The organism is Micromonospora pallida (assembly GCF_900090325.1).
GTDB classification, from domain to species: domain Bacteria; phylum Actinomycetota; class Actinomycetes; order Mycobacteriales; family Micromonosporaceae; genus Micromonospora; species Micromonospora pallida.
The window spans coordinates 1,035,875-1,093,545 of the sequence record NZ_FMHW01000002.1 but is presented as its reverse complement, the minus strand read 5'-3'; the positions used below and the strand labels follow the sequence as shown (position 1 = coordinate 1,093,545).

Genomic DNA, 57,671 nt, shown 5'->3' with positions numbered 1-57,671 from the left:
GCGCAGGAAGGCTACCTCACGTACAACACCGGCAAGGCAGCCGTGCTGGGCTTCACCCGATGCATGGCGCAGGACCTGGCGCCACGGGGGATCCGCGTCAACTCGGTCAGCCCCGGCACGGTGTGGAACGCCAGCAACGAACGCTTCCACCGCGAGGTGCTCGGCCTGGACCGGGCGGCTGCGGAGGCAGCACCGGAACACGGCGGCAGGTTCCTGCTCCGGCGGTTCGCCGACCCGGCCGAGGTGGCGGCGCCGATCGCATTCCTGCTGTCGTCCGAGGCCAGCTTCATCACCGGCACCGACCTGCCGATCGACGGCGGATACCTGGCGGTCTGACATGATCGACCTGCATACGCACCACGAGCGGTGTGGGCATGCCACCGGTTCATTGCGCGACTACGTCCTCGCGGCACTGGACAAGGGCGTGCGGGTGCTCGGACTTTCCGACCACACCCCCATGTTCGCTGCCGACGATGATCATGCGCTGCCCCGGGTGGCGATGCCGAAATCGCAGTTCCCGTCCTACATCGCCGAGGCAGTGGCGCTCAAGGCGGAGTTCGCGAACAGCATCGAGATCCTCGTTTCCACGGAGGCGGACTACTTCCGTGGCCGGATGGACCGGTACTCGGCGGCCCTTGATGGGTATCCCCTGGACTACATCATCGGATCGGTGCACATGTTCGAGGGCCGCGACATCTTCGACGTCACCCGGTGGGCCGAGGTGGACGAGGGTGAACTCGGCGACGTCAAGAGCCGCTACTTCCGGACGGTCGCCGAGTGCGCCCGGTCCGGGCTGTTCCAGGTCATCGGCCATGTGGACGCGTTGAAGGGCAACTTCCCGCAGCTGGGTGCGGTACCGGCGGCGGCCGCGGCCGACGAGATGCTGCTGGCCATCCGCGACTCCGGCGCGGCGATGGAGATCAACACGTCGGGTGGAACGAAACAGTGCGGCGGCTGGTACCCCGAAACGGACCTGTTGGAACGCGCGCACCACTTCGGGGTCCCCCTCACGTTCGCCTCGGATGCGCACGTCCCTGACCGCATCGCCGACCAGTACCCGGAGGTGATCGAGGTGCTGCGGCACATCGGTTTCCGCTCCTGGACGGTATTCCGGGCAGGCGCGGCCGCCGAGTACTTCCTGTAGTCGTCTGTCAAGGAGACCACAAATGAACGTCGACCGGGCAGCTGCGGCCGAACCCGCCGGCGGTACGGCCCAACTCCTGCTCGTTCGGGGACACCAGGTGCGGATCCGCACCGAGTCCCCCGGGTCCGCCGCTCTGGTCGCCGAGACGTTCCATCCGCCGGGCATGCAGAGCGTCGAGGTGGTGCCCGGCGAGGACGGCCGCGACGACGAGCCTGAACTCACAATCATCGACCTGGTCCGCGATCAGGCGGACATCCAGGCCCTGCTCGACGAGGTGGCGGGCACTGCGACGCGGGGCGAGTTCGAGCTCACCCGTGGCTTCCGGCAGCCCCGGTACGACATCGGCGACCACACCGTCTTCACGCTGCGGGACGTGAACTCCGACGAGGTGGCCGCGCTCGTGCGCACAGGGCGGCGCGCCGTCCTCGTGCGGCCCCGATCCCGACTGGGCGACCGGTGGCTGACCCGCCTGATCCGCGACGTCGCCACCCGGTTCGCCACGGCGGCGGGTTCACTGATTCTGCACTCTTCGGCGCTGGTGTATGCGGGCTGCGGATGGCTGGTCGTCGGCGACTCCGGCGCCGGCAAGTCCACGACGGCCATCGCACTGGCCCGGCTCCTGCCCTCGGCCGGCTGGATGGGCAACGACCGCATGCACGTCGACCGCGCCGACGGGTTCTACCGGTTGACGGCGTGCCCCCTGCCGCTTGCCATCAACAAGGGATCGCTCGACGTCATGGGCATCGCCGGTTTCGAGGACTGGAACCTGCGGGCAGGCATGCCTGGCCCGGAGTCGGACTGGGACCGGTTCCACGGCGAGGACAAGATGAAACTGAGCTGCCGGGAGGTCACCCGCTACCTCGGCGTTCCGGTCATCTCGCACGCGCCGTTGGGTGGTGTGATCCTGCCGCGGGTGGACCCGACCGCGGCGTATTACTGCGAACGCTCCACCCTGGAGTACGCCGCCGAGGTGATAGGGCGCAACTGCTTCTCCCGCGACGACAACCTGTACGGCGAGGACTGGCTGCGGGTGCCGGTATCCCGGCGCACGGATCCCCCGTCCCTCGAGGTGTTCCTCGAGAACATCGCCGAACTGCCGCTGCTGCGATGTTCCGTGGGCAGTGCGGCAGACCTCGCCAGCCTCGCGGGCGAGCTCACCAGAAGCGCCTGGGTCGCTCAGTGAGCGGAGTCAGCCGCCCTCTCGAGGACGACGGCTGTCCTGCGGACGAGCGCCAGATTCTCATTGAAGCGGACCCAGAACCGGGTGATCCAGTCGAGATACCACGGCACCAACGCGGCGTCCCGCTGTCCGAGCAGGGTCACGTGACTCAGCGTGGGAAGGAACCAGATCCCCCGAGCAGAGCAAGGTCGCCGGCGTGCGGGTACGGCAGTCGCATCCTGGCGTGCACCCGGGCGAGGAAATCCTGCACAGCGTCCGCATCCAACACAAAGTCGCCCCGTTCGCGCCGGCAGGACAGCCAGAGAGCCTTGCCGACATCCGCCGGGCGACGCGAGAATCCCGCTTCGTCCCAGTCGATGACCGTCAGCTGACCGCGGCTGCTCACGATGAAATTGCGCCCGTGCAGATCACCGTGGTATGCCATCGCCCTTTTGGCGCAGGTCAATCGCGCCGCGCCGGCCCGCAGAGCCGCGCCGTGTTCGTCGATCGCCTGGGCCAGGTCTCCGCGCTCACCGGCCAGCACGGGGACCACCGCCTGGCGTTCCCGTTCCCATCCGGACAGCCACGGCGTCGCGTAGTCACCCACCAACTCCTCGCTGCCGGGATCGAAGCCGTGATCGGCCAGGTCGCCCAGGACCCCGACGAGCCGGCCCACGTGCTGGAGCGCGCCGTGCGGCGGCGCTCCCGGCGCGAACGGCCGGATCACGACGAGCCGGGACCCCACCAGGGCGGCGTCCATCAAACAGGGATACCAGGGAATGCCGCGGAGCAGCGCGTCGATGCGTCGGATCCGCAACAGCTGGGCGTCGGTGGATCGGCTCGCACAGTGCACCTTCACTGACAGATGCCGATCGCCGTCGACAAGCCGGAACGACCGGTTGACTCCCCTGCCATCGAGGGCCTGCGCCCGCCCGCTGTCGACGGCGGCCACGACTCGCCGCAAGCGGGCCTCGTTCACCGAACGTGGCTCCCCGCAGTCACCCCACGATCGGCCCACTGCTCCACCGCGGCGACCAGGTTCGCCACCGGCTGCCGGCTGTCCAGACGGAGCACCGGACACGGCAGGCTCGCCAACCACCGGTCGTCGGTGGCCCGGCTGCGGCCGGAGGTCGCCGGATCGTCGTAGCCGCGCGCCCACTCCAGGAAGTCCCGGTGGGCTGCCTCGTTGGTCCCGCCCTGCTCGATCGTGTCGCCATATCGGAGAATTTCGCGGCTCATGAGCCGGTCCATGCGGGCACCGGGATCGAGCATGAGGAAGACCACGCCGTCGACGCGGGCGATGACGGCGTCGCCCCAGCCGTCGAGCGATCCGGACAGGATCCAGGCATCCCGTGGCACGAACAGCGCCTCCATCAGGGCCACCCGCTGGACGGCGGGCCGCTTGTGGAGGAACGGCGGAGAGGTGGGAAGCCAGAAGTAGTCATCCACGTCCGCGTGAGGGATCGCCCACCGGGTCGCCAGGGCGCGTCCCAGCGTAGTGGTTCCGGCGCCACTCGCCCCGGTGATGAGTAATCGCCGCCCGCGCATCTGCCGTCGTTCCCCGCGCCTTCTACGACCCGAAAGTCAACAACGCCAATAGATATTCGCCCCAGGAACCCGAGTGGCCAGACTGTACCCGTCGGCGCACGTCGAAGCAATCGATGTGGTGGTAAGCGGCGGCCGGTGCTCAGCGGACAGGTCTGGACGAGCCTGGACCACCATGCTAAGGATAGATCTTCATTTTATTGAGAGAGGACCTGGACGGTCGTGCTTTCCTTCCATGAACACATCACCACGGTCGAGGGCATGGACGACTTCGACGAGCAGGCTGTCCTGAGCAAGATCCATCTGACCGACAGTGACATCCTGGTGTTGTCAGGATCGCTGGTGGACGGCTCCGGCACGCCTTCGTCGGACTTCGACTTCTCTCTCATCGCCCGCCAGCCGGATGACCGGTTCCACCGCGAGACCTTCCCGCGGGACCAGCACATGCGGTATTACACGAGCGGCGACCGGGTCAAGGCCAGCTTCGACTACCTGCCGGACAGCCTCCTGGGCGTCGACGTGGAGTACTGGACTCTCGACGAGATCACTGAGATGCTGGCCGCGCACACCAGGCTCTACTCCCACCTGTGCAACCGCGCCCGCAAGTCGTCGAGCTTCGCCGCGTCCTCGGTGGACTTCCGGCTGCTGTCGCGACTGACCTACGGCGTCGCGCTGACCAACGCCGGCGAGTTCGCCAAGCTTCGGGAAGTGATCCGCCCCGGCGAGCTCGCCTACACCGCCTTTCGGACCGCTGTCGGCAGCTACCCCGACTTCCGGGACCTGGCCGGCATGTGGGTACAACGTGACTACGAGTCCGCGTTGATCGCGGCCCGGAAACTGGGCGTCGACACGTTCCGGGGCCTGACGCACATCTACGGCAACACCAACCGCAATCCGAAGTACCTGGCCCGGTTCCTGTCCCGACTGCCCGAGTCACTGTCCGGGCTGGCCGACGAGTTCCGGCAGCTCAACGCCTACGGCGTGCCGAATGCCAGCCACGCACAGGATGCCATCCTGTCGTGGCTCGACCTCATCGACGGCGCATTCGCGGAGATCCGCCGCGTCCGCGACGACACCGAGTCGTTCGTCAGCCGAAGCGACTTCGTCGATCTGCTGAAAGCCGAGCTGCACCCCACGATGAGCTGGAACGCCGAGATTTCGAACGAGTACTGCTTCCGGGCCCGCGAGGCCGAGGCCGACGTCCCCTCGCTCCGCGAGCTGCTAGCCGCCATGGAGAAGCGCCGCACGGTCGACCACGGACTGCCGCTACAGCAGTGGGCGACCGGCCGGACGGCGCCCGCAGGGGAGAACAACAGGTCCTCCTGAAAGCCCGGTCGTGCCCCTGGATGCCTGCGGGCTCGGTACTGCCACTGGAGACGAGATGTGCCGGATCTACGGTTACTACGGACGCGCCTGTGACCGGGCCGGGCTGGACGCTGCCCGCGACGTCCAGCTCGCCGGCGGCCCGGACCAGCAGGATCGGGTCACCGGAGAGAGCTGGGGCCTGGGCTGCAACCGCCTCGCCATCCAGGACCCGGCCACGGGCCGCCAGCCGTTCCGCAACGCCGCCGGCACCGTGCACGCGGTGTTCAACGGAGAGATCTACAACTTCCGGGCCCTCCGAAAGGAGCTAGCCGAACACGGTGTGCACGTCGACGGCGACTCCGACGGGTCGATCATCGTGCCCTACTACGAGTTGCACGGCGACCGGTTCGTGGACCGGCTGGAGGGCATGTTCGCCATTGCCCTGGTGGACCTGCGGACCGGACGCCGGATGTCACTGTGGTGCGACCGGCTCGCCGTAAAGACCGTCTACTACACCGTCACCAGCGACGGCGTGGCTTTCGCGTCCGAGCCGCGTGGCCTCGCGGCCCTCGTGAAGATGCCGTTGGACGTCGACGCGGGCGCCGTCGACCACTACCTCAACTGGCAGTGCCTGCCGGACGGGACGTCGCTGTACGCCGGGGTGTCCACCCTGCGCCCCGGCGAGCAGCTGGTGTGCGAGGACGGCGCGGTGGTCGTGCACAGCCCCGCGGACACCGACCTGCCGGACGACGGGGAAGCCACGCCGGAGAGCCTGCGCATGCTGCTCACCCGGGAGGTGGCCGCCATGTCCGGCCAGGCCGCGCCCATCGCGGTGCAGCTGTCGGGCGGACTGGACTCGAGCATCCTCGCGACGCTGCTCGCCCAACGGCGCGACGACGTCACCGGCTTCCATGTGACGCACGAGGGACGGCACCCGAGCGACGAACACGGTTTCGCCCGCGAGGCAGCGGCCCACGCGGGCATTCCGCTCGAGACGGTCGAGATCCGCGAGGCTGACCTGCCGCGACTGCTCCCAGACATGGTGACGGCACTGGGCACGCCCAACGCCACTCCGCACGCGCTGAGCGCGTACGTGCTGTTCCGGGAGATCTCGGCGGCCGGCTTCCGGGTCTGTTTCGTCGGCGACGGCGCGGACGAGCAGTTCGGCGGCTACCGGCGGTACAGCACCGCCCTGGCCGCCCGTGACGACGCCTGGCCGGCACGCTATCTCGACCGATTGTCGCTGATTCCCGAGGTTGACTACCGGGCGCTCTACACCGCCGACTATCGCCGCATGGTCGACTCCGGGACCAGCAGCCGGCAGCGTGCCATCGAGCTGTTGACCCGCCCCGCTGCCAGCGCGGTCGAACAGATACTGAGCTTCGACCGGACGTACAAGCTGCCGAGCCTCAATCTGCGCAAGCTCGATCATCTCGCCATGGCGAACACGATCGAGGGCCGTGTCCCTTACTGCCAGCCGGCAGTCACCCGCTTCGCCCGGCGAACGCCCGACGCTCTGAAGGTCGGCGGAGCACGCCGCAAGCAGGTCCTCTGGGATGCCGGCGTGGGACTGGTCCCACTCTCGGTGCAACGCCGCGACAAGCAGCCGTTCACCTTCCCCGTCAGCGCCTACCTGACGCCGGGCAGAGCGCTGTGGGACTTCACCGTCGACGTGCTGACCCGGCCTCGGCTGTGCTCGTCCGGCATGCTCAGCCAGAGCGCCGTGAGCGGCGTCATCGCGGAGCACGCCCGCGGCAGGGACCATGCCCGCCTGCTGTGGGGCCTGATGGTCCTCGAACTGTCACTGCCCTGACCGATCCGACAAGGAAGGCATCCACCGGTGCGCACCCTTTACGTCATCGCCCACCCCGAGGCCACCCATCACCTCGACGATGTGGTCGGAGGCTGGCACGACTCGTCGCTCACGCCGGCCGGCGCCGAGGCAGCGGCAGCCATCGCGACAGCGTTACGCGACGCCGTTCCGGACGGCTCTGAGGTGGAGCTGTACTCCTCCGACCTGCGACGCGCCTCGCAGACGGCCGAGGCGGTCGCCGGCCGCTTCGGGATCAAACCGGTCCTGGACCGCCGGCTGCGCGAGAAGTCGTACGGCGTGGCCGAGGGCCGGCCTCAGGCATGGCTGGACCAGCGGTTCGTCCCGCCGCCCGCGGTCGGCGACCGGATGGGACACGAGGAGGGAGTGGAGGGCGCCGAGACCAAGACGGCGTTCGCGACGCGCGTCTACGCCGCGATGGACGACATCCTGCGCAGCCCCTGCGAGCATCAGATCATCTCCACCCACGGCTTCGCCCTGACGTTCGTGGTCGCGGCGTGGATCAAAATGCCGATCGCGTCCCTTGGATACGTCAACCTGCGGGCGCCTTCCGGCAGCATCACCACGCTGCGCGAGGACGACTTCTTCCACAACCGCCAGGTCGTCAGCCTCGGCGACGTCCGCCACCTCGAGCCGTGACGTTCCTGCACACCCTCGTGGCGCAGGCGGCCGCCCGGCAGCCGGAAGCCATGGCGGTACGCGACGCGACCGGCTCCTGGACCTACGCCGAACTGGACCGGTACAGCCGCGGGTATGCGGCTGGCCTGCACGACGCCGGGGTCGGCGTTGGCGACCGAGTCCTGATCCGGGCGGCCGCCGAGCGCTGGGTGCTCGCGGCGGTCTACGCCTGCTCGCACCTCGGGGCGGTCGCCGTACCACTGAGCGCGGACCTGCGGCCCGCGCAGTGGGCGCACGTCATCGACGACGCGGAGCCCGCACTGACCCTGACCGGTCCTCCCCCGGTGGCGGACACGGCGATCCGGAGTCCCGTCGATCCGCAGTCGCCGGTGCTTTTCCTCTACACCTCCGGCAGCACCGCCCGTCCCAAGGCAGTGGTCTGCCCGCATCGACAGGTGCTGTTCGCGGTGGGCGCGATCGCCGAGCGCCTCGGCTACCGCCCGGACGACGTCATTCTGTGCCGCTTGCCGCTCTCCTTCGACTACGGTCTCTACCAGGCCTTCCTGGCAGCCGCAGCGGGCGCATGCCTGGTGCTGCAAGGACCGGGAGGTGACGGTGCGCTACTCGCCACGATCCGCCGGCATGGAGTCACCGTCGTCCCGGTGGTGCCCTCCCTGGCCACCATCCTGATCCGACTGGCGCGCCGCGGTTCCGCCCCCAGCGTCCGCCTCGTCACCAACACCGGCCAGGAGCTGACCGCGACCCATCTGGACGGCCTGCGCGAGGCATTCCCCTCCGCCGCCATCCAGCTGATGTACGGCACCACCGAATGCAAACGCGTCACCATCGCCGAACCGGACGGGGACCTGGCCCGACCGGGCTCACTGGGCAAGCCCCTGCCGGGCACCACCCTGGTGATCCTGGACCCGTCGGGGCGGCCGGCGCCGGCCGGCGAAGAGGGCCAGATCGTCGTCGCCGGGCCGCACCTGATGAGCGGCTACTGGAAGGACGAGCAACTGACCGCACGGACCTACCGACGGGATCCGGCGACGGGGCGGCGCCTGCTCCACACCGGCGACTACGGCCATCTCGACGCCGACGGCAACCTGTTCTTCCACGGTCGCCGCGACCACCTGTTCAAGCAGCGGGGGGTGCGGGTCAGCGTCGCCGAGGTCGAGGCGGCCGCACGCCAGATACCCGGTGTGCAGGATGTCGCGCTGCTGCCACCCGGCGACGGCCGCGACGCGACGTTGTTCGCCGTCACCGACCTCGAGCCCGGCGAGGTCCTCATGCGCCTGCACGAGCTGCTCGAGCCGGCCAAGGTTCCCGCGAGTTGCCGGGTGCTACCCGCCATTCCAGTCGGGAGCACCGGCAAGACCGACCGGGCCGCCCTGAGCCACCTGCTGGAGGACGACGTCCGAGTGAGCCGACATGCCTGACATCACCGCCCTGACGCGGCGCTACGGTAGCCCGCTGTACGTGTACCAGCTGGACGCCGTGGAACAGGCGTACGCCGATCTGCGGGCCGCGCTGCCCACTCCGTCCGTCCTGTACTACTCGGTCAAGGCCAACCCGAACCGGGCGCTGGTCCGGACCTTGCGCGACCTCGGCTGCCGGGCGGAGGTCAGCTCCGCCGGTGAGCTGGACGTCGCCATGGCCGCCGGATTCGCGGGCGCGGATCTGCTCTACACCGGACCGGGCAAGACCGACGCCGAGATCGCCGACGCACTGGCTCGGGGGGTGCGCCGGTTCTCCGCTGAGTCGGCCGATGAGCTGCACCGCCTCGGCCGCGCGGCACTGGCACACGCCACCGAGGCGACGGTCCTGTTGCGGGTCAACAGCACCGCCGCTGGCGGCACCTCTCTCCGGATGACCGGGGCCGCCACCCAGTTCGGCGTGGACGAGGACCAGGTCCTCGCCGATCCCGGGCGATTCACCGCGGTGCCCGGCACCCGGTTGGCCGGTCTGCATCTCTACCCTGTCAGCAACGTCCTGGACGAGGACAGTCTCATCGAGGCCGTTCAGGCCAGCGTCTCGCTGGCCGGGCGTCTGCGGGACAAGGCCGGCCTGCCGATGCGCATCGTGGACCTCGGCGGAGGCTTCGCCGCACCGTACGCACAGCCGGGCGACCGCCCGGTCTACCGGCGGCTGGGCGCCGCGCTGCGCGCCGCACTCGACGCCGACCTGTCCGGGTGGCGTACGGGCGACGTCGAGATCGCCTTCGAGTCCGGCCGCTACCTGGTCGGCGACAGCGGCCGGCTGGCTACCACCGTGCGTGACGTCAAGCGCAGCAGGGGGCAGACCTTCGTCGTGCTGGACGCCGGGATCAACCACCTCGGCGGCATGTCGGGGCTGGGAAAGCTGGCGCGTGCCGCCGCCACCCCGGAGACCGGCACTGCGCCCACCACGGCGGTGCACATGGTCGGGCCGCTGTGCACACCGGCCGATGTCCTCGGCCGCAGCGTCCAGGCGCCGGACCTGCGGGCCGGCGACCAGGTGGTGTTCCCCAACGTCGGCGCATACGGCCTGACCGCCAGCTTGGTGGCGTTCCTCGGGCACCCAGCCCCGGCCGAGGTGGTGCTTCGCGGCACGGACGTACTCGAAGCGACCCGGATGCGACTTGTTCACGAACCTGTCATCGTGACACCCCGAACGGAGCCCGCATGACGGATGCCCTCGCGATCGCCACCGACCTGATGCCCGTCCTGGCGCGCCATGCGGCGGCCGCGGACGCCGGCGCGGCGTTCCCGCACGACAGTGTGCGGGCGTTGCGCGAGGCCGGCCTCTTCGGCCTGCTGGTGCCGGCCGAGTACGGCGGAATGGACGGCGACCTCGCCGATCTGGTCGACGTGGCGGCGGTGCTGGCCGGTGGATGCCTGTCCACCGCGATGATCTGGGCCATGCACTGCCAGCAGGTGGACGCCGTCGTGCGCCACGCCGGCGAGCGGCTGCGCTCGGACCTCCTGCCGCGTATCGCGCAGGAGGGCTACTACCTCGCGTCCGTCACCACCGAGCCGTCCAAGGGTGGGCATCTGCTGACCGCCTCCTCGGCGCTGCTGCCCGAGGACGACGATCTCCTGGTGCGCCGGGACGCACCCATCGTGACCGGCGGCGAGCACGCCGACGGGTTCCTCATCACCATGCGCGCCGGGCCCGACGCCGCGCCGAGCGACGTCAGTCTGGTCCACCTGCACCGTGATCAGGTCGAGGCGCAGGTCGTCCGGGACTGGAACGCGATGGGCATGCGCGGCACCCGCAGCGTCGGCATGACACTGTCGGGCGTCGCCGCCAGCCACCAGGTGATCGGGCAGCCGGGCGGCTTCCGCGCGATCGCGGTGGACAGCATGATCCCCGCCGGACACCTGGCCTGGTCGGCCTGCTGGCTCGGGACGGCCCGCGGCGCCCTCGACGCGGTGGTGGCGCTGATCCGCTCCCGGCACGTCCCCTCGAGCATGTCGCGCGACAGCGAACTGCTCCGGCAACGGCTGGCCCGGGCTCGCATCGACATAGAGCTGGCGGGCGGATACCTCGCGCTGGTGCGTGACGAGGTGCTGCGCCGGCGGCACAGCGGCCAGCCACTCGACGACCGTTCCCTTCAGATACGGATCGACACCGTGAAGGTGGCCTGCTCGGAGCTGACGTTCTCGGCGGTGGACCGGCTCGTCCAGCTCGGCGGGGCAATGATCGGCTACCAGCGGGACGCGGCCGTCCCGTTGGAGCGGCATTTTCGCGACCTGCGCTCGGCGAGCCTCAACTATTCGAACGACCGGCTCGTGGGCGCCATCGGGACGATGACGCTGCTCGACGGCGCCGGAAGGCTGCCGTGAGCCGCTGCGGTACGGGCGTGTCGGCACCATCCGTCGTAAACCAGGAGGCAGTGAGTTGACCGAACAGGCATGGACCGCACCGTTCGAGGAGACGCTGCGGCGTTACCTGACCCTGCTACCTCCCGGCACGCCGATCAGCGAGGACCTCAGCCTCGCCACGTACGGCGTGGACTCGCTGGCAACCGTCAGCCTGCTGCTTGACTTGGAGGAGGCGTTCGACGTGACGTTTCCCGATCACTTGCTGACCGAGAGCACGTTCGCCACCCCGGCCGGGCTCTGGGCGGTCATCGATTCCCTGCTGGTTCACGATTCGGCGAGGTAGCCGGCACGGCGGTACGCACCGGCCGGCCGCGCCGCCGGTGCCTCCGCTGTTCACCCGAGCCCCGCGTCGGCGTCCTCAGGTCGACTCCGTCAGCTCGCGCAGCCGATGGATGTCGAACATCCGCTGGATCATCGGCGTACGCCACCGGTGCACCACCGCGTGACCGTCGTTCACCTCGTCCAGGTAGGCGAGGTCGTCCGGGCGTAGCCGATCGAGCAGATCCGCCGGCACGCGGCCGGGGAACAGGTCGGCCGCATGGTGCAACGCGAAGTACACCTCGCGAGCGAAGCCGAGTTGCGCCGCCCGATCTGGGACATCGCTCATGTCATAAGCCGCCAGTAGAGCCAGGATGTCCACGACCTTGTACAGCACGAGATCCTTGAGTGCGAGCACCTCCCCTCGGTGGACCGCCTCCCGGGCGAAGTGCAGGCACGTAAAGACGAGCATGTCGGTCGCCGAGATCGTCGTCATGCCGTCGATCTCGATACGGGAGTCCAGCAGGGCTGACACCGCAGCGTCACTGCGGTGGCCGGTCATCAGATCGATGGAGAAATGCATGTCGAGGCGGTGGCACTCCAGAGCCTGGGCCTGCGGCGTCGGCTTCATGTAGGAGTACGTCTGATGTGAGTGCAGGGCGAGGAACAGCGCCTCCCGGCGTGGCGCCGGACGGACGGAGGCGGTCGCGTAGTCCCAGCTGCCCTGCACGTACCCGAGCTCGCGCAGCACCGTCTCCACCTCGGGGAGCCGTTCGCGGTCCACCAGCAGATCGTTGTCGTTGAACATCCGCATGCTCGGATCGGGATAGGCCATCTTCGCCACCGCGCCGCCCTTGAGGACCGCGCTACGAAGCCCCGCGTCGCTCAGTGCCCGCTGCACCTGCACGGTGAGCTCCGTTTGCTCGCCTGCCATCAGCCGCTGCCCGGCCGCGGAGACCCGCAGCGACTTGAGGAAGTACGCCGACCTCAACCTCTGTCGCCGCTCGATGGCGTACAGGAGGACGTTGTGCCACGCCACGCCCAGGACCCGGTGGACCGTCAGCATGCCCAGCACCTGATTCCAATCCAGTGGCGAGTCGAGCAGCCGACGCATCGCATCCACCTCGTCGGACCGCGGATCCGGCAGGGACAGCAGAAGCACGAGCTGAATCTCCGGAGACACCGCTGGAGTCACGTCACACCATGCTTTCCGGGTCGAACGCGGACAGGAACTCGGCAAGGCCGCCAGACAGGTGCCTGGTGGCGGCCTCGACCGCCACCGGGCTGGCGTCGCTGGTGGCCACGCCGAACGCGCAGGCAGCCAGCATCGGCGCGTCGGCGGCGCCGTCGCCGACCGCCAGCGTCCGGCTCAGGTCGGGCTCACCGAAACGTCGCCGCAGGTGCCGCACGAGCGCGGTGGACTTGCCCGTGCCGCGCGGCCGGACCACCCGGGCCTCGAACGGCCGGATCGTCATCACCTCGCAGTCGGTGCCGTCCAACAGTTCCGGCACGGGGGTGGTGCTGCGGAACACCGTCACGGCGGTGAAGCACGGCACATCCGACAGCGCGTGACCGGTGAGCGGGACCTGCTGGCGGGGCACCCGGTACACCATGGCGAACTGCGCCGCGGCGCGCTTGGTGGTGGCATGGAACTCGCCTGAGCATTCGACGACCATGTCGATGCCGGGATCGCTCGACAGCCGGCGCAGCACTGGGGACGGGCAGGTGAGCGGGAACGACAGCAGATCGGCGTGTCGGTCTAGGACGACGTTGCCGTCACTGAGTAGCACCTCGTCGTCCAGCTGAGCGAACAGCTCGTCGAGGTGGCGCAGGTTCCGGAACGAGCGCGCCGACCGCCCGGAGACGATCAGCGGCACCACACCGCGTTGACGCAGCATGGCAAGCCCTGCCACGACGCCGTCGTAGGGCTGGTCGGCGGCATCGATCAGAGTGCCGTCCAGGTCGAACGCGGCGTAGCTGATGGTCACGCGGTACGGCCGACGCTGGCCGGCACAGCGAGCACACCGCCCTGGCTCAGCAGCTGAAGCGTCTGAGCGAGGTCCACTGACCCACGCGCGTACGCGTCCATCTCGCTCCCCTCGAGGGACACCGGACGGAGACTCCGCCGGACGCTGGGACGATATTGCATCGCGCCGATAAATCCCAGACACGCCCTCCGGCAACCCACGGCGGAAACCGGCCGATCCGGCTGGCTGTCACGGTGTCGAAGTGTCCGAGCAGGACAGTGGTGCGGCGCCCAGCCGGCTCGGCGCATCGATTGACAGGCAGGTGGCGCGCACATAGTCTGGCGCCACCGTTGATCTATATGACTCGATGGGGAGCGACCTCGTGCTGTCGGGATCCACCAACCGTCACGGTGACACCGCTCCCCCAGCACTCCCCTCACCGGTGCGGCAGGCACTTGGCGCTCAGGCCGAGGCGCTACCCGCTGGCGGCAGTCCGGCGCGGCTGTGGTTGACCGAGCCGAGCCCCGGCGAACGCGTCGTCGTGAAGGTGCTGTACGGCCGTGACGGCATCGTCGACGGGCACGACCTCGATTCCTTCGTGCTCAAACCACAGCAGATCCGGGCCGTGCACCGTCGCCTGCCGGTGCTCTCTCCGCACTACGTGCGCACGATCGGAGAGTGGCGTGGGCCCGGCTGGGCCGCCTACGCAATGCCGTACCACGCCGGCGAACCGCTCACCGTCCTACTGGACCGGCCCGACGCGGATCTTCCGGCGTTCACCGAACGACTCCGCACCATCCTGCGCCCCCTGAGCGAGCACGGGTACGCCGCCGATCGGCAGCCAGCGCCCCCGGACCACTTCGGAACGACCCATGTCGACCGGCTGCGCCGCCGGCTTCCACTGCTTGCCCAGCACCTCGACCCGGCGTTGTTCACCGCGGACAGGGTCACGGTCAACGGCCGCTCCTGTCGTACCGTTCCGAGGCTGATCGATGCTCTGGCCGACGACCGGCTGGCACGGCTGATGCGGCCCGGCCGGTTGTCGTTTCCGCTGCACGGCGATCTGATCCTGGGAAACCTGCTCGTCGACGCCGACCGTTTTCTCGTGCTCGACCCACGCGGGACGCTGCAGCCCTGGGATCCGGTGTACGACCTGGCCAAGTCACTGTTCAGCCTGACCGTCTTCGAGCAGGCCATCGCCGGCGGCTTCGTGGTTCGACGATCCACCGGATCGCTCGACGAGCCGCGGTACGAGGTGAGCCTGCGCGCCGGCCGGGCCACCTACCTGACGGCAGCGGCGCAGTTCGTCCCGTTGCTGGAAGGGTTGCCGTTCGCCGCCGAACTTGACCGCGACGATCCCGACTGGCGTACCCGGCTTCTGGTCGTCCACGCGGTGCACTGCCTTGCCGAGGCTGCCTGCCGGCTCTCCGACCGCAAACATCGGGAGTACGGCGACGTGCACGGGTGGGACGCATGCCGAATGCTGGCCACGGGGCTGTGCCTGGTGGCATTGATGTTGCTGGAGGAGTTGGTCTCCACCGGGGCCAGTGTGACAGCGCGCACCCACCTGGGCTGGCTCGGCCCGGAACTTGTCCGGACCGCCGGTCCTCATTCGGCGTAGGCGGACGACTACGAGAGGAACTGGGCGGATGCACGTATCGGAGACCGGGTCGGGCGCGCCGGACACCCCGGTGGTCGAGCACGGCGGGTCGAGCCAGCGCCCGCTCGATCCGCGTCCCGTGGCCGTCTGCGGCCTGGGACTGATGGGCCGGGCCGTTGCCGCGCGGTTGCTTGACTGCGGTGTTCCGGTCGTCGTGTGGAACCGGCATCCGGAGCGGGCCCGGGACCTGGCGGAGCGGGGTGCCCGGGTGGCCGATTCGCCCGCCGACCTGGCCGCCGGCGCTGGTGCCGTCATCGTCCTCGTGGACGGCGGGGCGGCGGTCACCGAGGTGATCGCCGGAGCCGAGGGCATCGCGGCGGGCCACCCCGACGTGCTGGTCCAGATGTCGACGATCGGCGTGGACGAGGCGCGGGCGATCCGGAGCCTACTGCCGCCCACGGTGGCCCTGCTGGATGCGCCCGTGCTCGGCAGTTGGGCACAGGCGGCCGCCGGCGAGTTGCGGATTCTGACCGGCGGCGACGTGGCGACGGTGGACCGGTGGCGTCCCTTGCTGACGCTGCTCGGCGATCCGGTGCACGTCGGTGACGTGCCGGCCGGGACGGCGTTCAAGCAGGTGGTGCTGGCGGCGGTCGCGCCGATGGTGGCGCTGTTGGGCGAGGCGCTGGCGCTGAGCGACAGGCTGGACCTGGACCGCGGCGCGGTCCTCGACGAACTGGAGCGATCCCGGATCGGGCCCCTGGTCAAGCGGAAGCGGCGCATGCTGGAGAGCGGGCACTATCCGCCGGATGCGCGGGTGGACACGTTCGCCAAGGACATGGGCCTGGTCGAGCGGGCCGGCCGGGCCCACGGGCTGGCGATGACCATGGCCACGGCGGCCCGGCAGCGGGCGGACGAGGCGATCGCCGCCGGTCTGGGCCACTTGGACTACTCCGTCCTCTACCGGGCCGTGGCCAGGCACGATGCCGACGGGGTGCCCGGATGCGGGTGATCATCGTCAACGACCGCAGCTTCGTGGACCCGGCTCTCGACGCGGACGGCCGTCTGGTCCGCGGCCCAGACGGCCTCGTCCGTGGCGCGGTCGACCGGCACGGTCTGACGACCGCGCTGACCGCGTCGGGAGCGTCGGCGATGTTCGTCTCCTCGGTCCGCACACCGGGCCAGGCGCAACTGACGGCGCGCGGCGGGACCGAGGTCGACACCGGTGCCGCGCGCCTGCGGGTACGGCTGGTCCACACCGACCCCGTGGCGTACCGGCGTCACTACGACGTGGCCGCCAACCGCCTCCTCTGGCTGCTGCACCACGGTTGCTGGCCCCGTCCCGACGTCAACGGCACCGACCTCGACGCCTACCGTGACGGCTACCGGCTGGTCAACCGGAACCTGGCGGAGGCGGTAACGGAGGAACTCCGTCACGGTGGCGGGCCGGCGCACGTGGTGTGGCAGGACTACCAGCTGTATCTGGCCCCGGCCATGACGCGGGCGGCACTGCCACCGGCGCTCAGCGACAAGGTCGTGTTGCAGCACTTCGTGCACATACCCTTCCCGGCCCCGCCGTCATGGCGGGTGCTGCCGGCGGAGGTCGTCCGCGAGCTGCTGTCCGGCCTGCTGGGCAACGACCTGATCGCCTTCCAGATCCCCCGGTATGCCCGCAACTTCATCGACTGCTGCCGTGAGTTCCTGGGCGTCGACACCGACTTCGCGGCAGGCGTGGTGAGGTTGCCGCAGGGGCGCGCCGTCAAGGTCGTCGCTCATCCCATTCCCGCCACGCCGACGCACCTGCGCGCGGCCGAGAACACCGGCGCGGTCCGTGCGCACCGGGCCGCGCTGCGACGGGCGGCCGGCGGGCGGCGGATGGTGTTCCGCACCGAGCGCGTCGACCCGGTGAAGGCGTTCCCGAGCGCCCTACGCGCATTCGACGCGCTGCTGCGCCGCCCGGGCATGGCCGGCACGGCGCTGTTCGTCGCCCAGCTCATCCCCGTACGGATGACGATCCCGGACTTCGTCGAGACTCTGCGGGAAAGCGAGCGACTCGCCGCCGAGGTGAACTCCCGGCACCCGGACCGGCCGGTGCTGCTCACCGTCGAGGACTCGTTCGAGCGGGCGGTGGCCGGCTACCTCGACTACGACGTGCTCGACGTCGTTCCGCGTGCGGACGGGATGAATCTGGTCGCGCTGGAGGGCCCGGTGGTCAACCGACGCGACGGGGTGCTGCTGCTGTCCCGGGCCGCGGGCGCTCACGAGATTCTCGGCCCGTACGCGGTCGGCATCGATCCCGCCTCGGTCGACGAGCACACCGATGCCCTGCACCAGGCGCTCACCATGCCCGCGGCCGAACGGGCGGAGCGTGCCCACCGGTTGCGGGAGCGGGCAGTGACCGGCGATCCGGTGGAATGGCTACGCGCCCAGCTCGACGATGCGGCTGCATGGCACAGCGCCGGCGCGCACGGTGCAGGTCTGTCGGCGTAGTGAGCAGACGCAAGCATACTCAGCGACCTGAAGGCAGGTACGTCGTGGCCGTCAGCACCAGCCGCAACAACTCGGCGTTCGCGCGTCGAGGTCCACACCTGGTAAACGGCCAGTACTACCCGCCGGTCCGCCCGGAACTCATGGCGCCGCTGGCGAACGAGGTCCGCGCCACCGTGCTCACGATGATCCACCTGGCTGACTCGGGACATGTAGGATCGTCGCTTTCGTGTGTCGACCTGGTCACCGTCCTCAAGTTCGACCAGATGGACAGCGCGGCCGGGGATGTCTTCGTGCTGTCGAAGGGCCACGCGGCGCCCACCTGGTACGCGGCCCTGCTGACCGCCGGCGAGCTCGACCGTGCGGAGATCGGCACGCTACGCCAGATTGACAGCCGGCTACAGGGGCACCCGGACCGCACTCGGCTGCCCGCCGTGGCCGTCAGCACCGGCGCGCTGGGCCAGGGACTGTCCGTGGCGCTCGGCAGGTCCGAGGCCAAGCGGCTGAAGGGCGAGGACGCCACTGTCTATTGTCTCGTCGGCGACGGCGAGCTCCAAGAGGGACAGATGTGGGAAGCGCTGATGTACGCCGGCGTCCGTCAACTCGCCAACACCCTGCTCATCGTCGACCACAACCGGAGCCAGAACGACGGCCCGTTGGACGAGGTCCTGCCCCTGCACGCACTGCCGGAGAAGCTTCGTGCCTTCCAATGGCACGTGCAGGAGGTGGACGGCCACTGCCATACGGCGATCCGGGACGCCATAAGCACGGCCCGGACGAACAACGCACAGCCGTCGGTGATCATCGCGCACACCCTCAAGGGCTATCTCGGACCCGAGCGGATCCTGCTCAACGGAACGCACAGCGGTGTGCTCAGCGCCGAGGAGTACGAGAACGCCGTCGTCTACCTGCGCCGGCAGCAGGGGGTGCGGTGAAGGCGACCCGGGACTGGTTCGGCGACGCACTCGTGGAGCTGGCCGCCCAGCACGAGTACGTCGTCGTGGTCAATTGCGATCTCGCCGCGGCAACCAAGACAGCGGCGTTCAAACACGCCTTCCCCGACCGCTTCTTCGAGGTCGGCATCGCGGAGGCGAACGGCATCGGTGTGGCCGCCGGCTTGGCGCAGGAGGGCTTCCGGCCGTTCGTCGCGAGCTTCGGGCATTTCCTCACGGGAAAGTTCCTCGAGATCTTCCAGTCGATCGGTCTCAACGACTCCGGCGTGGTGATGGTCGGGACGCACGCCGGCATGGCGATCGGCAAGGACGGGCCCACGCAGATGGGCCTGCGTGACGTGGCGCTCATGCGGACGCTGCCCAACGTCGAGGTGCTGCAGCCGGCCGACGGCGTCGAGACGCGCAGAATGTTGCGGTACGTGGTCGGGCACCGCCGACCGACCTACCTGCGCCTGTGTCGGCAACCGACCCCGGAGGTCCATGACGATGCCTACGAGTTCCGCTTCGGTCACCCCGACGTGGTGCGACAGGGCACCGGCACCGTCATCCTCACCATGGGTGGTCCGGTCCCGGTCGTCCTCGAGGCGGCGGACCTGCTGGTGGAGCACGGCACGGATCCCACCGTGGTGAACGCCTCCTCGCTGCCCCTGAACACCGCCGCCGTCGAGCGGCTCCTGTCCCGCTACCACACCGCGGTCGTCATCGAGGACCACTTCAGCAAGGGTGGGCTGGCCGACGAGATCGCCCGGATCGTGCTCGGCATGCGACCGCGGATCAGATTCGATTCGTGGGGTGTCGATGACTACGGACAAGCCGGCTCGCCGGCTGACCTCTACGAGCGGTACGACCTGGACGCACCCGGCATCGCCCGTCGGATTACCCGGTTCCTCGCCGCCCCTGGCGATCCCTCCCGGAAGGACAACGCGGAATGATTCGTGCTAACGAGCCGAAGAACCTCGTCGACGGCCTGTCCCGGCCGCCCTACCTGTTCGTTGAGCACGAGTTGGCGCCCGGCACAGGTTCCGGCTACCGGCGGCACCCGGACGACCAGCGGAGCTTCATCGTCATTGGTGGCCGGGTACGGCTGGAGACCGGTGACGCGGACCCGGCGCACGGGCGCGAGTACGGCGTCCTGCAGGGCTGGCACGCGCCGCCGGCCGCCACGTACCGCTTCGCGCAGGTCGGCGCGGAACCCGCGGTGGTGCTCGAGGCCGGATCAGCGATGGGACCGACCCACGAGTCCGTCGACGCGGTGCCGGAGGCGACCTCAGGCGCCGCCTGTGTCGACGTGTCGTCCTACCGCGTCGACAAGCCATGGGGATTCGAGATCTGGTACACCGACAACCTCGCCGACCCGCCGTATGCGCTCAAGCAGATCCACATGACCGCCGGTCATCAGTCGTCGTTGCAGTCGCACCAACAGAAGGTGGAGACGAATTACGTGGTCGACGGTGAGGCGACGGTGCTGAACGGCGCCCCGGCCCCGGACGATCCGGGGTCCGTGATCGACGCCGATGCGTTGCCCCGGCAGTTGTACCGGCGCCGGTCGGGATGGTCGTCGGACGCCGGCATCCTGCACCGGGTGATCGCGCAGTCGGACTACACCTCCATCGAGGTGTCCACCACCGAGCTGGACGATGTCATTCGCTGGGCGGACGACAGCAACCGTGGCAACGGCCGGATCGACACCGAGCATGCGGAGGCCCACCGATGAGTGTCGAGGACGACCTCCGGCTCTACCTGGCGGAGCAGCGGGCGATCATCGACGCCTTCCCCGTCGAGCCGTTGCGGGCGGTGGCGGAGATGCTGTTCCAGACGTACGACGCGGGCGGCACCGTCTTCGCCATGGCCAACGGCGGAAACGCAGGCACCCTCGACCACGCCTACTGCGATTTCAAGCACCATCCCTTCGTCAGCGACGACAAGACACGGCGAATCTCGCCCTCAGTCAAGCGCCTGCGTTTCGTGAACCTCTGCTCTTCGCCCGCGGAGCTGACCGGCCTGGTGAACGATCTGGGCAGCGACGACATGTACGCGGCCGCCCTCGAACCCTTCGTCACTGACCAGGACCTGGTGATGGCGTACTCCGGCAGCGGCAACTCGCCGAACGTCATCCGCGCGCTGGAGGTAGCGGTGGCGGCCGGTGCCCGGACGTTCGCCATGACCAAGGGCGACGGCGGGCGGTGCCGAGCGCTGGCCGACGTCTGCCTCGTGGTGCCGGGTTCGTCGGCTTTCCCCGGGCAGACCGGTCCCAACGACAACAATTTCCACTTCGAGGACGCGATGCTCTCGGTCAACCATATGCTGGTGGGGCTGCTCAAGCAGCGCGTGGCGGCCGCACAGCAACGCTGAGGCTCAGCCCCGCCCGACCGGCCGGAGTCGCTTGGCCAGGCTGCCCAGCGACGCCGGACCGGCGAGGTCAGAGGGCGAGAGACCGGTATAACCCTGGTCGTGCAGGTGAACCAGTAGTGCGGTCAGGACGCCAGCTCGCCCACCGGCCAGGAGGTAGACAGCCGAACTGTCCACCTCGACACCCGGGTTGAACTTCTCCACGGCTGCGCAGAGCGCCTGCGCCGCGGCTTCCGACGGCTCCGCAGTCGTCGGCCCGTCGCCGCGAACGGCCGGCAGGACCGGCTGCGCGGCCCATGCTCGCGGGTCGTCGGGATCGTCGGGTGCCTGGGCGCACAGCACATACCGGTGCGGCGCGATGACGGCTGATCCCCCGGCCAGGTGCTCGATCACATGTTGGCGCAGTGTGCTCGGGCCGAGTGTGCCGTCGGCGCCGTGGATGTAGGCGGTGAGCAGGCCGTCGTCGTCGACCACGACCGCCGCCGCACGAACCCCCGGGTGCGCCAGCAGCACTGCGCGGACGTCGTCCGGCCGGATCCAGCAGTTGTCGACGAACGCCCATCCAGGCCCGTAGCTCTTCGCCTCGACGAGGCGCCGCAGACCGCTCAGCGGCACCGTGTCCTCGTCGCGCGCCGACATGATGAGCTCGCGCATGCCGACGAGGATGTGTTCGATGGTCGCCGCACTGATCACCGCGGCGTGGCCCATGAGCATGATGTCGGTCCGGGACGGGTGCGTGTAAACCCATAGGTAGAGATCGCAGGAGTCGTCGGTGAACGCGGCGGGCCTGCGGTAGACCTCGCCGGAGACCGGAACGGCCTCGCCGGGTGACGGCGCGCGTGGAGTCTTGTTCTCGACATAGTTGAAGTCGACCGCCGAGCGGAACGACACACCACGACGGTGGGCGCAGCGCGCTTCGGCTTGCTTGCGCTCGAAGTAGGAGTAGGCCCCGTTGAGCTGCGCCGTCAGGTTGGCGGCGCCGGCGCGGGCGACCAGATCGGCGAATGTGCGGTCGAGATCGACGTCCAGGCAGAGCATCACCGGTTGAAACAAGCAGCCGACGGCCTTTGCCGACGGGGCGGTGATCCGATTGGACGCGGCCACGGTGACAGCGCAGGACCGTTGGCCGGAAACCAGGGAGAGGAACGCACCGAAAGCGGCGAGATAGACGGATGCCGGACTGCTCTGGTAGCGGTTGGCGACGTCACGGACGGCACCCTCCACGTCATCGCAGCGCAGTCCCAGCAGGTGGTAGCGCTGCGGGAACGGGCCACGCTTGCGGTCCGGGAACGTCTGGTACGGCATGCGGGAGTACAGATTCTCCCAATAGAGACGCGTGCGCTTGGCACGCACCCGGCCTCTGGCGGACTGCTCGGCCGCTGCCTGGTCGAGTGGCTGCCATGCCGGGCGGGCGGCGAAGCCGGCCGCACCAGCCGACAGCTGCTCCAGCTCGGCGACCATCGCGTCCAGCCCGCCCAGGTCGACGGAGAAGTGGTGCACCATGACGATCACGCGATCGGCGTACCCTTCCGAGTCGGTCAGCACCCCGACGCGGATCGGCGGATCACCGCCGATGTCCAGGTCACGTTCCCGCATGCGGGTGATGAGCGCGGCCTCGTCGGCGCTGTTTCCAGTCGGACAGGTGATGACCGAAACGGGTTCCGGGGGCAGCACAACCTGCACCGGTTGCCCGTCCGCGCCGACGCCGTACCGGGTACGTAGTGCCTCATGCCGCAGGACCAGGGCGTCCAACGCGGCGCCCAACGCGGCCAGCGACGTCCCGGCGGGCGGGTCCCAGGTGTAGCGGAGCAGCAGCACGCGCCGATGCGGGAAGGTCAGCCAGTGGTGGTCGAACCAGAAGAACTGCTGGCTCCATGTCAACGGTCCCTGGCGCACCGCCTGCGCGGTGAACCGGTCGGCCGGGACAGGGGCGGAGATCATGGGCTGGACGTTTTCCACAGTCAGTCACCTCTCACGGCTGATGGCGTCCGGCGGAGCCCTTCCGTCGTCAGACGGCGCCGACCGCACCGGCCCCGGCGCAGCTACACCTTCACCCTGGTGGGGAAGGTGACGTCGATCGGGACGCCGTCATGGCTGACGATCGGCGGTCCCTGGTGGTCCACCACCCGGCTGAGAACCGATCCAGGTGAGCGCGCCGGAGTCCAGCGTCCAGCGTCCAGCACGCCGATCCGGATCATCAAGTTGATCAATAGCGGGTCGACCGGCACCCACCTGTCCTCCACCGCGAACTCGCTCCAGTGATGGGTGGTCGAGTACGGTGCCGTCGCGAGCAGGCCGTACGACGAGCGGACGGCGAGCCCACGCCGTCGACCTTCCGTGACCAGCAGCTTTGCCGCACCGGCACAATCGGCCAGCCCGGTACGACGCATGAAATCCAGATCCCAACGCAGGATCTCCGGAAGATTCATGAACGTCAGGCCTTCCACCTCGGCCAGGACGTCCCGCACGGATGCGGGCAGGTCAGGCCAGTCGTTACCCAGGGTGAACCGGACGACGGGCAAGGGCTGCGCATCGTCCGGTGCGGCCTCGCGCTCGACCACCTGCCCACCCGGCATCAGTGCCCGGTAGCGGCACCGGCCGGAGTGGCCTGGCGTAGGGCACTTCACCCGGTAGCGCACCTCGTAGTTGACCTGGCTCGTGGCACGGTTGTACGCGGCCGCCCAGTACCGCAGCGCCGCCCGTGGACCGGCGCCGACCGTAAGGTGCGTCGCCATGTTCTTGAGGTCGGTCAGGTCGTAGCGGGCGGCGCCGTGCGTGTCGCGTCGGTGCGGCAGGCCCGCGCCGATCATCGTCTCGAGCAGATCGCCCGTAAACCCGTAGCGTTGCCGGGCGTCCTCGGCGGTGTGCGTGAATTGACGAACGTCATCCGGTATCCGGCCAAGCAGAGCGAGCAGCCTATTGATTTCGTCAACCGTGGTGCCGTGCATGGACCGGTCGTCGGCGACCGCAGCGTCGGCGCTGGGGATCGGGCCGGCGTCACCGGATCGCGACACGATGCGAAGCTCCTTCGGCTCGGTTTCCCGCGAGCATAGTGATCCGCTCGATCGCCGCACAACCAGGACGTCCCCGAGTCTCCACAGTGCAGTCCGACCGCACGTATCGTTCGCGACGCGCTCCATGACCGCAAGGCTCGATCCGTCCACACTTGCCATCGACTGCCATCAGGACTTCAATATCAGCCTGAGATGACCAATCCGCCCGGCGACGCACCTGTCGATCGATGGCGGTCCGGATGAGCGCGGGGAGGATCGAGGTCGTGTCGCTGTTCGCCTGGTTGACGGACCCGCCGGACGACCGGGGAATTCACATCGCGAGCGCCACGATCGACGAGTGGGATTTCACGCCGTATCCGCGGCTCGCCGAGCTGACCTGGGCAGCGGCTCGCCGCCTACGCCAGGCTGGCGTAGAACGCGGTGACGTTGTGGTCCTGGTCCGGTGGGCGTCCGTCGAGTTCGTCGCCGACTTCTTCGCCACCCTGGTGCTCGGAGCCACGCCGACGGCGGTCGCCCCGCCGCGCGCGTTCCGCGACCGGGCGGCCTACACGGCACACCTTGAACGCATCATCCGCCTGGTCGGCGCACGGGTGTTGTCCACGAGCGCCGACGTCGCCGCGCAGCTGGCGTCGCTGGCCCATGCTCAGGGCTGCGCGGTCGTCACGGAGATCGCCGACGAGCCGGTGGCGGCGGGCACCGTTACGCCGCCCGAGGTCGGGCTCATCCAGTTCAGCTCGGGTTCGACCAGCGCGCCCAAGGGGATACGGATCTCCTTCGAAGCGCTGCAGGGGCAGCTGTCCACTCTGAGCCAGTGGATGCAGCTCACTCCCCGAGACAGGCATGTGAGCTGGATGCCGCTGCACCACGACATGGGACTGGTCGGGCAGCTGCTGGCACCGATGAACCGCACCGCGGACGTCTGGCTGATGCGCCCCGATCAGTTTGTCCGGTCGCCGTCGCGTTGGCTGCGTCGGCTGGGCGAAGGCGTCCCGACCGGAGCCGTGACACCACCGTTCGGTCTCGCTCATGTGGTGCGGCGGGTGCGGCCGGCGGACGTCGCCGGCCTTGACCTGAGCAACCTGCGGTTCGTCATCGTGGGCGCCGAGCGCATCGAGGACAGTGTGCTCGAGGCCTTCCTGCGGCTTCTCGAGCCGTGCGGTCTACGACGAGAGGTACTTCTCCCGTCGTACGGCCTCGCCGAGGCGACGTTGGCAGTGACCGGGACGTCGATGCACGGCGCCTACCCGGTTCTGGATGTCGACCCGGCCTCCCTGGTCATCGGCGAACGGGTCGCCAGCGCCATGCCGGACAGCCGCCGGCTGCGTCTGGTCGGCTGCGGCACGCCGTTGTCCGGCATGTCGGTTCGGGTGGTCGACGACGATGGCCACACCGTGGGCGACGACATGTTCGGAGAGATCGAGATAGGTGGCGTCTCGCTGGCTGACGGGTACATCGGCGAAGACGGCGCGGAGGATTTCGCCGGTACGCTGCGGACCGGAGACGCGGGCTTCGTCCGCGATGGTCAGCTTTATGTCGTCGGCCGTCTCGGCGAGTCGGTCAAGCAGTTCGGCGCCTGGCTGTTCGCGGAGGACGCCGAGCGGTGCGCGCGGAACGTCGCGAACAGTCCGCAACGCACCGTCGCGCTGCTGGGAGTGCTGGAGGGACGCAACACGGCGGCCGTCCTCGTCGAAGGCGGTATCGGCGACGCCGCACCGGCGATCGGACAGGCCGTCGTCGAGGGCACCGACGGCCTGCGAGTGCAGGTCTACGCCGTGCCGCCAGGGACGATCATCCGCACCACCAGCGGCAAACTGAAACGGCAGGAAATGTGGCTCCGGCTGATCCGGGGAGAGATGGGGGGCAGCATGAAGTGGGACTCGGACCCCGTGACGGAGGAGATGTTGTCTTGACATCCTTCCCCGCCTAGAGGCGGGGGATTCCCTGGGTCGCCCCAAGGGTTTCCTGCTTCACTGCCGACTGCCCCGTTCGGGAGGTGTCCCGTTGAGGTCTTACACCGGCTCCACAGGCCGTCACCGCCAGCCCGGCGGCCAGAATGTTACGCGCCGCGTTCACGTCCCGGTCGTGGATCGTGCCGCACCGGCACGTCCACGACCGCACGCCCAACGGCATGGTTTCCGCGACGGCTCCGCAGACGGAGCAGGTCTTGGAGGACGGGTACCAGCGGTCGATCACGACCAGGTCCCGGCCGTACCAGGCGCACTTGTACGTGAGCAGTTCGCGGAACTGTCGCCAGGCCGCATCGGAGATGGCCCTGGCGAGCGAGTGGTTCTTGACCATGTTGCGGACGGACAGGTCCTCGATCACGAGCGTTTGGTTCTCACGCACGAGTCGAGTGGTCAGCTTGTGCAGGTGGTCCCGGCGGCGGTCGACGATGCGGGCATGGATCCGGGCGACCTGGAGTCGGGCTTTGGCCTGGTTAGCCGAGTCCTTCTCCTTGCGCGCCAGTTCCCGTTGGGCACGGGCGAGGCGTTCGCGGTCGGTGCGTTCGTGTCTGGGGTTGGTGATCTTCTCCCCGGTCGACAGGGTCAGCAACGAGTCCAGACCGGCATCGATACCAACCGCTGTCCTGGTGGCGGGTTCGGGGGTGATGGTGTCCTCGCAGAGCAGGGACACGAACCACCGCCCGGCGGCGTCGCGGGACACCGTCACTGTGGACGGGGTCGCACCGTCGGGCAGCGGCCTGGACCAGACGATGTCCAATGGCTCGGCGAGCTTCGCCAAAGTGAGCGTACCGTCACGGTAGCGAAACGCCCTGGAAGTGAACTCCGCCGACGCCCGCGACCGACGCTTGGACTTGAAACGCGGGTACCGGGCCCGCTTGTCCCAGAACGCGACGAACCCGGCCTGCAGGTGCCGCAGCGTCTGCTGCAACGGCACCGACGACACCTCGTTGAGGAACGCCAACTCCTCAGACTTTTTCCAGACGGTGAGCATCCCGCTGGTGACGTTGTAGGTAACCCGTTCCTGCCGCTGCTGCCACGCCTCGATCCGCGCATGCAGAGCCAGGTTGTAGACCTTCCGCACGCACCCGAAGGTCCGGTTCAGGAGGTCGGCCTGCTCCGGGGTGGGGTAGAAGCGGTATTTGTACGCCCGCTTCACCGCCCTGGTCACCGTCCACATGCTAGTAAGCCGAGCGGTGACGCTCGGAGTGACACGCGGGCAGACGCCGATTCGCCCAGGCAGCGGATCGGATGGCCCTGTCCTGCTTCGCAGAAGTTCCGTTTCCTCTCCGGCCTGAAGGCCGGAGTATCCACGGAAGGAATCTGTTGATGACGATGCGACGGCTCGCAGGGTCCGCGCAGCCCGAACGGAGGCACTGACCGAACATGGACAGCACGTCACGAGCAACCACCGAAGACACCAGCGACCTGGCTCGGACGGACGACATCGTCCGGCGGCTCGTCGGGCGGGTCGCTCCCGAACCTGTCGACGTGGCCGGCGAACATCAGAGCCTGGCGGGCGAGTTGCACTACAACTCCCTACGCATGGTGGAGCTGGCCTCGATCCTGGAAGACCTGTTCGAGTTGGACCCGTCGGTCCTCGCCGAGGCGCCACCCATGGGCACGCCAGCGGAATTGCGCGACTTCCTGCTCGACAAGGTGTCCGCCGGTCTCGGCACCATCCCCGGGCCAGACGACGTGGCGAGCGTGATCGACCAGTACTGACGCAGCCGCACGGGCGAAGGGACGCATGTGGAGGACCGCTCCGGGTCGTTGGTGTTCGAGTCGACGACGACGACCCGATTCACCTGGGACTACGAAGCCAAGGCGGACAAGCTCCGAGCGCTGTACGAGAAGGGCAAGGCGGCGCAGTGGAACGCGCTCACCGACATCGACTGGTCAGCCGAGCTTCGGTACGGGGCGCCACTGCCCGAGACGGCGGCCAGCGCGGCACAACTGAGGTCCCCTGACTGCCCGGTTCCCCCGGAGCTGTGGAACGACTACCGCTGGGAATACCACTGCTGGATGACCAGTCAGTTCCTGCACGGGGAACAGGGTGCGTTACTGGCGACATCGCGGCTGGTGCAGATCGTTCCGAACATCGACGACAAGCTCTACGCGGCCAGCCAGGTCGCCGACGAGGCTCGGCACGTCGAAGCGTTCTCGATGTATCTGCAGCGGCTCGGCCGCTCGTACCCGATCAATCCAGCCCTGCGGTCGTTGCTCTTTCAGGTCGTCGCCGACAACCGCTGGGACATCGTCTACCTCGGGATGCAGGTCATCGTCGAGGGCCTGGCACTGGCCGTGTTCCGGTTCGGCCAGGCATCCGCGTTCGATCCGGTCATTCAACAGATCACCGAACTGGTCGCCCGCGACGAGGCGCGCCACGTCGCCTTCGGCGTCCTGGCGTTGCAGGGCAGCTATGACGAGTTGACCTCGGCCGAGCGGGCTGAGCGCACCGACTTCCTCAAAGAGGCGTCGCTGCTGATGTCCCGCCGGTTCCAGTTGGAGGAGATCTGGGAGCGGATGGATCTCGACGTCGCGGCAGGAATCCGGTACGCGCGCAGCGACCCCACCATGGTGGACTTTCGGCGGGCGCTATTTGCCAAGATCGTCTCCATCATCCAGAAGCTCGGCCTGCTGACCCCCGACGTACGCACGCATCTCGAGGAACTGTCCCTGCTGCGGCCGAGCGCCGGGGTACGACGGTGACGGTCGTGGGCAGGGACGCCGGACCCGCCGGCGTCAACCAGCCACCGGTCCGGCCGCGAGGTCGAACGACTGCCCCCCGTCGAACCTCGACGTCAGCTCACGCCACAGCGGGTCGGACGTGTACCGCGACGGTTCGCTGGCGGGCTCGGCCGGCTGCGCCACGCCTCGGCGGAGCCGGCGGAGCGCGGCGGCGATCCAGTGCACGTCGCCCGCAAAACCGGCGCCCCCGGCGGCCCACCAGACGTTGAGACAGGCCGAGGCCGCCAGCACGGTGGCGTACCGGGCCGCCAGGTCAAAGGCGGCCGGACGCGCGTTCGGGGTGAGGTCCTCGGCCGCCAGGCCAGCGCAGAGCGGGGTGAGGTCACGCAGCTCGGCAAGGAAGGCAGCGGCCAGCGCAGCCACCTCCTGGTGCTCCCCACCGGCGCCGGCGAGCGCCGCACACACCGCGGCCAACGAAGCGCTCAAGCTGTCGCGACCGTTGCCGGAGACGCTCAGTTGGTGGTACGGCAGCTCGGGCACGTCCGTCCCCAGCTCGTAGAGGGTGCCCGGGGCGGGTTCACCCGACGGCCAGGCACGACGGGCCAGCGTCGGCAACTTCGGCAGCAGCGCCGCCAGGCACGCCGCCCGCGGGGCGTGACCGAACAGCGCCGGCGGCAGGTCCCGCAGGTGTTTCTGAAAGATGGCGTACGGGCCGGTGCGCAGGTAGAACGAGGCGCCGAGCAGGACGGACAGGCGGCGCATCGCACCGACCAGATAGCCGGGGACCAGGTATTTCACCGCCGCCGAATGCAGGCTGGCCTCGCCAGGCAGCAGGTGCAGCCCGCGGGCGGCCACGGTGGTGAAGGCATCGCAGATGAGCAGGTCGACGAACGCGTCGACGAGTGACTGCCGCCAGGCCGGCAGGTCGGCGACAAGTCGACCGTCGAGGCGTCGTCGTACACCCAAGCGCTGCGCGACCCGCAGGCCCGTATCCAGACTCGCCGTAGCCATGGCGGGCAACATCACCCGGGTGACCTGGAACGAGCGCAGGGCAGTGGACACACCGCGACCCATCGCGCCCAGCAAGCTACCGGAGGGGACCGGGCAGTCCAGAAATTCGACGCCGCCGAGCTGGACGCCCCGCATGCCGGCGGCCGGGAACCGGTCCAGGTGGCGTACCCGGTCCGGCGGCACGGCGGCCATGTCGACCAGGAGCTGGGAGTGGCTCCACGGGCTGAGCATCGCGCCGGTACGCGCGAACACGACCATGTACCGGGCGCGCGCGGCATTCGTGATGATCTCCTTGCGGCCGGTCAGCACCAGCCCTGAGTCGACCTGCCGGGCGTGCAGGTCAGCGCGCAGGAAGTCGCTGCCGTGGTCCAGCTCGTGGTAGGCCGCGGCGATGCGCCCGCCGCCGAGTACGAGGTCCGCAACCGTCCGACGCTGGTCGGTGTCCCCGGCCGCCCAGACGTTCTGCGTCGCGATGAACGGCCCTCCCCCGTACCCGAGCCACAACGCCAGATCCCGGCGGCACACCGGGCGCGTGACGCGGATCAGCTGGTCCATCCCGGCAAGGCGGCCGCCCGATGCGACCGGTACCAGCTCCGCAGCCGTGCCGCAGCGGTCGAGCGCCTGCTCACCGGCCTGGAACACCTCCTCCCGTTCGTCCGCGGCGAGGATGGCCGCGAAGCCGGTCGGGTTCGCCGTGTCCCAGGGATCGCCCAGCTGCTGCTCCAGCGCCGCTACCCGCTGCGCCGACCTCACGTCACCGGCCATCGGACTCCTTCGTGAGATAGCGCGGCAGGATGGAGACCGGTCCACGGGCGGCAGACCGGGCGACGGCCTCGAACAACGTCAGGAACATGTCCTGGTGCGGTGGCCGCGCCGGGTCCAATCGTCCGAGGAGAAACTCCAGACAGGTCGCCAACCACTCGCCACCGGCCCACGGCACGCACGCCGAGCCGATCGGAACTCGCCGGTGGTTGGCCAACCAGAGCGATACACAGGCGGCACCGGCCAAGCACAGCTCGTAGCGTCGGGCAAGGTCGAACGCTTCCGGCCCGTGACCGCCGTGGTGCGGGACCACCTGCGCGAGGTGCATGTGCAGCTCATCGACCTGGACGGAGAGCTCGTCCACCGCGGCTGCCAGGCGCGCCGGTATCTCGTGCTCCGCCACCAGCGCGCGGACGTGCCGCACCGCATCCGGCAGTGACTGCAGCAGGCTGCAACCGGTACGCGAGATCACGCCGAGTCGGCGGGGTTCCAACGGTGGGACCGGGCTGCCGAGCCGCAGCGCCGTGGCCAGCCCGGCGCGGTCGCTGTGGCCGCGACGGTAGGCACGAGCCAGCCGGTCGAACTGATTGATCAGCGCGTTCCGGTTCACCACCGTGCTGCCGTCGAAGATCGCCACGATGCGGTGATCCCGCTCCACCTTCTGATACCGCCCGCCGGCGTACACCCCTCGCAGGAAGGAGCGTGCCCCCAGCAGTTCCCCGAGCTCGTCGATGACTTCGTCCACCAGCGTCGGGACGAGTGACTTCGCCACCGCGGACACCACGCTCATCTCGCCGGGCAGCACGTGGATGCTCCGGTTGGCCACGACACTGACCGCCTCGGCGATGAACAGCTGGGCGTATGCCCGTCCCAGCGTATGACGGATGTTCGGCAGCTCGACGAGCCGTCCGCCGTAAAGCTCGCGGTCGACCGCGAACCGGGTCGCGAGCTCGAGCGCCTGGTCGGCTGCGCCGAGCGACAGAGCGGTGCATCCGGTGCGGGTCAACTGCAGGGCCTTGAGGATGATCTCCAGACCGCCACCCGGGCGGCCGAGCAGCGCGTCGGCGGGCACGAACGCATCCCGGAAGTCGAGGCCACTGATATCAGCCGCTCGGATTCCGTGGGTCGGTTCCTTCGGCAGGCACCGGTAGCTGCCCTGCGGCAGGGTCCGCTTGTCGACCAGCAACAGGCTCATCCCGCGCGGGCCACCGGCCGGATCGGTGCGGGCCAACACACATGCCTGGTGCCCGCGTGTCGCGTTGTTGATCAGCCACTTCGTCCCCGTGAGCCGATAGCCACCGGCGTCGGGCACCGCACGGACCTCCGTGGCAAGCAGATCGCTGCCATGGTCGGGTTCGGTCAGAGCCAGCGCGACGCGTACCCCGGACAGCACGTCGTTCGCCAGCCGAGTGGCCTGCTCCGGCGTCGCGGCCACCCACGAGGGCGCGGTACCGAGGAAGGTCTTGCCATGTGCGATCGCCACCGTCAGGTCTCGACGCGCCACCACGCGCAACAGCGCCGCAAGCTCTTCATAGCTGCGCAACGAGCCGCCATGTGCGGACGGGACATAGAACCGAGTCAGCCCGACCGCGTCGAGCGCGGCGCAGATCTCGCCCGGGAATTCTTCCCGCTCGTCCAGCTCCAGGCACCGGACGTGCGAGAACACGCGCGTCGGGTCGTTCGGGTCCCCGAGCCGACGGTCCAGCTCCCCGTCGAGCAGGACGGGAAAATTCCCGACGGTACCGTCCGGCACGGCGGCGGATTCGACGGCAACGCTCAGCTCGTCCGTTGCGACAGTCATGGTGATGACTCCCCGTCGACGCCGTTCTCGCCTGATCGCGCGCTCTGGCAGGGCTCGCCCTCGGTCGTCAACCGGTCGCATCCGCGCGGTGTCGGATCGCCCTCGGTCCCGACCAGGCATCGATGGACTCACCGGACAACAGACGTTAGCTGCTGAGTCCGGCGACGGCAAAGCGGCACCCCGCAGTTCGCGGAGTACGGCCGGTTCCCTTGTGGAGCCTGCTGCCGACGTGGCCGCGAACGCACCCTGCCAGTGGTAGGTTCTGTCGGGATTGCGGGGCCGTCGGACCAATGAGGAGAGCGACCAAGGTGCGCTGGTATCGTGCGGTCGCCTTCGACCTCGACGGCACGCTGACCACCGGCGGTTCGCCGTCGGCGGCCGTGCTCGACCGCATCGCGGCGTTGCGGGACGACGGCGTACGGATGCTGCTGGTCACCGGGCGCAACCTCGCTCACCTGGAGGCGGACTTTCCGGGCTTGGCCAACCGTTTCGATCTGGTCGTGGCGGAGAACGGCTGCGTGTTGCGCACTGACGACGCGGTCCGGCATCTCGTGGACCCGGTCGAACCCGCGCTGCTGGAGCGACTGTCCTCCGCCGGCGTCGCTGTCGGCCGCGGGGAGGTGCTGCTGGGCGCAGGCGCGGATGCCTACGACGCGGTGGTGGAGGCCGTCGGGTTCCTCGGCTTGGACGTTCAGGTGGTGCGCAATCGTGACGAGCTGATGCTGTTGCCGGCCGGCATCAGCAAGGGCACCGGTCTGTGTGCCGCGCTCGCCGAACTCGACATCTCCCCGCACAACAGCATGGCGTTCGGAGACGCCGAGAACGACCACGCCATGTTCGCCGCCGCCGAACTCGGGGTGGCCGTGGCCAACGCGGTCGATTCGCTCCGCCGCTGCGCCGACCTGGTGCTGACCACCCCGAACGGCGCCGGTGTGGCCGAACTGCTTGCCAGTGACGTTCTCAGCGGCCGACAACGGCTGCACAGCGACCGTCGACACGTCGTGCTCGGTACGGACGCCGCCGACCGGCCCGTCCGGCTCCCCGCGGCCCAGACCAACCTGCTCATCACCGGAGCCGGCGGGTCCGCCAGGTCCTACCTCACCCGTCTGGTCGTCGAACAACTGGTCGCGCAACGCTACAGCGTCCTGATGCTCGCCCCCGAAGGACGGCAGGTTCCCCTGGACACGCTGCCCGGGCTCACCGTACTGGGCGGCGCCCAGCTTCCCGACCCGGCGGAGTTGCCGCGCCTCCACGGCATCGACCGCAGCGTCCTCCTCGATCTGTCCGGTCTCGGCACTACCGCCCGCGAAGCATATTCGCAGGCAATGTGGCAGCAGCTGCTCGCACACCGCGCGGCGACCGGCACACCACACTGGTTCGTCATAGACGTGGGGCAAGCTGGGACGTGTCGTATTCCGTGGCCCAAAGGTACCGGCGCCGAGCAGTGGGGACTGTGCGTGGTCTCCGGCCAACCCGATCAGCTCGATGCGGACCTGCTTGCCCGGATGGAATGGCGGGTCGCGCTCTCCCAGGACGGTGGCCAGGAGGCCGTGCTCACCGGGCCGAACATTCTGCCTCAGTCGATCACCCTCGGCCGTCGGCTAACAACTCCCAAGGAAACGATGGTGGGCGCGTCCCAGGGACGTGAGGATCGTTCTGTCTGAAGACGAAAGACCAGCGCGCGGCAGACGATCACGCGAGATCCCGCGGTCAGAGCCTCCACGGCAATCCTTCCCCGAGGATGCTCTGACCACTGCTGACGGACCGGTCCGGCTATCTCATAGGCGCGGGTCCTCCTGGACCTTCAGGGCAGTGAGGATCGGGTCGCGCTCGCCGATCTCGCTGCGGAACTCGATCTTCAGATCGCCACCGGCGTGCTCGACGGTGACCGTGTTCACGTCCGCGGTCAGCGCACCGGCCCTCGCCTGCACGTCGTGGTCGTGGAGCACGGCCTTGCCGTCGACCAGAACATCGAAGGTACGCATGCCGGCCTTGACCTTCTCGATCTCTGCGAAGTCGAGGCCGATCCGGTACGTGCCGGCGGGCGCGTTCTTGAACACGTAGGCGAATGTCTTCCCGGTCCGCTGGGCGCGGAACAACGCGTCATCCTCGGTGCCGGCGATGTCCGCCTCGGTGGCGCGCACGACGCCTCCGACGTAGCCCCATGCTCCCGAGCCCAGCGCCTGGTCGGGCGACCAGACGAAGCCATCGGCACCGACGTGACCGGACCCGCCCACGTCGACGCCCTTCCAGTAGGCCGAGGTCGCCAGACGGACCGGCGTGTACTGGGCCTCGCCCTTGGCGGCGTTCGACGCCACGAGCACGTCACCGACGAGTACGCCGGGTTTGAGCCCGGTGTTGTCGACGGTCGCCGTGACCGTGGTGGACTCACCGACCGCGAGCTCGACCGTGCCGGTCGCGGCCTTGCCCGTCAGCGTCAGCCACGGAAGGTCGGCAGCCTCGTGCCCGCCGTCGGTGCGGCGTTGCTCGCTGAGCTGGACCCGTAGTGGCGCGGAGCCGGTGTTGGTCACGGTCACGTCGGCACTCGCCGTCTGGTCGGAGCCGAGGAACCAGTCGAAGGCGGCTCCGGTGATGGTCGCGATGCCCGTGGTGAGCGCAGAGTCGACCACCTCGGCCTGGTCCTTCTTGGCGATGGTGACCGGGCGGCTGGCCGTGACGTAGTTCGGCGCCCAGACCTCCACGGTGTTCTCGCCGACCAGCGCCTGCGCCTTCCAGCGGCCCGCGGCGTCGGCCGTGATGACCCGGTCGCCAGTCGGCGACTTCAGCGTGACGATCGCACCCGCGATCGGCTTGCTGTCGTTCGCGTCGGTGACCGTGCCCTCGATCGTGCCCGCGGCCGGGAGGATGTACTCCAGCCCCAGGCCGGCCGTGAGGACAGGCTGGTTGAAGGAGTGCTGGCTCGCGGGGTTGCCCTTGAGGCTCTCCACGCCGACCGTGGCCGACGACCCGCGGGTCACGGGCTTCTCGCCACCGATCCCGTCGCCGTACCCGATCTGGATCCGTCCGTCCGCGATCAGGGTGACGGAGAAGCTCACGCGGGCCGTCTGATCACTGTAGAAGGTGACGTTGCGCCACTCGATGACCTGCGCCTTCAGCCCGTCCACCTCGGTCGTGCCCAGGTAGATGCCTCCCTGGGCGTCGACGATGAGGTCGTCCCAGAGCGGGCGGATCGCGTCGATCGGGCTCCGCGACGGCAGTGCCGTGTTGGTCCCCAGCGTGCTGGCGCGGTCGAAGATCAACGAGCCGTTGGTCACCACGCACACGCCGTCCCAGGACGTGTCGTAGAACGGGAAGCGGAAGCTGGAGTCGAACCACAGCACGCCGCAGAGGTCGTCGCCGATCCAGCCGGAGTGCTCGGTGCCCTGGCGGTAGAGCCCGCTGGTCACCTTCGACGAGTACGAGCGACCGGCGGGAGCCACCGGTACCTCGCCCGGCTCCGGCTGCTCGGGCATGGGCTCCTGCTCGACCTGCTCTGCGCGCGGGTCGAGCGTCACGCGCAGCGCGGCGATGCTCGGGGCGCGCAGGCCCCTCGAACCCCGCAGCTCCACGGTCAGCGGACCACCCTCGTGCTTCACGACGGCAGTGCGCCAGTCGGCGGCGTTCGGCCCCCCGGCTGCGGCCGCGTCGTACGCGTACTCCGTCAGCGAGCCGTCCACGAGGACGTCGAACACCCGCTTCCCCTTGGCCACCTTCTCGATCTCGGCGAACCCGAGATCGATCGTGTAGGTGCCCTTGGGCGCGTCGGGGAACGTGTAGGTCAGGTCCTTGGCCGGCGTGGTGCGCTGCGACTGGAACAGCTTGTCGTCCGTGGTGCCGTCGATCCCGGCCTGCGTGGAGGTGACCCTGGTCTTCCCCTCGTAGCCCCACGCCCCGTCGCCGGCAGCCTGGTCGGCGGACCAGGTGTAGCCGGAGCCGTCGGTGAACGAAGGACCGCCGACGTTGACGCCGACCTGGTACTTCGTGGTCGTGAGCGTCACCGGGACGTAGGTCTTGGACTGGCGTCCGGAGTCGGACCGCACCACGATGTTCGCGCCGAGGACTCCTGGCTTGGCGTCCTTCGAGGAGACCGAGACCTTCACGGTCGTCGACTCCCCCGGCGCAAGGGTGCCGCCGGTCGAGGACAGCGACAGCCACGGCAGGTCGGTGAGCAGGTCGTCCTCGACGTCGACGAGCACGACGTCGTCGGCGATCTGGTCCACGGCCCAGAGCGCGCCGGTCACGTCGGTCGCAAGGCCGCCGCCCTGGCGCGACTTCATGCCCGGGAACCACCAGGCGTTGACGAGCTGACAGGTGCTGGGGTTGACCTGGATCAGCCGGGTCGGTCCGCTGGCGGCGAGGTCGCTGTACCAGAGGGTGTTCGACGCGGGGTTGTAGGCCAGCCCCATCACCTCGGGCTTGGGCGCGGCGCAGTAGGAGAGGAATTCACCCGGGTTCTCCCACGAGGTGCCGGCGACGGTCCCGATGGAGCCGTTCTGGCGGCCGCCCACGTAGAAGACGTCGAGCGTCGGGTTGTAGGCGAGCCCGGTCAGCTGCACCGTGGACCACGTGCCCTTGATGACCCTCGTCTCCTTACCGGTCTCCCGGTCGAAACAGTGGATCACCGAGCGCGGGCTGTCCTCGATCTGGCACATGTCGCCGGTCCGAGTGTCGAGCTCCAGGTCGAACGCGCGGTAGGCGGGGTTCCACGCGGCGTCGAAGACCTTGCCGGTCGGCTTGCCGGTCACCGTGTAGGCGGTGTTGGTCCTGGCGGTGTAGTCGTGGACCCAGACGTCGCCGTCGTATCCGACGCCAGCGGGCTCCTTCTCCTCGATCTTGCCCGGGATGGCGATCCGGGTGATGACGTCGCCGCCGGAGGTCGTGCCGATCTTGTCGGCGGCTCGCGCTGCAGCGGCATCGACCTTGGTGCTCGTGCCGTCGATGGCCGACGGCTTCATGCCCGTCGACGTCGTGTTCCAGGCGGTGAGGTCGATGGTGCTGTCGGCTCCCGTCCCGGTGCGCTCGGTGGGCCCGGTCGCGTCCAGCTCCGGGTGGCGCCCCGCCTCGCCCAGGTCGTACGTCAGCGGTGCCGAGCCGGTGTTGGTCAGCGTCAGAGTGCCGACGCCCTTCTGGTCGGTGCCCAGCACCGCGTCGAGGCCGTCGGCCTTCAGGCCGGCGACACCCGTGGTCAGACGCGCGTCGATCTTGGCCTTCGCGTAGAGCTTGTCGAGGGAGAAGGGGTATGCCGCGGTCGTGTAGTTCGGCGCGTCGACCGTCATCGTGTAGTCGCCGATCGGAAGCTGGCGATGCACGATGCCCGTCCCGCTGGTCGTGACGGCCTCGACGAGCCCAGACTTGTTCGTGAAAGAGACCTTGGCCCCGGCCACCGGCAGCCCGTCGTTCTGGTCGACGACGGTCGCGTCGAGGTACCCGAAGTCAGGCAGGTCGTAGGTGACGATCATCCCGTCGCGCAGCACCGGGGCGTATTCGGAGAACCGGATGCCGTCGACGCCGGCCCAGCCCTGTATTCCGGTGATGGCGCGGGCGCCGGCGGTCACCGGGTCGTCGGTACCGATGCCGTCGCCGTACCCGAAGATCACGGTGCCGGAGCGGGTGAAGGTGGCCGAGAAGCTGACCGGCTGCGTGTACTCCGACCGGATCGGGTAGGCCCAGACCCGGACGTCGCGGAACTCGACGACGAAGGCGTCCTCGCCGTTGACCTTGGTCGCCGCCGTGTAGACGCCACCGCCCGTGGTCTGGACGGGGGTCTGGACGTAGAACGGGAAGACGCCAGCCCCGCCGAAGCCGGGCCCGGTGGTGGTGTCCGGGGAGATCACGCCGCGCAGGCTGATGCCGAGGGTGTCGTGGCTCCCGTTGTAGAGCGCGACCGGGAACGGCAGCTTCACCGTGGCCCAGACGCCACTCGGGAACGCGACCGGGTCCGTGCCGCGCAGGTACTCGCCTTCGGAGACGGAGCAGGTGTAACCGCCCTCGTCGACGACGAGCGCAACCGGGATCTCCGGCGACTCGTTCTGCGCGCCGACGGTCAGCGGGACGGTGGTGGGCGAGAAGCAGGCGTTGGGCTTGATGTTCAGCGCGTATCCGCCCTCGGGGACAGCGGCGATCCTGAACGCGCCGTTGGCATCCGTGCGTACCGCGGCCAGCGGCGTGTCCCTGACGGAGACGTCGGCGTTCGGGACGGGCTGCTTCTTGTCGTCGACGACCCTGCCGCTGATGTCGTGGCGCGCCGCGGCGGTGAGGGGAACCGTGAGCGAGGTGTTCTGGCCCTGGGTGATCGTGGCGCTCGCGGTCGCGGTCAGGTAGCCGAAGACCCTGGTGCTGATCTGGTAGTCGCCGACCGGGAGGTTCATCGAGAACCGGCCGTCCTTGTCCGTCCCGATCGACCGGCTGAACGGACCGCTGATCGTCACCTCGGCGGCGGGGACCGGGGCACCGTTGGCAGTCACGACACCGGTCAGGGTGCCGCCCTGGCGCGGCGCGAGGTCGAGCAGGCGGACGAGGTCGAGCCGGCCCTCGCCGTACTTGTTGTTGAAGGCGGCGGTGCCGCCGCACTCGGTGTCGTCGACGTCGACGGCCGACTCGGCGAGCAGGCGGCGGGTCTGCTCGACCTGCCCGACCAGGGTCGGGTCGTAACTCCACAACGCCGCCACGGCGCCGGCGACGTGGGGAGCCGCCATCGACGTACCGGACATCTCGGTGTAGCTGTTGTTCGGGTAGGACGACCGGACGGTCACGCCGGGGGCGGAGATCTCGGGCTTGATCCGGCCGCCCTCACCCTCGCCCTTGCGGGAGAACGACCCGAGCGTGCCGTTCGACGCGTAGGCGCCGACGGAGTAGGCACTCTCGGCGGAGCCTGGCGAGGAGACGGTGTCGCAGGCCGCATACGGCGTGGTGTTGCCCGCCGACCAGACGCTGAAGATGCCCGCCGCGTTCCAGGCCTCGTCGATGGCCCGGAAGAAGTCGTTGAAGTTGTGCTCCGCGCCCTGGCCCCACGAGTTGTTGATGACGTGGGGGCGCTTGGAGACGTCCGGGTTGTTCCCGTGGACGTCGGTCGGGGCGAGCAGCCACCAGCCGGACTCGAGCAGCGACTCGGGGCCGCTGTCCGCGCAGCACCCGTCCGTCGCGATCCACTGCGCTTCCGGGGCGACGCCGACGTGGTTGGTGCCGTCGTCGCCGACCATGGTGCCCATGGTGTGGGTGCCGTGCCCGTCGTCGTCGCACGGCACGCCCACGCACGTGCCCCGGGTGGCCATCCAGTTGTAGTCGTGGTCGAACGTGCCGTCGCCCTTGTTGCCGCGATAGGAGTTCACCAGCGCCGGATGGTCGAACTGGACGCCAGAGTCGATGTTGGACACGGTGATGCCCGCGCCCGTGGCGCCCCTGGCCCAGGCCTCGGGAGCGTGAATGGCGTCCAGACCCCACGAGACGGTGCCCGTCTCGGCGGCGGTCGCCGGGGCGGCGGGGCGTACGGCCTGGTCAGCCGGGCTCTTCTCGTCCACGGGCTCGACCAGCGCGACCTGCGGCGTCGCGTGGATCTCGGCGACCTGCACCACCGAGGCCACGTCGAGGGCGAGGTTCTCGGTGCCGCCCTTGACGAGCACAGCGTTGGCGATCGGGTAGGAGGTGTATTTGACGCCTGCCCCGTCGAGTTCGGTGGAGACGGATGCCAGGGAGTCCTTCGCCGCTGCGGTCAGCGCGTCGTAGACGAACTGACCGCGAGCGGTCCAGTCGGCGATCTTCTTCGCCGGTGCGAGGTCGGCCTTGGTGTCGAACCTGATCCAGAAGTCGGAGACCGGCTCCGCACGGAAGCGGTCCTTCAGGTCCGACGCGATCTTGCTGACGGCCTCACCAGGTTCCGGCGCAGCAGCCGACGCTGGTGATGGTGGAATCATGCTCAGGCCGACCGCTACGGCCAGCGCAGCGACGAGGGCTTTGGGTCTCATACGGAGGTCCTCCGGCCTACAGGGGTTGGTAGGGGTCGTGGCTCTTGTGGTCGTCGCCGTCGCGGGCATCGCGGTCGGCACGGGCGTCGCGGACGCTGACGTGCGGCTCGCGCGACAGCTCGAGTGGTGGCTGGTGCTCGATGTCGGAGTCGTCACGCGCGACAGGTCGCTCAGGCATGAACTGCCCCAGGGCCATGGATCATGGAGTCATGCTCGGGGGCCGAACGACCGTCGCTATCCAGCGGATACGTCAATTTTCACGACGGGTAGTCGAGGGAATCCTCTTCTGCGAACACCCCGGCCTCTACTGCCTTGACCGCGAGCGCGGTCCGGGAGGTCACCTTCAACTTGCGCATCGCCGCACGCAACTGTTGATCCACCGTGGCCGGCGACTTGGCCAGAACCCGGCTGATCTCCCGGTTCGTCTTGCCGGCGACAACCAGTCGGACCACGTCGAGCTCACGAGGTGAGAGCCGGTCGCCGTACCCCCGTCGACCGCCGCGCCACAATCGCGGAACCTCGGCGCCGTGTTCGCGAAGCCGCTGCGCGACACGGTCCGCATCTCCGCGGGCCCCGAGCCTGAACAGATGCTCGTACTGTGCGGCCAGCAACTCTCGGCCCTGTTCGACCTGGCCTTGCGCCATCAGCGCCTCGGCTTGACGCTCGCGGGCGAGCATGGCGTCGTAGGGGCGCGGCAACGCGCTCCAGGCGCGCGCCGCCCGGTCGTAGGCCGCCGCCGCGCGGGCGTGGTCTCCGGCTGCGGCGGCCAACAGGGCACGGCATACGGTGAGCGCCGCGCGAGGCGCAGGCGCCGTACGGCCACGCAGTCCTCTGGCGAACTGGTCGCCCAGACGTGTCGCGGCCTTGAGGTCACCCGCGGCGAGGTGCGCCTCGATCCGGGCCGGGACGAGGTCCGTCGCCCAGACCCAGATGCCTTTTCTCCGGACTGTGTCCATCGGCTCGTTCGTGATCTGCAGCGCCCGGCCGCTGTTTCCGTCCGTCAGCCACAGTCTGGCCAGCGCAGCGGCGGCCTCCATCGTGTCGTCGGCTGCGCCGAGACGGGCGGACTCCTCGAGGACCAGCCGGAACTGCTCCTCCGCAGCGCGCCGACGTCCGGCCGCGGCTGCCAGCCGGGCGGCGAGCCGAATGCTGCCGAGGTAGAGCGCCGGCCGGTCTCGGTCGGCATCGGCGAGTGCCGCGCTTCGCTCCGCGAGACCCTCCCACCGACCGGTGAGCCACGCCAGGTTGGCCTGTTCGAGTCGGACGTTGTACTGCAACCGGTACGCCTGCTCGGCCTCGGCAAGGCGCATGGCCACGACGAGGTGTCCCTCCGCCTCGGCGTACCGACCCCAGATCAGTGCGCCGGTCCCGACATTTGCGTGGATGCGGGCCACATCGAGACGCTCCGCCGAGGTCTCACCGTCGACAGGCAGGTCGGCGACGACGTCCCAGGCCTCCTCATCGCCGAGCATGAGCAACGCAGCGGCACGGTTGCCGGCCAGGTTCAGCCACTCTGCGGGAGAATCGAATTCGGCGGTGAGCTCAGCGGCGCGATCCAGCCAACGCCGATGAGTTGACGCCGGCCATGGTCCCGCATAGGCCCAGCCGAGATAGGTCATCGCCCGAGCCGCCTCGACCGGGTCGTGGTCGAGGTTGGCCACCGCCTGCTCGAGCTCGCTGAGTGCGGCCTGCGCCTCACCCCCGGTGATCAGGAGCCGACCCAGGGGGTTGCGGATCTCGGCCTGCTGGCGTGCGGAGAGACCGGGGGTCTCCAGCACCGAGCGCAAGGTACGGATCACGCGGTGGTAGACCTCGTCGACCGGTTCACGACGGCCCAGTGCGGCCACTCCGGCGATGCGCGCGACTCGTGCCCGATCCGACGGCGGCAGCTCGGACCACGACAACAGGTCGGCCAGCAGGACGACCGCCTTGGTGTGGTCACCCGAAGCCATGGCCAGCTCGGCGCCCTGCTCGGCGTACCGCGCCCAGGATTCCGTCTCGCCCGCCTCACGGAAGTGGCGGGCAAGGCGTGCGACAGGCGGCGGATGGATGTCCTCCAACGCCCGGCCGGCCCGCAGGTGGAAGTGTCTGCGATCGGTCAACGGGATCGCTTCGTAGACAGCCGTGGCGGCCAGCACATGCCGGAATCGCCACTGGCCGTGGTCGTCTCCGTCCAGGACGCCGGCATCGGCCGCCTCCGCGACAGCGCCTCGACACGCATCTGGTGACAGACCGGCGGTCACCGCGATCGTGGCCACCGATGACCGCTCAGCCAACGTCGCCGCAGCTCGCAACACCTGCTGCGCCGTCGGCGACAGACGGCCCACCCGCTCCCGGGTGGAGTCGCGCACCGTTGGCGGCACCTGTAGCTCGCTCAGCTTCAGCCGGACCCACTGCCCGTCACGGAAGACGAGGTCGGCACGGTCGCACATGAGGCGAACCGACTCCTCCAGCGCCAGCGGAACGCCACCGGTCCGCTCGTGCATGAACGTCGTGAACTCCTGCGAGATCGGGTTGCCGTCCAGCATCGAGGACACCAGCGCTGCCGTGTCGTCGGGTCGCAACGGCGCCAGGGCGATCCTCAGCTGGGTCACGCCAGCAGGCAGCCGGGACGTCAGCCGCAGCAACAGCGATCCGGCGTGCACTTCCTCCGGCCGATAGGAGACCACGAGGCTTGGCCCGTCCGACTGCTGTCGGGAGGTGAGGAACAGCAGGAACTCCAGGGTCACCTCGTCGGCCCAGTGAGCGTCCTCGAGCACGAGGACGTCGACACGCAGAGCCCGGATCAGCTCGTCCAGGGCACGGAACAGGCGATGCCGTGCCGCCTTCGCATCGTCCAAGGGCTCCAACGCGGGCGGCAGGTCCGAGGACCATTCAGGGAACAGGGGCCGTAACGCACCCGCAAGATCGGTGAGCCGCAATCGCGACACCGGCCGGTCGATCCCACGGAACGCGTCGACGATCGGCCCCAACGTCAGCGACTCTCGAAGCGGTGGGCACACGGAGACCAGGGCAGTGCGCTGGTACGGCGCGGCCAACCACTCTCGTAGCAGTCGGCTCTTCCCGATCCCCGCCTCGCCCTCCACCAGCACGATCGCCGGTGGCCGGGCCAAGGCACCCCTGAGCGCCCCCATCTCCCGATCACGACCCACGAAACCCGGCGTAGAAACCGTCGGTGAGGTCCGGTCGTCCTCCGGCGAGGGGTCGAGCATGCGTGATGGTCTCGCTTTTCGCTGCTCAGGCGCAAGTACCTACGACCGCTGCCCGGCCAGGACTCGGCGCCGGAGATCACCGCCGCTAACAAGATCATCGGCGTGCGACGACATCCGCCCCCTGCACGACGCCCGCAGCGAGGACAAGAGCACCGTCTACCGCGAGCTACAGCATCCGGGAAGCGATAGTCAGCGCCCGTGGTCCAGACCGAGGACGAAGAACGTTTGCCAGTAGTTCGTCTTGTCGGGTAGCCGGGCGCTCTTGCCGTCGAAAATGGCGAGGTCACGCGGACCGTGCAGGCCACACGCGCGTGCCGTGTCCACGAGGACGCGAGCCAGGCCGTCGCCGTCGACCGCGTCCGCAGGCCCGCCGAGCAGCCGCCACTCGGGTCCGCCCATGCCGTAGGGATCGTCGGACACTGCATCCGGCGACAGCCAACCCAGGGCCGGTGCGTCGACCGCGCTGTCGATGAACCCGCCGATCACCAGCCGGTCGCGACCGGGGAGCACGTCGAAGCCAAACCCGGGACCGCCGATGACCGGCGCGAGGGAGAGGCCCAGCGCCTCCTGCTCGGCCGACACGGTGGTGAGCCAGCCACCCAGCGCGCGTTCAAACGCCGGCCAGTCCTCGTGCGGCGTCACGCCTGGAACCTCGTGGCCGCCGAACGAATGACCGTGCGCCGCCTCCCCGTCGGCGTACGCTTGCTCGGTCCAGGCCAGCTCACACATGACGCCGTCGCCCGGCCATCCACGAAGGAACCAGGCCTCGACCGGGCCGGTCGGGTGCAGCACCAGTTCCGGGCCGTTCGGGCCGGCCGAGAGCTCGACCGTGTCACCCGGGTACGGACGCCGCCACCGCAGATACGGACTTCCCCACGACGGGCGGGCAGAATGCGGCGGTCCGAACACGCCGTACGTCCCACGGACCGTCGCCGGGCCCAGCACCGCCGACACCGCGGCGGCCGCCCGTCGGAAGCGTTCAAGTTGCGCGGTCACGGCCGCGTCACCACGAGCCAGCGGGACGCTCAGGTGGGCGTGTTCTGCGCCGGCCGGGTGCAACCGAGCGTCGCCGGTGGGCAACCGTGTTCGCACGGTCGTACCCTCGTCGTCCGGTTGCCAGCCCCACGTACGGACCAGTTCGCGCATCGCGACGCCCGACCAGTCACCGGGCCGCGCCGACCGGAACCGCCGAGCGAACGTACCGACCTGCTCGTCGGACAGCACCGTCGTCTCATCTGCCATCAAGCGAGTATTCCTGACCACCTGACGGCCCGGCGGCTGCGGCTCAGCCGAGCGGGATCGATCCCTCACCTGATGACGCGACGCGGACCGAGGATGATCGCGCCCGGCGCGGCGGCGCTGGTCCGCGCGATCAATGACACGGGCGCCATCCGGTCACGTCAACCCGCGGCCTGCCGTATTTGTCGCCCGCCATGACGGCCAGTCCTGTGGCCAGGTGTCTGGCCAGTTGTCGTTCGGGGCTGCCGACACGATCCGGGTAAGGCTGAGCACGTCTCGGGTGAGCCGTTCGGCGATGTCGTCGATGTCGGCAGCGGTCAGCGGCACCCAGTGGTCGAAGCGTTTGCCGACTGCGCCGTTGACCAGTGCCTCCGCGTGTTCCGCCGGTACGTCGGCGGCAGAGAGAAACCACTGGAGGACCAGGCGGCACCAACCCTGCCAGCCGTCGTTGTCCACGACGGGGGCAACGACGGTCCTCATCAGGTGGGCGACGGCGGCCTCCCAGGTGGCCACGAGGTCGCCCGGCCCCGCTTGTGCCGGATCGAGCAACGGCAGGAACCGGTCGAACCGCTCGGCCAGGCTTTCCAACCACCGCCGCCAGACCAGGAGCGATTCGGCGACAAAGGCCGGCGCCTCGGTCGCTGTGGGAATGCGGTCGGTGACCCAGCCCAGCCGCTCGCCCTCGCCAGGCCCCCAGTACCAGCGGTAAGCCCACGATCCGTATCGGTCGGACAGTGCCATGCTGACGGCCTCGACCCATGCCCAGGCTTCCGATTCCCCGATCCACCGGCTCTCGCGCCATACCGGCGCGGGTGGCGGCGCGGGCACCATCGTCCGCACCAGAGCTGGCACCTCGGTCGGGTCGAACGGGTTTCGCGCGGGGTCGACGTCCGCCCACGTCGCCAGCGCTGGTGGTGTTGGCCCATCGTTCGCCATAGATCATCATCGTGACAGCGGATTACACCTGGCGTCGAGCGAGTATCCGCGAGAGTGCGCGCTCATCGGCTACTTGTTTCGTTGACCTGCGACCGTGGCCCGGCCAGGCTTCGGTCGAGGCGCCCGGGCTGACCGATGAGGCGTGACCGGCGTGCGGAGGCCACAGCGCGCACCATCGGCGGCATGAGAGTGAAGCGGGGACGAGGCCGTGGTTGAGTTGCCCGGTTCGTTGATGATGCAGGGGTGAATCTGCGCCGTCCAGTCAGCTCCCGCGTGATCGCGGCGGTTTTCGGGGTGCCGATGGCGGGATTCTTCGGTCATCTGGTGATCCTGCAGTTCACTGTCCGCGCCTCGGTGTCCGGGCGGCTCTGCGCCGGCTTGATCTCGCTGATCGCCCTGTTCATGGCGGCCAACTTTCTTTCGTACGCGTTGCAGCGGTTTCAGGTTGATGTCGACCGGGACGGCTGGAGGGTGCGGATCGGCCGGTACCGACGTGACCTGCGATGGGCCGAGATCTCGGCGGTGGTGATCGAGAACCGGGAGCGGGGTGTCCGCCGGATGGTTCCCGCGCTCTACCTGGTACCAGACCCGGGCGTCAGCCTGGACGTTCCGAGTGACCTGCGGGCCACCGTGGACGGGCGACCGGCGGTACGGCTGTTCGACCTGGACGAGCCGAAAATCGAGGAGAGGCAGTTCGTCCGCGACCTGGCGGGTCTGGCCGGTGACCGCCTCGAGGTTCGGGTCCACCGCCTCCACGTGATGCTGCCGAGCGAGGACGCTCGGCAACGGCTGATTCCCGCCTTCCCGCCTGGCGCGGAGGGCGTGCGGACGCAGCGCTGGCTGAACCGGCGGCGCTTCCCGCTGTTCGTCGGCTGGTACCTGTTCGCCGTCGTCCCCGCGCTGCTGCTCACCGGCTTCACGGCCGGGCTGAGCGAGCTGCTCGGTGCCGCGGTTGCGGTACTGGGCCTGCTCGCGGTCGTCGCCGCGTACGCCCAGTTCGTCACGCTGTTCAGCGATGCCACCGACCTCGTCGACAGGGAGGTGGCGATCGCCGGCACGGAACTCGTTCGGGTGGTCGGCGACCGCACCCTCCGCGACGACATGCACGGCGGCACAATCGTGGTGCTGCCACCGGGGGCGAAACGCGGCTACGGCAGGGCGTGGCTGCTCGGGGTCCCGCACGTCGTGGCGCTACTCGGCGATCCGCGGACTGGACGGCTTCGCAACCACGACGACCTGCGCGCCCTGTCGGCAGTGCTGCGCGAGTCGCCACATGAGAGCGATCGGGCCGCTGCCCGGGACATCGACAGCCTCGCCCTGCAGTCCCAGGTCGGCGACTCGACGGAGCCAGACGGCGCCGAAAACGCCCGCCTGTGGATGTCGCTGACCAAAGCCGGCCGCATCCTGCCCTGGGCCGTCGTCGTGGGCTCCGTCCTGCTGACCGGAAGCTGGATGCTGGAGAGCACCCACTACCTGGGCGACGCGGTCCTCCTGATCTGTGGTGTGCCTCTGGCCACCATGTGGGCGTTATACATGCTGTACCGGATATACGCGCTGCTCGGCGCAGCGTGGCAAGCGGCGTGGCAGGCGGTCCGGAAGAACCACTAACCAGCTACAAACGCCCCACCGCCGCAGTACCTCGGCGGGGAAGAGTGTCTTTTTCGACAATGACGCTGCATGACACGCGGTCAGCGGCAAGCGGATGCGTGCGTCATCTGCGATCTTCAAGGCCTCGCCGACGGGTGTCCGTGTCGAGACGCCTTCTGATGAGCCGGTGCAGTCGGACGTGGCGTCCACTCCAGGCTCCCGCCACAGGTGGCCTACGCGGGCTGCCGGTCGGCCGGAACGCCCAGGCGCAGCAGCGGCAGGCAGGAGAGGAGCAGGCCGACCGCACCCACCCACAGGGCCACCCGGGCGCCGGCGGCGGCCCCCAGCACGGTGCCCAGCAGCGCGCCCAGCGGCATCGCCCCGCCGAGCAGGAACCGCATGGTGGCGTTCATCCGGCCGAGCAGTTCGGGTGGGCACAGCTGCTGGCGCAGACTGACCTGGGCCACATTGGAGGCCGTCGCACCCGCCCACAGCAGCAGGTAGCCGCCAGCCGCCAGCCAGATCCGACCGGCGCTGTCGATCAGGGGTGTGAGCAGCGCGAACGGCGCGGTGACGAGGAGGCAGAGCCAGGCCGAACGATACTGCCCGAGCCGCTGGGCCAGGCGCCAGGCCACCACCGCGCCGAGGATCCCGCCGGTGCCGCCCGCGCTGAAGTACACGCTGGCCGTCGCCGGGGACGCGCCCAGCTCGCTGACCAGGCGCACCGGCACCATCGTGTGCAACACCAGGGCAAACATGTTGTACGCGCCGCCGGCCAGCGCCAGCACGCGCAGCACCGGGTGGCGCAGCACGTAGGCCACGCCGTCCCGGATCTGCCCGGCGAGCCGGGACCGGCCGGTGGTGGCGGGCCGCGAGTCGGCCGCACGGATCCGAGCCAGGTACGCGGCGGACCCGGCGAACCCCGCCGCGATCAGCAAGACGGCGGGTCCGGTGCCGGCCAGCTCGACGGCCAGCCCGGCCAGCGCGGGACCCGCGACCTGCGCCACCGCGAGGGTGGTGCTCAGGCGGGCGTTGCCCTCGACCAACTCCTCGGACCGCACCACCCGCGGGAGGTAGCTCTGGTGCGCGACGTCGAAGAACACCGTGAGCACCCCGACGCCGAGGACGACGACGTACAACTGGCCGAGCGCCACGCCGCCCGGCGCCGCCGGCACGGCCAGCGACGCGATGAGCGCGGCCCGCCCCAGGTCTGTGCCGATGAGCAGCCGCCGCTGCCGCACCCGGTCGACGACCGCGCCGGCGGGCAGGCCGACGACCAGGAACGCGACCGTGCCCAGCGTGCCGACCAGACCCACCTGCCACGCGGAGGCGTGCATCGGGCCGGCCGCCACCAACGGCAGCGCCACCAGGGCCATCCGGGCGCCGAACTGGCTCGCGACCGCCCCGAGCCACAGGGACCGGAAGTCGTGCTGCCGGAGCAGCCCGGAGCGGCGGTACGCCATGTCAGGTCGGCGCGGCCGTGGTCGGGACGTCGGCTGCCCGCAGCCAGGTCGCGCGCAGCAGGTCGGCGGCCCGGTCCGCCTCGATGTCGGGCCGTTCCGCGAGCAGTTCGAAGAACCGGACCAGAGCGGCACCCACCGGCTCGGCGCCCGGCAGCACCTCGGGGTCGTGGTGGACGGTCAGCTCGGGCTGCTCAGCCGACCACGTGACCGCCAGATGCAACGCGTTGTGGGCGGGGAACCCGCGCCGGCCGGCGGGCGGGCGCACGGCGCCGCGCAGCAGCCGGCCCGCCGGGCCGATCGTGGCGGAGCCGAGCGTAAAGGTGCGCTCCGCCGCCACCACGTTGAGCACGAGGCGGCGCCGTTCGCGCAGGGCCTCGACCCCACCGAAGTCGGTCAGCCACTGGCCGATCAGGGGCGGCGCGGCGGCGTTGGCGGCGGCGAGGCCGCGGACCCAGCCGGCGAGCGAGGGGGACGGGATGTCGTCCGGCGGCACGCTCACGACCGCCTCGTGCAGCGCGCCGGGGACCTCGAGGCTCTTTCGCGTCCACCGGCCGCCCCGCGCGTACAGCACCGGGACGTCCGCCTCGGTCCAGAGTCCCAGCAGGAACGACAGGGCCGCCAGGAGCAGGCCGGAGCCGGTCGCACCGGTGAGCTCCCGGCCACGCCGGATGGCCCCCGCGGTGTCGCCACCCAGCCGCAGCGGCCAGGCGGCGGTCGCAGTGGTGTCCCGCCACGGTTTCCAGCGCCCGCCGGGGAAGGCGACGGCGGGGACCTCCCGGCTCATCACCTCCGCCCAGAACTCCCGGGAGGCGGACCGCCGCGAGTCCGCAGCGGTCTCGGCCACGTACGCGAAGAACGAGGGCACCGGCGGCGGCGTGCGCTCGGGATGCTCGTACGCCGCAGCCGCGTGGCGCACGAACCGGGTGTGCGTCGCGTGATCGGCGAAGCCGTGGTCCACCACGAGGGCGAGCGCGTGGTCGTCCGGCGCCAGCCGCACCAGGCAGGCACCGGCCAGCGGGTCGTGGCGCAGGTCGATCGGTGCGTACACCGCGACGCCGAGCGCCGCCCCGGCCGCCTCCAGCCGCCGGTCCGCCGGTATGTCGGCACAGTCCACCGTGGTCACCGGGAACGGCTGCTCGGCCCCGCACACCAGCTCGGGGCCCGGAGCGAACCGGGCTCGCCACACGTCGTTGCCGGCGGCGACGGCCCGCATGGCGGCGGCCAGGCGGGGCACGTTCACCTCGCCGCGGACGTGCCACAGCGTCCAGGCCCGGGGCATCGGGTTGTGCCGGGGCAGGCCGGCCTCGTCGGTATCGCTCAGTAGCAGCAGTTCACGCTGCGCTCCGTAGGGCGGCACCCCCACCCGGCTCACCCCTCGAACGCGGGCAGCCGTGACCACGCCGGCTGGCCCGCGGCCCAGGCTGCCAGCACTCCCCGGTCATCGGGCAGCCGGCCGCGCAGGTGCAGGTCGCGCAGCCGGCGCAGCGGCGTCACGCCGGTCGGCCAGTGCGCGAGCGAGCGGCGGTAGCACTCGGCGGCCAGGTCGGCCCGGCCCAGTTGCTCATGCATCTGGCCGGCGTTGAACCAGGAGATGCGGCCGTACGGGAACTGCAGGTGCGCGGCCCGCAGGTACGCGTCGAGCGCGCCGCTGACGTCGCCGGCCTGGTATCGCAGCTCCCCCGCGGTAAGCCAGGTCTTCGGGTCGATCGGGTCGATCCGCTCCGCCAACTCGTCCACCAGGGCCAGCGCGGTGTCGCGTTCGCCGAGGTACGTGTGGGTGCGGACGGCGGTCTCCACGGCCGGGAAGTAGTTGTCCGCGGCGATGACCCGGGTGTGCTCGTCGTGCCCGGTCAGATCCCGGGCGATGCCGAGCCACCGGTCCATGTCCGCGCGCAGCAGGTCGCGGTCGCCGGTGAGGAACGGCAGGAACCCCATGGCCCTGAACCATCTGCTGGTCATGATCGCGGCGTCGAACTCCGACACCTCGGCCAGTGCGGTGTACCGGGCCAGGTCCTCCTCGCCGAGCTTGCGCCAGCGGGCAATGGTTTCGGGCTCCCGGCGCCGGGCCGCGTTGACCGTGGCGTTGATGGTGGTGACCACCCTCGTGCGGGCGTACCGGACGTCGTCGCCGAGCTGGTCGTACAGCGTGCGGAAGTGCGGCTCCAGCTCGGCCGCGTGCCCCGTGGTGAGCATCTGCTCGGCGAAGATCCAGCTGGCCAGCGCGTACGCGCCCACGGGGTCGCGCACCTGCACGTCTGGCCCGGGAAGGATCTGCTCGGCCTCGGCGTGGAAACCCACGGCGGACAGCAGCCGGCCCAGCAGCGCCCGGTCCAGCAGCGGCAGGTCCGACGCGTTGGCCAGCCGGTCCCGCACCTCGGGCGGGCAGCCGTCGGGCGCCGCCAGCCAGGTCCGGTAGTCGGCCGAGGCGCCACCGGATGCATACCCGTACACCGCGGCCGTCGCCTGCATCTCCTCGCGGAACATGGCGGCCGTCGCCCGCTGCGGGTGGATCTCCCGGAACCACGGCTCGCGACGCTCGAGCACGGCGGTGTAGGACATCAGTGGCGTGTGGATCGCGACCGGCGGAGAGTCGACCGGGTCGAGGATCTCGCTCGGGCTCAGGTCGAGGAACGGCCGGTAGCGCTCGAGCGGAAGCGGACGCGCCCCGGCCGCCGGCTCTCGCACTGCGACCGCCCAACGCACCGCGTCGGCGCAGACCGTGCCACCCAACGCCGGACGCCGCGCCACGAGAACCTCCAACCGGTCCCGCTCCTCGCGGCGATCCGAGGCGAGCAGGTCGGCCAGCGCCCCCACCAGCTCGCCGGTGTCGGCTGTCGCGGCCGGCCCGCCGGTGTCGGCTGTCGCCGCGGGCCCGCCGCTCTCGACGGCCGCAGTGGGGGTCGCCAGGTCGAGCAGTCCGGCCACCGCTGCGGTCCGCTCCGCCAGCCCGGTCCGGGCGGCCACCCGGTAGTGAGTGCGGGCCGCCTCCTGGTCGCCCGCCGCCCGGGCCGCGTCCGCCGCGAGGAGCCAGGTCGCCGCGCCGGTCGGATCGAGGTCGAGGGCGGCGCCGGCGAACTCGCGCGCCGGCCCGGCGCCGGTCTCGTTCAGGGCGGCGCGGGCGGCGGCCCGCAGCAGCGCCAGCGCGGCGTCGCGCGCAAGGAAGTCGTCCCGGTCCGTCCCCAGGTCGCGGACGACGGCGCGGACCGTGTCGGCCTCGGGCCCCGGCTCGCCCGGGCAGCGCAGCCGCACGGCGAGGATCCGGGCCCGGGCGACCACGCCGAGCCGGTCGCCAGCCAGGCCGGCGGCCAGGGACTCCGCCGCGGCGAGCGCCTCCCCGGCCGGCTGCCCGATCGTCGCGGCATGCCCGGCCCGGGCCAGTGCGGTGGCGAGGCGGACCGGCAGGCCCGCCGCCTCGGGCGGCACCGGGGGAAGTGGTTGCCGGCCGTCCTCGGCGAGCAGGAGATCCCGCCAGGCGCGCACCGGGGACGGTGCGTCCTCACCGAGGCGCCACAGCAGTTTCGCGGCGTCTTCCCGGCGGCCCAGCGCGCGCATCAGTCGGGCTGCCCACAGGAGGCCGGCGTGGCCCTCGGTCTCGAGCCGCTCACGCACCTCGGGCGGCGCGACGAGTGTGTCCTTGGCGTCGAGCAGGCCGGAGCGGTGCATCGCGCGGCGCAGGCCGGCGGGCGGCGCATGTGCGGGCAACCAGCCGCACGGGTCGGACCGGCCGGCACAGAACAGTGCCGTTTCGGCGACCAGGGCCGGCGGGACCGCGGGATCGGCGGTCAGGTCGATGAGCGGGCGCAGCGGCAACGCCGCCGGATCCCGCCAGGTGATGCCGGCCATCCCTTTCCTCCCGCCCCGGTCGGTTGGTTCGGTGCCGGGGGGCGGACACGCGGCGATGGGACAGCCCGCGCCCGCCCGGTTGGTGACCGGCGGGTCAGTTGATGACGGCGTTGATCAGACCCACGGCGGTTCCTTCGAGGTCCTCGTAGCGCTCCATACTCGACACCTCCTCCCGCTCGGGCGAGGAGAATGGGCGATGACGGCCCCTGTTCCTGCCATTTTCGCCCAGTCAGGAATCACAGTCAATCTACTGAGGATGGTCGATAACGGGTGCCCGCCGCGCCCCGGCCGACCGGAACGGCCGACGGCCGGGTCAGGTGCCGGCGGGGGCGGTGTGCCGCCACTCGGCCCGGCCGGCGACCGCGCTGCCGGCGGCCACCAGGGCCAGGACGGCCACGATGGCCCACTCGACATCGCCTAAACGCCATGTGTGAGCGCGAAGGCGGCGACCGGGTGTTGTTCGCCGGTCATGGCCGGTCAGGGCAGCGGCGACCGCTTGGAGACTCGCCTTGATGTAGGTGGTGGTGGCGGGTCCGCGCCGGTCGGTGGGCAGGACCGCGCCCCGGGCCTGGACGTGTTCCTGGAGGCGTTCGGCGAGGGTCGAGGTGATGGACTGCCAGCGCAGGGTGCCGCCTTCCCGGTGAGGCGGATCAGGCAGTGACGGTGTCGAGGTCGACCAGGCGGAGGGCAGGAACGGGTTGAACCCAACTGAGGCTGGATATCCCCGACTATCGATCACATGGTGGCTCCAATCCATGCAGTGGTACTACTGTCAGTCCCGTCCTGATCACTCCTGCGGCACGAGTTCGTGGAAAGGAGATCACCCCGGTGACGTACCGGCATGAGGGCGATCTGCAACTGACCCACAGCCCCGCTCGGGGTTACTGGAACTTCGTCCTGCACATCGAACCTCCAGGCGTGGTGGGAAGCGCCTTGAATGCCTCCCAGAGGTTCGACGCGTCCCGCAGCCGGTACGCGGCGGAGTGGCTCGACCGGCTGGTTCCCTGCGATCCGGACGCCCTTCACCTCACCCTCGTTGGCCCAAGCGACGCGCCGAAGCTCTGGCATCCCTGCGTCCACGACGATCCCGATTCCCCCTCCGCTGTCGCGCGTGAGGGGTGCGTCTGCTGGCAGACGCTCCGCGACCCCCTGACCTGGCTTCCCGTTGCCGCGCACCACTACCGCACGGCCAGCGGCAACCACGAACACTGGCAGCACTGCACCTACGCACCCCTGTCCCTTCCCGACGGCGAGCGCCTCGACGCGCTCATCATCGACCGGGAAGCGCACATGATCTGGGCACGCAGCAACAGCGGTGCCCTGCACATCCTGCCCGAGGAGCAAGGGCGCGGATACAACGTGGGGTACGGGGGCGGGGGTCCCACAGAACTGGCCCGGATGGTCGAGAAAATCGTGAAATCGGACGGTACCGACATAACGCCTGGCACCCCAACTGAAATGCCGAATCGCAGAGTGCACTCCTGGGTGAGCAGCAAGGCGGCGGACCACACCCAGGAACTCACGCTCGATCAGCTCAAGCTGCTCTGCCGTACCGGCACGACGGAGTAGGAACCCGCGGCCGTTCGCCGTCACCGCTTCGCACGTCTGCGGACGAAGCCGCGGTGGAGACCAGGGCCGCGCATCGGCGGCCGGCTCGGGCTGACCCCTTCGAGGCGCCACGCGGTGCTGCGCCGGAGTGGCCGCCTCGGCCGTGCCACGGGCCGATCGATGCGGGGCGGCGACGAGCACGCCACGCCCTCAAGGCGGGCGGGACGGGTTAGTGGCGCTCGACGCTGAACCGTCTGCCGAAAGCGGCTACCACTCCAACCGTTTGAGGCGGGCCCAGTTCGCAAGGCCAAGACCCGCCCCAACATCCCGCTCCCCTGCTCCGAGCTCGCACCAGTGCCGCACCGAAGCCGGCGGCACCAGGTGCCCCTGACCGGCTCGGAGAGCGATCACTTCTTGTCACTGTTGGTCAGCGTCGGGCTAGGGTTTTCGGGGGGGTGTCCCTATGGGTTTCGTCAAGCGGCGATCGGTGTGGCTGGGCGGGGTTGGTAGGGGATCTTGTCGCGGAGCATGGCGTAGAGGACGTCGCAGCGGCGTCGGGCGAGGCAGATGAGGACGGCCTTGTGCTGGACTTTCGGGCCGAGGACGCGTTCCAGAGCAGGGTGGATCTGGGTGAGCAAGCCGCGGATCCGGTTCGACACGCGGGTGGCTTCGCCGGCGAGGTCGTCGTCGAAGCCGACGAGGACTTCCAGCTCGGCCAGGGCCTCGTCGCCGACGTCGACCCGCCGCAGCGTGTGGGGAGGGTGCGGGCGGCATCGGCGATCACAAACGCGTCGCGGGCGTCGGTCTTCGCGTTGCCGGGGTGCAGGTCGGCGATGCGGCGCATCGCCAGGCCGGGCAGGTAGGCCACCTGATGCCCGCACGCCCGAGCCACCGCCACAGGCAGAGCGCCAATCGAGGCTGGCTGGTCGACCACCACCAGAACCGTGCCGTGACGGCCGAGTTTGTCGAACAGTTGCCGCAGCCGGGTCTCGGTGTTGGGCAGCGGCGCGTCGTGCAGCCGTCTGCCGTCCGGGGCCAACCCGACCGCGTGATGGCCTTCCTTACCGACGTCCAACCCGAGGAAGACGCCGTACCCGCCGTGCACCAGACCCGCCTCCACACCTCATCGCGTGGGTCCCCGGCCGAGTCAGGGCGTCGGACTGCCGGCAGCCACGTTACGAAGAGACCAACCCCGCAAAGGGGGCGGCCGTGTCCCTATCAGCGGTCCGCCGACGCCACCCGACCCGGCGACAACACCCCCCGGATCATCAACGACAGGGGCAGAAAGTCATACCGGGCCGGGCGACCGAGGAGTCCCCGGCTGGGGACGATCAAAAAGGTAACGGGGTGAGCGCCTCGGCCCGCGATCAGTCCACGGGTCCTTGCAGGTGCACGCGGTCGGGTTACGGATCCAACCTCCGTAGCCCGCGATTCGTCAGGCCGGTCCCGCGCCTGCGGTGACCGACATGCCGATCGACCCATAGCCCGAGCCGACCTGGTTGTCGCTGTAGAACTTCACACCGGTCGAGGCCGAGGTGACCTCCATGACCCTGGTCGAGGAACCCACGAACTTGTTACGGGTGATCGAAACATTGTCTGGCCCGTCCAACTTGATGGCCTGGTTCCAACTGTCGCCGATCTCGTTGTCCGCGACGATCCAGTTCCTCATACCGTCGGTGTTGCCGCCGGAGTTCCCACCTCGGCCGTAGTCCTCGACCATCAACCACTGGTGGATGCTGGGGATGCTGTTGTCGCGGCCCGGGTTCGCCGGACCGACGGCCTTGTTGCCGCGGATCTGCACGTCGTCACTGGCAGTGGGGTGCGAGCTCGACACCCACGTCTGGATGAAGTCGGTGTGGCTGTCGCCCGGGTCGCCGGTCACGAAGTTGATGGCGGTGTTGTAGAGAATCTTGTGACCGTTACCGAAGAATGTGATGGCATTCAGGTCGCCGGGGCCTCTGACGCCCTTGATGTCGTTGTTCTGGATGGTGACGTTCGTGTTGTTGTCCGAGTAGATGCCGTACTGCTGCTGGGCGTCCACCCGGCAGTTCTGGATCACCACGTGGTCGACGTTGATCAGTACGCCGCCGCGGATGGTGTTGCCCTGGCAGTCGTAGACCTTGGGCGCGGTGGCGGTGCCCCCAGAGTTTATCGTGTACTTGGAACTTTGATTCGCGACCAGAATCGCGCCGGCCGGAGTCGCCACACCACCGACGCCAAGAGTCTGCGTGGGCGGGGTCGTCGGCGGGGCCGTCGGACCGGACACGGTCGCCTCGGTGATGCTCGTCCACTTGGCCGAGTCGGAGGAGGAGTTGCCGTACCCGACAACCCGCACGTAGCGGGCCAGCCCGTCGGCGAAGTCGTACGCCTCCGGGCTGAGCGTGGTGCCGCTGCTGGTTGCCCGGGACAGCACGGTCGACCACGCCGCGCCGTCCTGGGACAGCTGGACGTCGAACGTCGCCCGCCGAGTGTTCCCGTCGTACCAGGCCAGCGATATCGCGCCGACGGTGGTGACCGAGCCGAGGTCGAAGCGGATCCAGACCCCGTCACCAGCTCCGGACCACCGGGTGGACAGGTTGCCGTCGATCGCGTTGGCCGGCACGTTGCCGTCGTGGGAGCTGGCCGTCGCCGCCGTGATGGGCAGCGTCGCCGCCGTCGCCGACTGGCCGAGCAGCACCACCGAGCCGAGCGCTACGCACGCTCCCAGCGCGGCCGTCAGAATGCGCCTCACCGATACCCCTTTCCTCGTGTCGTGCCTGTCCGACGAAGGGAGGGAGCAGCCAGTGGGTGCCGCCGGGAATGCATTGGAGCGGTCGGATGGTTCACGTGCGGTTCCTCGGAGCGGGCCCGCCGACCATCTGCCCCCACCTTCCCACCACAACAGATTGACAGCAGTCGCTAGGTTAACGTGGTTTATCGGGCGAGGAAGTCCACCCGCCTCCTACCGCGCTGGCTCACCGTGTGTGGCTCGAGCACATGCGCGGCATGCAGCCACACCCGACGGTGATGCGGATCCTCAACAACGTCGGTGTCGCCCGCTACGCGACGCAGGACATCGAGGACAGGTTGCGCCGCGACGCGATCCTGATGTGCGGACGCCTGACCACAACTCCGGCCACCCTGGCCTGAAGAATCACCGGCCAGCCTCCGCAGGGCCGGATCCCACCGGACAACCACCGCGCACGATGCCGTCCTCGGCCACCGTGCAGCGCACTCGCCGGACTACGGTGCCCAGCACGGCGAACAGCGCCGGCGGCGAACAGCTCATCCCCATTGCCACGAACGCCCCGCTACGTCAGGGTGCGCGACACCGTCCGGACCAACCCCCGATACGGCTATTCGCTGTGGTCTGTCGAGGTGTGTTCGGCCTGAGAACGAGCACCTGGCTACCGCCGCCGAAAAGATCTCCGTTCACGAAGGTTTCCTAACTATTGACTTGCGCAAGTACTTTTGGAGAGAGTGCCGTCTATGCTCACTCGTAGAGCCCTGCTTGCTCTGGCCGGTGCTGCCAGCGGCGCCCTTGCCCTGCCCGTTCCCGTATTCGCCCCGGACGTGAGTCTGGC

The 57,671-nt window shown here is 69.7% G+C and carries 44 protein-coding genes and 1 pseudogene (2 of these 45 running past the window's edge); 25 read left to right on the top strand and 20 right to left on the bottom strand.

The annotated features are described in order from the left end of the window. The 3 genes in view from GA0074692_RS04890 to GA0074692_RS04880 are tightly spaced (at most 22 nt apart) and all read left to right on the top strand, a layout consistent with a single transcriptional unit that may run on beyond the window. Positions 1-336, top strand: the 3' end of a protein-coding gene (locus GA0074692_RS04890; protein ID WP_176738305.1) for an SDR family NAD(P)-dependent oxidoreductase. Its footprint begins 453 nt before the window's first position; only the last 336 of its 789 coding nucleotides appear in the window; its start codon lies off the left edge, out of view; the stop codon is at positions 334-336. A gap of 1 nt (position 337) precedes the next feature. Continuing rightward, positions 338-1,144 carry a histidinol-phosphatase gene (locus GA0074692_RS04885; protein ID WP_091639785.1) on the top strand — a complete coding sequence of 269 codons (807 nt, stop codon included), beginning with the start codon at positions 338-340 and terminating at the stop codon, positions 1,142-1,144. Between the two features lie 22 nt (positions 1,145-1,166). After that, a complete protein-coding gene (locus GA0074692_RS04880) occupies positions 1,167-2,327 on the top strand; it encodes a hypothetical protein (protein WP_091639782.1) in 1,161 nt (386 codons plus the stop codon). Here GA0074692_RS04880 and GA0074692_RS34550 read toward each other — a convergent pair. The 3 genes from GA0074692_RS34550 to GA0074692_RS04870 are packed head-to-tail and all read right to left on the bottom strand — an operon-like array spanning position 2,321 to position 3,851. Further along, positions 2,321-2,467 carry a hypothetical protein gene (locus tag GA0074692_RS34550; RefSeq protein ID WP_176738304.1) on the bottom strand — a complete coding sequence of 49 codons (147 nt, stop codon included), beginning with the start codon at positions 2,465-2,467 and terminating at the stop codon, positions 2,321-2,323. The genes GA0074692_RS04880 and GA0074692_RS34550 overlap by 7 nt on opposite strands. Before the next feature lie 5 nt (positions 2,468-2,472). Then, positions 2,473-3,282, bottom strand: coding sequence for an aminoglycoside phosphotransferase family protein (locus tag GA0074692_RS04875; RefSeq protein WP_176738303.1), 810 nt, complete (start codon positions 3,280-3,282; stop codon positions 2,473-2,475). Then, the gene (locus tag GA0074692_RS04870; RefSeq protein ID WP_091639780.1) at positions 3,279-3,851 is read right to left on the bottom strand and encodes a P-loop NTPase family protein; all 573 of its coding nucleotides are present in this window, start codon (positions 3,849-3,851) and stop codon (positions 3,279-3,281) included. The genes GA0074692_RS04875 and GA0074692_RS04870 overlap by 4 nt, the downstream gene beginning before the upstream one ends. A gap of 219 nt (positions 3,852-4,070) precedes the next feature. Between GA0074692_RS04870 and GA0074692_RS04865 the strand changes: the two genes are divergently transcribed. From GA0074692_RS04865 to GA0074692_RS04835, 7 genes are read left to right on the top strand one after another with little or no spacing between them, the layout of a single operon-like run. Further along, positions 4,071-5,174 carry a hypothetical protein gene (locus GA0074692_RS04865; protein ID WP_091639778.1) on the top strand — a complete coding sequence of 368 codons (1,104 nt, stop codon included), beginning with the start codon at positions 4,071-4,073 and terminating at the stop codon, positions 5,172-5,174. A gap of 55 nt (positions 5,175-5,229) precedes the next feature. Then, entirely contained in the window at positions 5,230-6,966 is a 1,737-nt protein-coding gene (gene asnB / locus GA0074692_RS04860) for an asparagine synthase (glutamine-hydrolyzing) (protein ID WP_091639776.1), read from the top strand. Between the two features lie 27 nt (positions 6,967-6,993). Next, positions 6,994-7,623, top strand: a complete 630-nt coding sequence (locus tag GA0074692_RS04855) for a histidine phosphatase family protein (RefSeq protein WP_091639773.1) — start codon at positions 6,994-6,996, stop codon at positions 7,621-7,623. After that, positions 7,620-9,041: a class I adenylate-forming enzyme family protein gene (locus GA0074692_RS04850; RefSeq protein ID WP_245730165.1), complete on the top strand. Its 1,422-nt coding sequence runs from the start codon at positions 7,620-7,622 to the stop codon at positions 9,039-9,041. Before GA0074692_RS04855 ends, GA0074692_RS04850 begins: the two co-directional genes overlap by 4 nt. Next, positions 9,034-10,269, top strand: a complete 1,236-nt coding sequence (locus tag GA0074692_RS04845; protein ID WP_091639771.1) for a type III PLP-dependent enzyme domain-containing protein — start codon at positions 9,034-9,036, stop codon at positions 10,267-10,269. Before GA0074692_RS04850 ends, GA0074692_RS04845 begins: the two co-directional genes overlap by 8 nt. After that, on the top strand, positions 10,266-11,429 hold the full coding sequence (locus tag GA0074692_RS04840; protein ID WP_091639769.1) for an acyl-CoA dehydrogenase family protein: 1,164 nt from the start codon (positions 10,266-10,268) through the stop codon (positions 11,427-11,429). Before GA0074692_RS04845 ends, GA0074692_RS04840 begins: the two co-directional genes overlap by 4 nt. Before the next feature lie 55 nt (positions 11,430-11,484). Next, a complete protein-coding gene (locus tag GA0074692_RS04835) occupies positions 11,485-11,751 on the top strand; it encodes a phosphopantetheine-binding protein (protein WP_091639766.1) in 267 nt (88 codons plus the stop codon). Positions 11,752-11,826: 75 nt separating this feature from the next. On the opposite strand, the gene GA0074692_RS04830 is transcribed toward GA0074692_RS04835, so the two are convergent. Both GA0074692_RS04830 and GA0074692_RS04825 read right to left on the bottom strand, forming a co-directional pair. Beyond that, on the bottom strand, positions 11,827-12,840 hold the full coding sequence (locus tag GA0074692_RS04830; RefSeq protein WP_141725162.1) for a nucleotidyltransferase domain-containing protein: 1,014 nt from the start codon (positions 12,838-12,840) through the stop codon (positions 11,827-11,829). A gap of 82 nt (positions 12,841-12,922) precedes the next feature. Next, a complete protein-coding gene (locus GA0074692_RS04825) occupies positions 12,923-13,714 on the bottom strand; it encodes an HAD family hydrolase (RefSeq protein ID WP_176738302.1) in 792 nt (263 codons plus the stop codon). A 421-nt stretch (positions 13,715-14,135) separates the two neighbouring features. Between GA0074692_RS04825 and GA0074692_RS04820 the strand changes: the two genes are divergently transcribed. Genes GA0074692_RS04820 through GA0074692_RS04795 form a run of 7 tightly spaced genes read left to right on the top strand, consistent with a single transcriptional unit; the run spans position 14,136 to position 21,082 of the window. Next, positions 14,136-15,314, top strand: a complete 1,179-nt coding sequence (locus tag GA0074692_RS04820; RefSeq protein WP_176738301.1) for a phosphotransferase — start codon at positions 14,136-14,138, stop codon at positions 15,312-15,314. A 28-nt stretch (positions 15,315-15,342) separates the two neighbouring features. After that, positions 15,343-16,302 carry an NAD(P)-dependent oxidoreductase gene (locus GA0074692_RS04815; protein WP_091639757.1) on the top strand — a complete coding sequence of 320 codons (960 nt, stop codon included), beginning with the start codon at positions 15,343-15,345 and terminating at the stop codon, positions 16,300-16,302. Then, entirely contained in the window at positions 16,293-17,780 is a 1,488-nt protein-coding gene (locus GA0074692_RS04810) for a trehalose-6-phosphate synthase (RefSeq protein WP_091639755.1), read from the top strand. The genes GA0074692_RS04815 and GA0074692_RS04810 overlap by 10 nt, the downstream gene beginning before the upstream one ends. Before the next feature lie 44 nt (positions 17,781-17,824). Further along, positions 17,825-18,712 (top strand): transketolase, encoded by an 888-nt coding sequence (locus GA0074692_RS04805; RefSeq protein ID WP_176738300.1) that lies wholly within the window; start codon positions 17,825-17,827, stop codon positions 18,710-18,712. Then, the gene (locus GA0074692_RS04800) at positions 18,709-19,662 is read left to right on the top strand and encodes a transketolase family protein (RefSeq protein WP_091639750.1); all 954 of its coding nucleotides are present in this window, start codon (positions 18,709-18,711) and stop codon (positions 19,660-19,662) included. The genes GA0074692_RS04805 and GA0074692_RS04800 overlap by 4 nt, the downstream gene beginning before the upstream one ends. Further along, on the top strand, positions 19,659-20,444 hold the full coding sequence (locus GA0074692_RS34545) for a cupin domain-containing protein (protein ID WP_176738299.1): 786 nt from the start codon (positions 19,659-19,661) through the stop codon (positions 20,442-20,444). Before GA0074692_RS04800 ends, GA0074692_RS34545 begins: the two co-directional genes overlap by 4 nt. Then, positions 20,441-21,082 carry a D-sedoheptulose-7-phosphate isomerase gene (locus GA0074692_RS04795; protein WP_176738298.1) on the top strand — a complete coding sequence of 214 codons (642 nt, stop codon included), beginning with the start codon at positions 20,441-20,443 and terminating at the stop codon, positions 21,080-21,082. Before GA0074692_RS34545 ends, GA0074692_RS04795 begins: the two co-directional genes overlap by 4 nt. A 3-nt stretch (positions 21,083-21,085) precedes the next feature. On the opposite strand, the gene GA0074692_RS04790 is transcribed toward GA0074692_RS04795, so the two are convergent. Continuing rightward, positions 21,086-23,020, bottom strand: coding sequence for a condensation domain-containing protein (locus tag GA0074692_RS04790; RefSeq protein ID WP_091639745.1), 1,935 nt, complete (start codon positions 23,018-23,020; stop codon positions 21,086-21,088). A gap of 101 nt (positions 23,021-23,121) precedes the next feature. After that, positions 23,122-24,093: a transglutaminase-like domain-containing protein gene (locus GA0074692_RS04785; protein ID WP_176738297.1), complete on the bottom strand. Its 972-nt coding sequence runs from the start codon at positions 24,091-24,093 to the stop codon at positions 23,122-23,124. Between the two features lie 263 nt (positions 24,094-24,356). On the opposite strand from GA0074692_RS04785, the gene GA0074692_RS04780 reads away from it, so the two are divergent. Continuing rightward, entirely contained in the window at positions 24,357-26,003 is a 1,647-nt protein-coding gene (locus GA0074692_RS04780) for an AMP-binding protein (RefSeq protein WP_176738296.1), read from the top strand. Positions 26,004-26,016: 13 nt separating this feature from the next. On the opposite strand, the gene GA0074692_RS04775 is transcribed toward GA0074692_RS04780, so the two are convergent. Further along, positions 26,017-27,225 carry an RNA-guided endonuclease InsQ/TnpB family protein gene (locus GA0074692_RS04775; RefSeq protein WP_091639738.1) on the bottom strand — a complete coding sequence of 403 codons (1,209 nt, stop codon included), beginning with the start codon at positions 27,223-27,225 and terminating at the stop codon, positions 26,017-26,019. 320 nt (positions 27,226-27,545) lie between these two features. Here GA0074692_RS04775 and GA0074692_RS04770 point away from each other — a divergent pair, with 320 nt between their 5' ends. Both GA0074692_RS04770 and GA0074692_RS04765 read left to right on the top strand, forming a co-directional pair. Further along, positions 27,546-27,779: a hypothetical protein gene (locus tag GA0074692_RS04770; RefSeq protein ID WP_141725161.1), complete on the top strand. Its 234-nt coding sequence runs from the start codon at positions 27,546-27,548 to the stop codon at positions 27,777-27,779. Between the two features lie 27 nt (positions 27,780-27,806). After that, on the top strand, positions 27,807-28,766 hold the full coding sequence (locus tag GA0074692_RS04765; protein WP_245730163.1) for a ferritin-like domain-containing protein: 960 nt from the start codon (positions 27,807-27,809) through the stop codon (positions 28,764-28,766). Between the two features lie 33 nt (positions 28,767-28,799). On the opposite strand, the gene GA0074692_RS04760 is transcribed toward GA0074692_RS04765, so the two are convergent. Together GA0074692_RS04760 and GA0074692_RS04755 are read right to left on the bottom strand one after the other, a co-directional pair. Further along, the gene (locus GA0074692_RS04760) at positions 28,800-30,521 is read right to left on the bottom strand and encodes an acyl-CoA dehydrogenase family protein (RefSeq protein ID WP_091639733.1); all 1,722 of its coding nucleotides are present in this window, start codon (positions 30,519-30,521) and stop codon (positions 28,800-28,802) included. Further along, on the bottom strand, positions 30,511-32,319 hold the full coding sequence (locus GA0074692_RS04755) for an acyl-CoA dehydrogenase family protein (RefSeq protein ID WP_176738294.1): 1,809 nt from the start codon (positions 32,317-32,319) through the stop codon (positions 30,511-30,513). Before GA0074692_RS04755 ends, GA0074692_RS04760 begins: the two co-directional genes overlap by 11 nt. A gap of 290 nt (positions 32,320-32,609) precedes the next feature. Between GA0074692_RS04755 and GA0074692_RS04750 the strand changes: the two genes are divergently transcribed. Beyond that, on the top strand, positions 32,610-33,983 hold the full coding sequence (locus GA0074692_RS04750) for an HAD family hydrolase (RefSeq protein ID WP_091639729.1): 1,374 nt from the start codon (positions 32,610-32,612) through the stop codon (positions 33,981-33,983). Positions 33,984-34,097: 114 nt separating this feature from the next. Here the strand turns inward: GA0074692_RS04750 and GA0074692_RS04745 are convergent, their stop codons facing one another. From GA0074692_RS04745 to GA0074692_RS04725, 4 genes are all read right to left on the bottom strand, one after another. After that, positions 34,098-40,361, bottom strand: coding sequence for a S8 family serine peptidase (locus GA0074692_RS04745; protein WP_245730161.1), 6,264 nt, complete (start codon positions 40,359-40,361; stop codon positions 34,098-34,100). A gap of 176 nt (positions 40,362-40,537) precedes the next feature. Then, positions 40,538-43,492, bottom strand: coding sequence for an ATP-binding protein (locus GA0074692_RS04735; RefSeq protein ID WP_091639720.1), 2,955 nt, complete (start codon positions 43,490-43,492; stop codon positions 40,538-40,540). A 189-nt stretch (positions 43,493-43,681) separates the two neighbouring features. Then, positions 43,682-44,734 carry a hypothetical protein gene (locus GA0074692_RS04730; RefSeq protein WP_141725160.1) on the bottom strand — a complete coding sequence of 351 codons (1,053 nt, stop codon included), beginning with the start codon at positions 44,732-44,734 and terminating at the stop codon, positions 43,682-43,684. A 153-nt stretch (positions 44,735-44,887) separates the two neighbouring features. Continuing rightward, on the bottom strand, positions 44,888-45,667 hold the full coding sequence (locus GA0074692_RS04725; RefSeq protein ID WP_091639715.1) for a hypothetical protein: 780 nt from the start codon (positions 45,665-45,667) through the stop codon (positions 44,888-44,890). Positions 45,668-45,910: 243 nt separating this feature from the next. Here GA0074692_RS04725 and GA0074692_RS04720 point away from each other — a divergent pair, with 243 nt between their 5' ends. Continuing rightward, on the top strand, positions 45,911-47,275 hold the full coding sequence (locus GA0074692_RS04720; protein WP_176738292.1) for a hypothetical protein: 1,365 nt from the start codon (positions 45,911-45,913) through the stop codon (positions 47,273-47,275). A gap of 212 nt (positions 47,276-47,487) precedes the next feature. On the opposite strand, the gene GA0074692_RS04715 is transcribed toward GA0074692_RS04720, so the two are convergent. From GA0074692_RS04715 to GA0074692_RS33820, 4 genes are all read right to left on the bottom strand, one after another. Then, complete coding sequence (locus tag GA0074692_RS04715; RefSeq protein ID WP_091639713.1) at positions 47,488-48,717, bottom strand: MFS transporter; 1,230 nt, start codon at positions 48,715-48,717, stop codon at positions 47,488-47,490. 1 nt (position 48,718) lies between these two features. Continuing rightward, positions 48,719-50,080 (bottom strand): condensation domain-containing protein, encoded by a 1,362-nt coding sequence (locus GA0074692_RS04710; RefSeq protein ID WP_141725159.1) that lies wholly within the window; start codon positions 50,078-50,080, stop codon positions 48,719-48,721. A 5-nt stretch (positions 50,081-50,085) separates the two neighbouring features. Then, complete coding sequence (locus tag GA0074692_RS04705) at positions 50,086-52,560, bottom strand: tetratricopeptide repeat protein (protein WP_091639707.1); 2,475 nt, start codon at positions 52,558-52,560, stop codon at positions 50,086-50,088. Positions 52,561-52,873: 313 nt separating this feature from the next. Continuing rightward, on the bottom strand, positions 52,874-53,299 hold the full coding sequence (locus GA0074692_RS33820) for a hypothetical protein (protein ID WP_141725158.1): 426 nt from the start codon (positions 53,297-53,299) through the stop codon (positions 52,874-52,876). Between the two features lie 89 nt (positions 53,300-53,388). Here GA0074692_RS33820 and GA0074692_RS04700 point away from each other — a divergent pair, with 89 nt between their 5' ends. Then, entirely contained in the window at positions 53,389-54,129 is a 741-nt protein-coding gene (locus tag GA0074692_RS04700) for a hypothetical protein (RefSeq protein ID WP_091639705.1), read from the top strand. A gap of 533 nt (positions 54,130-54,662) precedes the next feature. Here the strand turns inward: GA0074692_RS04700 and GA0074692_RS04695 are convergent. Next, positions 54,663-55,213 (bottom strand): annotated as a pseudogene (locus GA0074692_RS04695) (IS110 family transposase); the annotation flags it as partial. A gap of 330 nt (positions 55,214-55,543) precedes the next feature. After that, positions 55,544-56,839 (bottom strand): discoidin domain-containing protein, encoded by a 1,296-nt coding sequence (locus GA0074692_RS04690; protein ID WP_091639703.1) that lies wholly within the window; start codon positions 56,837-56,839, stop codon positions 55,544-55,546. A gap of 245 nt (positions 56,840-57,084) precedes the next feature. On the opposite strand from GA0074692_RS04690, the gene GA0074692_RS34540 reads away from it, so the two are divergent. Beyond that, entirely contained in the window at positions 57,085-57,237 is a 153-nt protein-coding gene (locus GA0074692_RS34540) for a hypothetical protein (protein WP_176738225.1), read from the top strand. A 339-nt stretch (positions 57,238-57,576) separates the two neighbouring features. After that, positions 57,577-57,671: the start of a discoidin domain-containing protein gene (locus GA0074692_RS04685; RefSeq protein WP_091639701.1), read on the top strand. 2,923 nt of this gene lie beyond the right edge of the window; only the first 95 of its 3,018 coding nucleotides appear in the window; it begins with the start codon at positions 57,577-57,579; its stop codon lies off the right edge, out of view.

Excerpts from the sequence above, each read along its gene's own strand:
- GA0074692_RS04885 (WP_091639785.1), top strand. The coding sequence starts at position 338 with ATGATCGACCTGCATACGCACCACGAGCGGTGTGGGCATGCCACCGGT.
- GA0074692_RS04880 (WP_091639782.1), top strand. The coding sequence starts at position 1,167 with ATGAACGTCGACCGGGCAGCTGCGGCCGAACCCGCCGGCGGTACGGCC.
- GA0074692_RS04870 (WP_091639780.1), bottom strand. The coding sequence starts at position 3,851 with ATGCGCGGGCGGCGATTACTCATCACCGGGGCGAGTGGCGCCGGAACC.
- asnB (WP_091639776.1), top strand. The coding sequence starts at position 5,230 with ATGTGCCGGATCTACGGTTACTACGGACGCGCCTGTGACCGGGCCGGG.
- GA0074692_RS04845 (WP_091639771.1), top strand. The coding sequence starts at position 9,034 with ATGCCTGACATCACCGCCCTGACGCGGCGCTACGGTAGCCCGCTGTAC.
- GA0074692_RS04840 (WP_091639769.1), top strand. The coding sequence starts at position 10,266 with ATGACGGATGCCCTCGCGATCGCCACCGACCTGATGCCCGTCCTGGCG.
- GA0074692_RS04830 (WP_141725162.1), bottom strand. The coding sequence starts at position 12,840 with ATGCGTCGGCTGCTCGACTCGCCACTGGATTGGAATCAGGTGCTGGGC.
- GA0074692_RS04815 (WP_091639757.1), top strand. The coding sequence starts at position 15,343 with ATGCACGTATCGGAGACCGGGTCGGGCGCGCCGGACACCCCGGTGGTC.
- GA0074692_RS04810 (WP_091639755.1), top strand. The coding sequence starts at position 16,293 with ATGCGGGTGATCATCGTCAACGACCGCAGCTTCGTGGACCCGGCTCTC.
- GA0074692_RS34545 (WP_176738299.1), top strand. The coding sequence starts at position 19,659 with ATGATTCGTGCTAACGAGCCGAAGAACCTCGTCGACGGCCTGTCCCGG.
- GA0074692_RS04795 (WP_176738298.1), top strand. The coding sequence starts at position 20,441 with ATGAGTGTCGAGGACGACCTCCGGCTCTACCTGGCGGAGCAGCGGGCG.
- GA0074692_RS04790 (WP_091639745.1), bottom strand. The coding sequence starts at position 23,020 with ATGATCTCCGCCCCTGTCCCGGCCGACCGGTTCACCGCGCAGGCGGTG.
- GA0074692_RS04760 (WP_091639733.1), bottom strand. The coding sequence starts at position 30,521 with ATGGCCGGTGACGTGAGGTCGGCGCAGCGGGTAGCGGCGCTGGAGCAG.
- GA0074692_RS04755 (WP_176738294.1), bottom strand. The coding sequence starts at position 32,319 with ATGACTGTCGCAACGGACGAGCTGAGCGTTGCCGTCGAATCCGCCGCC.
- GA0074692_RS04750 (WP_091639729.1), top strand. The coding sequence starts at position 32,610 with ATGAGGAGAGCGACCAAGGTGCGCTGGTATCGTGCGGTCGCCTTCGAC.
- GA0074692_RS04735 (WP_091639720.1), bottom strand. The coding sequence starts at position 43,492 with ATGCTCGACCCCTCGCCGGAGGACGACCGGACCTCACCGACGGTTTCT.
- GA0074692_RS04730 (WP_141725160.1), bottom strand. The coding sequence starts at position 44,734 with ATGGCAGATGAGACGACGGTGCTGTCCGACGAGCAGGTCGGTACGTTC.
- GA0074692_RS04725 (WP_091639715.1), bottom strand. The coding sequence starts at position 45,667 with ATGGCGAACGATGGGCCAACACCACCAGCGCTGGCGACGTGGGCGGAC.
- GA0074692_RS04715 (WP_091639713.1), bottom strand. The coding sequence starts at position 48,717 with ATGGCGTACCGCCGCTCCGGGCTGCTCCGGCAGCACGACTTCCGGTCC.
- GA0074692_RS04705 (WP_091639707.1), bottom strand. The coding sequence starts at position 52,560 with ATGGCCGGCATCACCTGGCGGGATCCGGCGGCGTTGCCGCTGCGCCCG.
- GA0074692_RS34540 (WP_176738225.1), top strand. The coding sequence starts at position 57,085 with ATGCGCGGCATGCAGCCACACCCGACGGTGATGCGGATCCTCAACAAC.